At 41.4% G+C, this 57,671-nt stretch carries 47 protein-coding genes (1 of these 47 only partly in view); 9 read left to right on the top strand and 38 right to left on the bottom strand.

All coding sequences use genetic code 11. The features are described 5' to 3' along the window. Window positions 1–24: 24 nt before the first annotated feature. The 13 genes from HMPREF9969_RS03095 to pckA form a co-directional block, all read right to left on the bottom strand. Window positions 25–225 carry a DUF4250 domain-containing protein gene (locus HMPREF9969_RS03095; RefSeq protein ID WP_009434320.1) on the bottom strand — a complete coding sequence of 67 codons (201 nt, stop codon included), beginning with the start codon at window positions 223–225 and terminating at the stop codon, window positions 25–27. Window positions 226–255: 30 nt separating this feature from the next. Further along, complete coding sequence (gene cdd, locus HMPREF9969_RS03090) at window positions 256–735, bottom strand: cytidine deaminase (RefSeq protein ID WP_009434324.1); 480 nt, start codon at window positions 733–735, stop codon at window positions 256–258. Window positions 736–816: 81 nt separating this feature from the next. Further along, window positions 817–2,283 (bottom strand): hypothetical protein, encoded by a 1,467-nt coding sequence (locus HMPREF9969_RS03085; RefSeq protein WP_009434356.1) that lies wholly within the window; start codon window positions 2,281–2,283, stop codon window positions 817–819. A 51-nt stretch (window positions 2,284–2,334) separates the two neighbouring features. Further along, window positions 2,335–3,174, bottom strand: a complete 840-nt coding sequence (gene murI, locus HMPREF9969_RS03080) for a glutamate racemase (RefSeq protein WP_009434365.1) — start codon at window positions 3,172–3,174, stop codon at window positions 2,335–2,337. Window positions 3,175–3,259: 85 nt separating this feature from the next. Beyond that, window positions 3,260–3,775, bottom strand: coding sequence for an OmpH family outer membrane protein (locus HMPREF9969_RS03075; RefSeq protein ID WP_009434339.1), 516 nt, complete (start codon window positions 3,773–3,775; stop codon window positions 3,260–3,262). Window positions 3,776–3,925: 150 nt separating this feature from the next. Beyond that, on the bottom strand, window positions 3,926–4,429 hold the full coding sequence (locus tag HMPREF9969_RS03070) for an OmpH family outer membrane protein (protein ID WP_004383130.1): 504 nt from the start codon (window positions 4,427–4,429) through the stop codon (window positions 3,926–3,928). Between the two features lie 85 nt (window positions 4,430–4,514). Continuing rightward, window positions 4,515–5,063, bottom strand: coding sequence for an OmpH family outer membrane protein (locus HMPREF9969_RS03065; protein ID WP_009434400.1), 549 nt, complete (start codon window positions 5,061–5,063; stop codon window positions 4,515–4,517). Between the two features lie 120 nt (window positions 5,064–5,183). After that, window positions 5,184–7,805, bottom strand: a complete 2,622-nt coding sequence (locus HMPREF9969_RS03060) for an outer membrane protein assembly factor (protein WP_009434412.1) — start codon at window positions 7,803–7,805, stop codon at window positions 5,184–5,186. Window positions 7,806–7,819: 14 nt separating this feature from the next. Beyond that, entirely contained in the window at window positions 7,820–8,572 is a 753-nt protein-coding gene (locus tag HMPREF9969_RS03055; protein ID WP_009434370.1) for an isoprenyl transferase, read from the bottom strand. A gap of 50 nt (window positions 8,573–8,622) precedes the next feature. Further along, on the bottom strand, window positions 8,623–9,315 hold the full coding sequence (locus HMPREF9969_RS03050) for a DUF6089 family protein (RefSeq protein ID WP_009434378.1): 693 nt from the start codon (window positions 9,313–9,315) through the stop codon (window positions 8,623–8,625). An 18-nt stretch (window positions 9,316–9,333) separates the two neighbouring features. Then, entirely contained in the window at window positions 9,334–10,716 is a 1,383-nt protein-coding gene (locus tag HMPREF9969_RS03045; RefSeq protein ID WP_009434402.1) for a DUF6242 domain-containing protein, read from the bottom strand. A gap of 684 nt (window positions 10,717–11,400) precedes the next feature. Beyond that, window positions 11,401–11,856 carry a BACON domain-containing protein gene (locus HMPREF9969_RS03035; protein WP_009434380.1) on the bottom strand — a complete coding sequence of 152 codons (456 nt, stop codon included), beginning with the start codon at window positions 11,854–11,856 and terminating at the stop codon, window positions 11,401–11,403. Window positions 11,857–12,108: 252 nt separating this feature from the next. Then, window positions 12,109–13,722, bottom strand: coding sequence for a phosphoenolpyruvate carboxykinase (ATP) (gene pckA / locus HMPREF9969_RS03030; RefSeq protein WP_009434377.1), 1,614 nt, complete (start codon window positions 13,720–13,722; stop codon window positions 12,109–12,111). Between the two features lie 278 nt (window positions 13,723–14,000). On the opposite strand from pckA, the gene upp reads away from it, so the two are divergent. Next, window positions 14,001–14,660 (top strand): uracil phosphoribosyltransferase, encoded by a 660-nt coding sequence (gene upp / locus HMPREF9969_RS03025; protein WP_009434409.1) that lies wholly within the window; start codon window positions 14,001–14,003, stop codon window positions 14,658–14,660. 144 nt (window positions 14,661–14,804) lie between these two features. Beyond that, window positions 14,805–16,109 (top strand): S41 family peptidase, encoded by a 1,305-nt coding sequence (locus HMPREF9969_RS03020; protein ID WP_009434386.1) that lies wholly within the window; start codon window positions 14,805–14,807, stop codon window positions 16,107–16,109. A gap of 252 nt (window positions 16,110–16,361) precedes the next feature. On the opposite strand, the gene HMPREF9969_RS03015 is transcribed toward HMPREF9969_RS03020, so the two are convergent. The 3 genes from HMPREF9969_RS03015 to HMPREF9969_RS03005 form a co-directional block, all read right to left on the bottom strand. Next, window positions 16,362–18,092, bottom strand: coding sequence for an MAG1210 family protein (locus HMPREF9969_RS03015; protein ID WP_009434404.1), 1,731 nt, complete (start codon window positions 18,090–18,092; stop codon window positions 16,362–16,364). Window positions 18,093–18,101: 9 nt separating this feature from the next. Beyond that, window positions 18,102–18,851: a LemA family protein gene (locus tag HMPREF9969_RS03010; protein WP_004383119.1), complete on the bottom strand. Its 750-nt coding sequence runs from the start codon at window positions 18,849–18,851 to the stop codon at window positions 18,102–18,104. 174 nt (window positions 18,852–19,025) lie between these two features. Beyond that, window positions 19,026–19,676, bottom strand: a complete 651-nt coding sequence (locus HMPREF9969_RS03005) for a hypothetical protein (RefSeq protein ID WP_009434342.1) — start codon at window positions 19,674–19,676, stop codon at window positions 19,026–19,028. 281 nt (window positions 19,677–19,957) lie between these two features. On the opposite strand from HMPREF9969_RS03005, the gene HMPREF9969_RS03000 reads away from it, so the two are divergent. Further along, complete coding sequence (locus HMPREF9969_RS03000; protein WP_009434403.1) at window positions 19,958–20,686, top strand: DUF1266 domain-containing protein; 729 nt, start codon at window positions 19,958–19,960, stop codon at window positions 20,684–20,686. A 31-nt stretch (window positions 20,687–20,717) separates the two neighbouring features. Further along, window positions 20,718–21,248, top strand: a complete 531-nt coding sequence (locus tag HMPREF9969_RS02995) for a hypothetical protein (RefSeq protein ID WP_009434348.1) — start codon at window positions 20,718–20,720, stop codon at window positions 21,246–21,248. A gap of 226 nt (window positions 21,249–21,474) precedes the next feature. Here the strand turns inward: HMPREF9969_RS02995 and HMPREF9969_RS12750 are convergent, their stop codons facing one another. The 10 genes from HMPREF9969_RS12750 to miaB form a co-directional block, all read right to left on the bottom strand. Then, window positions 21,475–21,624, bottom strand: coding sequence for a hypothetical protein (locus HMPREF9969_RS12750; protein ID WP_156787935.1), 150 nt, complete (start codon window positions 21,622–21,624; stop codon window positions 21,475–21,477). A 344-nt stretch (window positions 21,625–21,968) separates the two neighbouring features. Then, window positions 21,969–22,802, bottom strand: a complete 834-nt coding sequence (locus HMPREF9969_RS02990; protein ID WP_009434401.1) for a LytTR family DNA-binding domain-containing protein — start codon at window positions 22,800–22,802, stop codon at window positions 21,969–21,971. Window positions 22,803–22,880: 78 nt separating this feature from the next. Beyond that, entirely contained in the window at window positions 22,881–23,888 is a 1,008-nt protein-coding gene (locus HMPREF9969_RS02985) for a 2-oxoacid:ferredoxin oxidoreductase subunit beta (RefSeq protein WP_009434398.1), read from the bottom strand. Window positions 23,889–23,926: 38 nt separating this feature from the next. Beyond that, a complete protein-coding gene (locus HMPREF9969_RS02980; RefSeq protein WP_009434390.1) occupies window positions 23,927–25,825 on the bottom strand; it encodes a 2-oxoacid:acceptor oxidoreductase subunit alpha in 1,899 nt (632 codons plus the stop codon). Window positions 25,826–25,828: 3 nt separating this feature from the next. After that, on the bottom strand, window positions 25,829–26,218 hold the full coding sequence (locus HMPREF9969_RS02975; RefSeq protein ID WP_009434395.1) for a hypothetical protein: 390 nt from the start codon (window positions 26,216–26,218) through the stop codon (window positions 25,829–25,831). A 204-nt stretch (window positions 26,219–26,422) separates the two neighbouring features. After that, complete coding sequence (locus HMPREF9969_RS02970) at window positions 26,423–26,950, bottom strand: hypothetical protein (protein ID WP_009434361.1); 528 nt, start codon at window positions 26,948–26,950, stop codon at window positions 26,423–26,425. 301 nt (window positions 26,951–27,251) lie between these two features. Then, entirely contained in the window at window positions 27,252–29,111 is a 1,860-nt protein-coding gene (locus tag HMPREF9969_RS02965; protein WP_009434347.1) for an ABC transporter ATP-binding protein, read from the bottom strand. Between the two features lie 11 nt (window positions 29,112–29,122). Continuing rightward, complete coding sequence (locus tag HMPREF9969_RS02960; protein WP_004383107.1) at window positions 29,123–29,359, bottom strand: DUF2442 domain-containing protein; 237 nt, start codon at window positions 29,357–29,359, stop codon at window positions 29,123–29,125. 5 nt (window positions 29,360–29,364) lie between these two features. Then, window positions 29,365–29,616, bottom strand: a complete 252-nt coding sequence (locus HMPREF9969_RS02955) for a DUF4160 domain-containing protein (protein ID WP_004383106.1) — start codon at window positions 29,614–29,616, stop codon at window positions 29,365–29,367. A gap of 81 nt (window positions 29,617–29,697) precedes the next feature. Beyond that, window positions 29,698–31,026 carry a tRNA (N6-isopentenyl adenosine(37)-C2)-methylthiotransferase MiaB gene (miaB, locus tag HMPREF9969_RS02950; protein WP_009434357.1) on the bottom strand — a complete coding sequence of 443 codons (1,329 nt, stop codon included), beginning with the start codon at window positions 31,024–31,026 and terminating at the stop codon, window positions 29,698–29,700. Between the two features lie 303 nt (window positions 31,027–31,329). Here miaB and HMPREF9969_RS02945 point away from each other — a divergent pair, with 303 nt between their 5' ends. The 3 genes from HMPREF9969_RS02945 (at window position 31,330) to HMPREF9969_RS02935 (ending at window position 33,715) form a co-directional block, all read left to right on the top strand. Beyond that, the gene (locus HMPREF9969_RS02945) at window positions 31,330–32,583 is read left to right on the top strand and encodes a peptidase U32 family protein (protein ID WP_009434353.1); all 1,254 of its coding nucleotides are present in this window, start codon (window positions 31,330–31,332) and stop codon (window positions 32,581–32,583) included. A 166-nt stretch (window positions 32,584–32,749) separates the two neighbouring features. Further along, window positions 32,750–33,166, top strand: a complete 417-nt coding sequence (locus HMPREF9969_RS02940; protein WP_004383101.1) for a SufE family protein — start codon at window positions 32,750–32,752, stop codon at window positions 33,164–33,166. Then, a complete protein-coding gene (locus HMPREF9969_RS02935; RefSeq protein ID WP_009434333.1) occupies window positions 33,167–33,715 on the top strand; it encodes an RNA methyltransferase in 549 nt (182 codons plus the stop codon). Window positions 33,716–33,890: 175 nt separating this feature from the next. On the opposite strand, the gene HMPREF9969_RS02930 is transcribed toward HMPREF9969_RS02935, so the two are convergent. From HMPREF9969_RS02930 to rnr, 3 genes are all read right to left on the bottom strand, one after another. Beyond that, entirely contained in the window at window positions 33,891–34,892 is a 1,002-nt protein-coding gene (locus HMPREF9969_RS02930) for a cysteine protease (protein WP_036894789.1), read from the bottom strand. 31 nt (window positions 34,893–34,923) lie between these two features. Continuing rightward, window positions 34,924–35,739 carry a hypothetical protein gene (locus HMPREF9969_RS02925; RefSeq protein ID WP_009434375.1) on the bottom strand — a complete coding sequence of 272 codons (816 nt, stop codon included), beginning with the start codon at window positions 35,737–35,739 and terminating at the stop codon, window positions 34,924–34,926. A gap of 499 nt (window positions 35,740–36,238) precedes the next feature. Further along, window positions 36,239–38,518, bottom strand: a complete 2,280-nt coding sequence (rnr, locus tag HMPREF9969_RS02920; protein ID WP_009434363.1) for a ribonuclease R — start codon at window positions 38,516–38,518, stop codon at window positions 36,239–36,241. An 84-nt stretch (window positions 38,519–38,602) separates the two neighbouring features. On the opposite strand from rnr, the gene HMPREF9969_RS02915 reads away from it, so the two are divergent. Next, window positions 38,603–39,592 carry an NAD-dependent epimerase/dehydratase family protein gene (locus HMPREF9969_RS02915; RefSeq protein ID WP_009434321.1) on the top strand — a complete coding sequence of 330 codons (990 nt, stop codon included), beginning with the start codon at window positions 38,603–38,605 and terminating at the stop codon, window positions 39,590–39,592. 81 nt (window positions 39,593–39,673) lie between these two features. Then, window positions 39,674–40,645 carry a phosphatase PAP2 family protein gene (locus tag HMPREF9969_RS02910; RefSeq protein ID WP_009434399.1) on the top strand — a complete coding sequence of 324 codons (972 nt, stop codon included), beginning with the start codon at window positions 39,674–39,676 and terminating at the stop codon, window positions 40,643–40,645. Between the two features lie 531 nt (window positions 40,646–41,176). Here HMPREF9969_RS02910 and HMPREF9969_RS02905 read toward each other — a convergent pair. From HMPREF9969_RS02905 to HMPREF9969_RS02865, 9 genes are all read right to left on the bottom strand, one after another. Then, entirely contained in the window at window positions 41,177–43,648 is a 2,472-nt protein-coding gene (locus HMPREF9969_RS02905) for an outer membrane beta-barrel family protein (RefSeq protein WP_036894788.1), read from the bottom strand. 146 nt (window positions 43,649–43,794) lie between these two features. Next, window positions 43,795–45,816, bottom strand: coding sequence for a glycoside hydrolase family 97 protein (locus HMPREF9969_RS02900; RefSeq protein ID WP_009434349.1), 2,022 nt, complete (start codon window positions 45,814–45,816; stop codon window positions 43,795–43,797). 20 nt (window positions 45,817–45,836) lie between these two features. Further along, a complete protein-coding gene (locus tag HMPREF9969_RS02895; RefSeq protein ID WP_009434388.1) occupies window positions 45,837–47,069 on the bottom strand; it encodes a glycoside hydrolase family 71/99-like protein in 1,233 nt (410 codons plus the stop codon). A gap of 513 nt (window positions 47,070–47,582) precedes the next feature. After that, a complete protein-coding gene (locus HMPREF9969_RS02890; protein ID WP_009434328.1) occupies window positions 47,583–49,148 on the bottom strand; it encodes a RagB/SusD family nutrient uptake outer membrane protein in 1,566 nt (521 codons plus the stop codon). Window positions 49,149–49,187: 39 nt separating this feature from the next. Beyond that, window positions 49,188–52,124 (bottom strand): SusC/RagA family TonB-linked outer membrane protein, encoded by a 2,937-nt coding sequence (locus tag HMPREF9969_RS02885; protein WP_009434325.1) that lies wholly within the window; start codon window positions 52,122–52,124, stop codon window positions 49,188–49,190. A gap of 61 nt (window positions 52,125–52,185) precedes the next feature. Further along, entirely contained in the window at window positions 52,186–53,406 is a 1,221-nt protein-coding gene (locus HMPREF9969_RS02880) for a hypothetical protein (protein ID WP_009434322.1), read from the bottom strand. A 7-nt stretch (window positions 53,407–53,413) separates the two neighbouring features. Further along, window positions 53,414–53,920 (bottom strand): DUF5004 domain-containing protein, encoded by a 507-nt coding sequence (locus HMPREF9969_RS02875; RefSeq protein ID WP_009434373.1) that lies wholly within the window; start codon window positions 53,918–53,920, stop codon window positions 53,414–53,416. 362 nt (window positions 53,921–54,282) lie between these two features. Then, a complete protein-coding gene (locus HMPREF9969_RS02870; protein ID WP_009434397.1) occupies window positions 54,283–55,878 on the bottom strand; it encodes a DUF6377 domain-containing protein in 1,596 nt (531 codons plus the stop codon). A gap of 1,011 nt (window positions 55,879–56,889) precedes the next feature. Then, window positions 56,890–57,671: the 3' portion of a DUF3108 domain-containing protein gene (locus HMPREF9969_RS02865; RefSeq protein WP_009434330.1), read on the bottom strand. It continues 28 nt past the right edge of the window; 782 of the gene's 810 nt are visible here — the last part of the coding sequence; its start codon lies beyond the right edge, outside the window; it ends in the stop codon at window positions 56,890–56,892.

The following is a 57,671-nucleotide window of genomic DNA, read 5'->3' as shown; positions in this document are numbered from 1 at the left end:
AATGAAAAGTAGTGTTATTCACGCTTACTTATCAAAGCCAATGGGGCGGAACTGATGCTGCTCTTCACTATATACATAGCCTGCCTTGAGCAGAGAAGCCTTGAGTTTGTCAACGTCCTCATTGAAGTTATTGCAAAGAGACTCTAGTGAATCGAACTCTTCATCACGCAGTAGCATGTTTGCACTGCTTACCAGTATTGCTGGATCTTTTGGTAGATAATCCATGATTTAATAATATTTTAAATGAATAGAGACCTACTTCATTGACTCTCCAACGAACTGGAGAGGGAGCAAGTCCTTGACTGTATCAATAACATAAACGCCTGATGTACCATAAAGAAGGATACGAATGGGCTGGTTATAACGACTTTCTATCTCTAAGATTACCTGTCGGCAAGCACCACAAGGTACGATTGGGTCACGCATCAAACCATACTCATTAGCCGCAGCTATCGCTAAGAGGGTGATAGGTTGGTCTGGATAAGTGGACTGGGCAGCAAAGATTGCAGAGCGTTCAGCGCATAATCCAGAAGGAAAAGCTGCATTCTCTTGGTTCGCTCCCATCACTTCTACGCCATTCGCAAGCAATAATGCTGCACCAACACGGAACTTGCTATAAGGCGAATAGCTGTTACCCGTAGCCGAGATTGCTGTTTGGATGAGATGTTGCTCTTCTTCTGACAGCTCATCGGGTTGGCAGAATCCTATCTTAATACTTAAATCTATTGTCTTCATTGTTGATATTTATTATTGGTTATTGGGCTTATTAGCCTTATTAGGCAAATAGGGCTAATTAGGCTAATCAGGCTAATTAGATTAATGAACTATCAGCTCATAACAGCCAATATCTGGTTTATTGTCACGCTGCTTACCATCATGATCGGTTGCGAAACGTGTATCTGTTAATACTCGCCCTGCATCAATAGCAGGTGAGAGAACATTATTCTCTGGCTTTTTAAGATGCAAGTCGTAGTCTTGCTTATCGGCATTGACCTTGACAAATTGCTTATCTCCACCCCCTGGATAGTCCTTTGTGTTCTCCCAAATAACGTCTGTAAAACGTGCGAGCAAAGCGGTATCTTTTGGCTTTGGCGTGCGTAACAGACAATGATCGAACTGATAATTAGCGGCTACTCCATCCTTGTTATAAACCATGAGGACGTCTTCTGAATAGCCAGTCACCAACGAATTAACCATGTTGAAAGCCTGTAAAGGATAGTCTTTATCGCCTTCATGATTGCCAAGACTTAATGCTGCACCGCGGTTACTATCGAAAGGATAGAACTGAGCAAAGGTGCAATGAGTCAGCGTAATGTGCCCACCAAGGAAGGAGGCGCAGTCCATCAACGTGTTAGAGAATTGTGTATTATAGGCTTCCACCTTACTATTTACAGCCTTCAAACCATATCCTTGACAATTATGTATGGTTGAGTTAGCCAGTGTAAGTTTGTTTTGTGAGGTGTTGGCAGCGTCACACACGATACCATTATAGGCTGAATGGAGGTCGGTATGACTAATTACATTATCGTAACTATCGGCATGGAAGTGTATTCCTTGCCATTGTCCGCTCACATGGTCATAGGGAAGATACGGGAAGAGGCGGTCTAATCGGTCACCACGTAACACCACGGGATGATCCGCCGTACCCTCACATCGCAACGAGCCATACACTTCCAGCGATGCTTTCTGCGAGAAGTAAAGTGTCGTCCCAGCTGGTATTGTAAGCGTTGCACCCGCTTCCACCTTCAGAGTATCTTGTAAGACAATGGGCTTAGAGCCTGTTAATGTCATATTACTGGTGACCTTCAAACCCTTTAGAAGTTGCGCATCCCAGCTGTAAGCACTAAGGACTACACGTTGCTGAACGCCACTCTCAAGTGTAAATATAAGATCATCTGTTATCTTCTGTGGGCTTGTACCATTATTCAGAGGCGATGTCATTTCCACAAAGACACGAATACTATCCTTGTTTCTCACCTCTAAGTCTTTCACTTGATAGCCATTAGCTGCATTCAACTCGTCTCCACTGACATTCACACGGAACCCTGTTTGATTGCCTTGTGCTAGTCGAACGCTAGTTACTCGCAGCCCATCTCCCGAGCGATTATACACCCAAAAAGTCTTTGTGGATGTAGGGACATTAGAGAAAGTGGTATCTAACTTCAATGTATCCGATGAGAAAGACAACAAGTTCGAACGTGATGTTGTAAACGTATCATCGTCCGAACAGGCTGTTATCAGGGCTACTATCGCCAAGAGGCATAGTATGGTTAATTTCTTCATTATCTATCTTTTTGGTTCTTATCTAACGATACTCCCCTTGCTTTTATTGCTTTACTCCAAATCCACATGCTCCACATTGACTTCCTCATGGATGAAGATTTGGGCGTTCTCTTTGAACTTCTCTGGGTTCTCTGTCGTTAGATACCTCACAGTTCCATGTTTCGTGCATCGCTGCTCCATATCTGGATGGCGTCGCAAATAGTCTTGTAAGCTCTTAGCAACATACTCGCCTTGTGCAACAATTTGCACATTCTCTGGAACATGCTTCCGTATTTTAGGCATGAGGATGGGATAATGCGTACAGCCAAGGATGAGCGTGTCAATTTGTGGATCACGTTCTAAGATAAGGTCTATACGCTTCTTCACGAAGTAATCAGCACCTGGGGTATCTGCTTCATTGTTCTCAATGATAGGCACCCAAAGCGGACAAGGAATACCCGTCACCGTCACGTCGTTCCATAGCTTTTGTATTTCAAGCTTATAGCTATGACTCTTTATTGTCCCTTCTGTCGCCAATACGCCAACATGACGTGAGTGGGTAAGTTTGCCAATCACCTCTGCTGTAGGGCGAATCACACCTAACACGCGGCGCTGGGGATCGAGTTTGGGTAAGTCATTCTGCTGTATGCTGCGTAGTGCCTTGGCTGATGCTGTGTTACAACCAAGTATCACTAACTGACAACCAGACTCAAAGAGTTTCATTACAGCCTGCCGTGTAAATTGGTAAACAACATCAAACGAACGTGAACCATAAGGTGCACGGGCATTATCTCCAAGGTAGATATAATCGTAATCAGGCAATAACTGGCGGATACCATGTAGAATGGTTAACCCGCCATAACCAGAGTCAAACACGCCAATAGGGCCTGGCTGTTGCGAATATTGTGACATTATCCTCTTTATCAAATCGTTATTAAATAGGGCTTTAAGGCTCTATCGTTTTGCTTATTAATGGTTTCAGACACTTGAATACAATCTACTTAAGCGCAGAGATAAGTGCATCTGTGATGTCTTCTCCTATGGCTGTATTCACAAACGGAAGGTTGTTATTGTCTGAGTTAAGAATGAAGGCGTACCCACTCTCCTTACCCATCTCACGAACAGTATTGTCTAGTTTCTTACGAACAGGCGCATAGAGATCTGCTTCAGCCTTCTTTAAGAGACGATCTGTCTCCTTACGAAAGGCGATGTTGCGGTCCATCAACTCCTCTAACTCTGCTTGCCGCTTACGGAGAATAGAGGGTTCTAACTTGTGCTGAACATCAAGGAAATCCTCATAACGATTGTTGAAGTCATCAGCCGAACGCTTTGTTTCTGCATCATATTTCGCCTTTAAGTCATTCAAACTACGTGTTGCTGTGGCATAGTCTGCCATTGCGTGCAATACCTTCTCATAACTAAAGTAACCGAACTTTAGGCTTGGAGTAGTTTGTTGTGCGACTGCTAAGAGTGGTAACAACATCAAAGCAAAGGAAAAGAATAGCTTTTTCATCCTACTAATTATTATCTCTTCTATATGTAAATACAAATAATGAGGTCAACGCAAGAATACTTATTCGTGCGGTGACCTCACCCTTATCTCCTCTTGAGAGTCGACTCTCTAGAGGCATATTAACACGGGCAAAGACTCCCGTACATACTTTTACTTCATCTTAGCCAATTGAGCCTTAACCTCAGCTGTTACATCCTTGCTGAGTGCCTCATTGATATACAATGGCTGACCATTAGCTTTCTCCATGATGTAAACATAGTTTCCTGCCTTTGCAACAGCTGCAATCGCATTGCGAACTTTCTCAAGTACAGGACCGAGTTGCTTCTGCTGTTCCTCATTGAAAGCCTTTTGGTTGTCTTGAGCGGTCTGCTGAATCTTTGTATACATATCCTGCAGATTCTTCTCTGTTTCTGCCTGCTTTGTTGCATTCATTGTGCTCTTTGCTTTGTCATAAGCCTCAGCCTGACGCTGCAACTCTGCTTGCATGTCTTCCAACTGCTTCTGGTATTCCTTACCTTTAGCCTCTAACTTGCTCTGAACTGCTGTTGCCTCTGGAAGAGACTGGAGTAGAGCTTGTGAATCAAGGTGACCAAACTTCTGTGCAAACAAGGTCATTGGTGCACAGAGCATCAACATCAAAAATAACTTTTTCATTGCTTTTATTGTTTTAATAGTTTATGTTTTTGTTTTCTTATAAACGTTCTTGTGATTCTATGAATATCGGTTGTCTCACCTTATATTATTGGTAAGCATAACCTAACTTCTGTAATACTTCATTGCTGATATCAACCTTAGGTGACCCGTATATAATGCCAGAAGCATTGCTAGAACGGTCGATAACAAGACTATATCCACGCTGATCGGAGATATCCTTGACGGCATTATAAATCTCATCTTGTATAGGAGTTATCAAACTAGTGCGCTTCTTGAAGAGCTCACCCTCTGGTCCGAAGTACTTACGTTTGAGGTCGGATGCTTGCTTCTCTTTCGCCAAGATAGCATCTTGTTGCTTCTTCTTCTGGTCTTGAGAGAGGAATACTACTTCATTCTGATAGTTCTTGTACATGGTTGCAGCTTCTGTATTCAAAGCCTCAACCTCTGCTTGCCACTTCTTACTAACCTGATTCAACTGCTCATTCGCACGTTCGTAAGCTGGCACATTCTTAAGGATATATTCCATATCAATGAGTGCAAACTTCTGTGCAGAGGCTGATAAAGGTAAAAGAGTGAAAAGGTAAAGAGGTAAAACATACCTCAAAACGCTGTTTAATATCTTCTTTTTATTCATCATTCTTCTTATTATTAAAATCAAATCTAACGTTTCTGTTTTATGAAAACAATTTCTCAACGCTCAAAGACCAACATTACAAGGTCAATGGTCAAGGATCAATAGTCAAAGAATCAAACCCTAGAACTCCTGTCCAAGGATGAAGTGGAACTGGCTTCCACCCTTCTTTCCAAAGACTGTATCGAATCCGTATGCCCAGTCGATACCCATCATACCAACCATTGGAAGGAATATACGAACACCTAGACCAGCAGAACGTTTCATATCAAATGGATTGAACTTACTTGTTTCTGACCATGCATTACCAGCCTCAACAAAGCCCAAACCATAGATAGTTGTATTGCCCAAGAGGAACGGATAACGCAACTCTAAAGAGAAACGATCGTATGCGTAACCTTGTACTTCGTATGAAGGTGTGAGTGCTCCATTCTCATAACCACGCAATCCAATAGTCTCTTCTGCATAGCCACTAGAGTATCCACTCATACCATCACCACCCATATAGAAGGTTTCAAATGGGCTCTTCTTATTCCTGTTATAGCTGCCCAATAAACCTAACTCAACACGAGTAACCAAGACAAAACACTTCTGACCACTACTGAGAGCTGTAAAGGTTCGTGCCTTAAACTTCCACTTGTGATACTCTATCCAGTGATACTTTTCCTGTTGCTCCTTAGAGTAATTAGGCGAATTAGGATTCGTTGCCAAGTGAGCATAGTCCTTACCATCCCACTTAGACCATGGCGGAGTAATCGTCAAAGATGCTGAGAACTCTGAACCACGACGTGGGAAGAGTTGGTTATCAGTAGATGTTCTATTCAGTGCTACTGTCAAGTTCAAGTTGTTAGATGTACCTGTTGGCATGAGGAAGTATCGCCAGTTACGCAACATATAACGCTGATATTGCAACTGTAAAGACAATGTGAAGTAATCATCAGGCCAACTCAAACGTTTTCCCCAACCAGCATAAACACTCAACAACTTAATGTACTTGTCTGGATCATAATAGTTTTCATAACTATTGTAATTATAGTTTCCGTAACCGTAACGATAATTGTTATAGTTGTTCAACAGCGACTGGTTGTAGTAATTACTCGATACGTCAGTCTGCTTTGAATAAGAGACACCCACATTGAATTGGATAGGACGCTTACCACCAAGCCAGTTGGTTGAATACTGAACATTGTAAGATTGGTAATAAGTACCATTCGTCTGTGCTCCCAAAGACAATGTCTCACCATCACCGATAGGCATAATACCACGATGTTCACGGTTTCTACGGAGGAGATTAGCCATTGAGAAGTTAGTTAATTTCAAGCCTACTCGCCCGATAACACCCGTCTGTCCCCAACCCAGAGAAAGCTCAACTTGGTCGTTAGACTTCTGTTTCAAATTATAATTGATATCCACTGTTCCATCTTCGTAATTAGGTTCAGGAACAGGGTTGATAGCTTCTGGATCAAAATAACCCATTGATGCTAACTCACGGGCGGAACGCTGAAGAGCTTCTTTAGAGAATAGGTCACCAGGCTTTGTACGCAACTCACGACGAACAACATTCTCATAGAGTCGGTCGTTACCATTAATCTTCACACGATTAATATGTGCCTGCTGTCCTTCCGTGATACGCATCTCAAGGTCTATGGAGTCGCCGACAATGTTCACCTCAGTTGGCTCAAGCCTATAGAAGAGATAACCATTATTCCAATACTCATTACCAACAGCATCCTCATCTTGTGAAAGTCGCTTACTTAGATAAGTCTGGTTATAAACGTCACCTTTCTTCATTCCAAGCAAACGAGATAGATAATCAGTTGAATAAACAGTGTTTCCGACCCAAGAGATATTACGAATATAATACTTCTTACCCTCGTTTACCTTTACATAGATATCCACATGCTTTGGATCAACATTCCACACACTATCTTTCAAGATGGTGGCATCACGGAAACCAAACTCATTGTATTTGGTAATGAGATTCTTCTTATCTTCTGTCCAACGCTCGGGTGTGAACTTCTTTGACTTCAGTAAATTACCAAGCTTTCCTGCTTCATGTGTCTTAGCGAAAGCACCCTTTGAGAAGAAAGAACCCTTGATCTTCTTTATTGGAAGTTGCTCATTCCCTTCAATGATAATATTGCGAACCTTTAGTTTCTCCTTCTTATCTACATCAATATCAAGTATGACCTGATTCTTATTCGCAACATCATCACGCTGGAGAATATTTATCTCGGCATTCTTATATCCCTTATCATCAAAGTACTTCTTAGCAAGTATCTTGGCACGACTAATCATATTAGGAGTAATCTGACCACCTTTCAGTAAGCCCAACTTCTTCTCCATATCATCCCGTTCACTCTTCTTCAAACCATTGTAATTGATGGTTGAGATGCGTGGTCGTGGCAAGAGATTAATTCTCAAGTAAATATTATCACCGACGATAGAATCTGCACTGATGGATACATCAGAGAAGAGTCCATGCTTCCAATAACGTTTCACTGCATCAGTGATAGCCGTTCCTGGTACCTCCAACTCCTGCCCAATGCTGAGCCCAGAAATACCCGTAAGTACATAATCCTCATAACCATCAATACCACTGACTGCCAGTCCTGCAAGCCTATAAGTATGCGGATTACCAGAATAAGTTATATCTGGATTAACGATCTTCTCTTGTCCGCTCACCGTTAGAGTCATTCCAGAAGTGAGAGCAAGAAGCATCAACACCTTATTTATCTTCGTCATCTATATTGCGTAACTTATTTGTTTTCGTTTTCTTCTATCTGTCTCTCTGTCTTTCCAAAACGACGTTGTCTCTTTTGGAAACTATATATAGCACGTTGTAAATCGCATTCTCCAAAGTCTGGCCAATAGGTATCACAGAAGTAAAGCTCTGAGTAGGCTATCTGCCAAAGAAGGTAATTAGAAATACGAAGCTCACCACCTGTCCTTATTAGAAGGTCTGGATCAGGCATAAAGTTGGTTTGCATGTGCTTACTGAGTAACTCTTCTGTTATCATTTCGGGACGTAGCGTTACTTTTTCATTGCCCTGATTTTCAGCAATGATATCCTGCACCGCCTTAGTTATCTCCCATCGTGAACTATAACTAAGAGCAACAACCATTGTCATAGCAGAGTTCTTCGCCGTATGTTCTTCCGTCTCTCTGAGTTTCTGTTGCACCTCTATAGGCAATCGACCAATATCACCTATCACACGGAATCGGACATTATTCTTCATAAAGATTTCATCTTCTAAAGAAGTCAAGACCAGCCCCATCAATGCAGCAATCTCATCAGAAGGCCGACTCCAATTCTCTGTAGAGAAGGTGTAAAGCGTTAGATACTTCACACCCAGACGTACACACTCAGAAGTAATACGGCGAACCGTCTCCACTCCTGCCTGATGTCCATAAGAACGGGGCTTATTACGCTCCGTTGCCCAGCGCCCATTACCATCCATAATGATAGCAATGTGTTCTGGAATCCGTGTCATGTCTAATTCTTCCACCATGATTATATATGAAGAAAATAACCTTTCTTACTATTCCTTATATAGCCATCTTATTCATCTTCATTGTGACATGTTCGGCACTTGGTCATAAAGCTATAGCTGAACGTCAATTGAAGTGTTGAATAGCTATCTGTATTCTTAAAGAGTCCACTACTCTTTATTCCGTAGGGATCTCTTTGCCCATCTAGTTCGTCAGAGAGTGAGAAATGCATCGCCCACTCTAGTCCGATATTCGTTCGCTCACCAACCTTATACTTAACGCCAACGCCAATAGGAAGGTTAGCCGAGAATGCGGAACTACGATTACTATTCTCTATCTTAACATACGTGGCACCCAGTCCTATTGTTACATAAGGTGACAAACGTTGTGCGCCACGATAATCTTTACCCGTTCCGTATGGCAAGAAGTTATATTCATAAGCCACGCCTACATCTACCAAAGAGTTACTGAATAGATAAGGTGTCGTGGCAAATCGAGGATAATAAGTCTTTGCATCAGCTGAAGAACCTTTCATCTTGCCAAAAGATACATTCATCTTCAAACCCATATAAGGATTGAAATTATATCTGACAAGCACCGTCCCCATTGGTTGCAAGTCTTTTGTTAAAGACTCATTGAAGTCGCCAAGATAGCCCATCAAGCCAACACCCGCTCCTAACTCCATCTTATATTCAGGGTCACTCTGTGCCCACAAAGATGTTGTTACTAAAAGGAGAAGAACGCTAATGATGGTCTTTTTCATCTTACACAGCCTTAGAACTTATTCTGCAGCACGCTCTTGATTCAACTTCCAACCCACTCTATTGAGCCTTCCACGCCAAACCTTACTACCGCTAATCATCCAAATGTAAGCATCTGCGTTGACCGTTGCTGTAAATGTATTAGCGGGTTGCACATTCAGTGGATAGCTAAAATCTTTATCGCTATTCCATACAATTCCTGCATCACGAGACAATAACATTGAACCGAATTTGCCACTATTATCCACGCCCATAGCTAGCGCAGCACCATCATAATTAACAACTGTAAGATGGCGATAAGCAGGCAATAGGAACTTAGTAGCTGCATTCTCTACATAATTCCAAGTATCGTCTGCTGTTGGACGATTCTTATAGGAAAGCCTTGTCCAAGTAACTGTCTTATTCCCACTAGCAGCTGTTCCTACTATCAAAACACGACTCATATCATCAGCGCCATTATTGCTCAATAAGACATAATTGATATTGCTTACAGGGAGAAGAGAAATGTTATCATCGAGTGTCTCAACATTCCATGTCGCCCCATTATCTTGCGAACGAACTAAACTTCCAGCTGTTGTCAAAGCGAATAGCTCCGAAGAAGATGCAGCCACCAACTGCTTCAAGTTCGTATTCGTACCCACTTGAGTCCAAGCGTTACCATCAGTAGAACTAAGGATTCGACCACTATCTAAGATAAATAACTTATTCTCTTTGACCAATACGCTCTGATAAGCCTGTGTAGAGAAAGACTGAGACAACAAAGCCCAATGATTACCATCATTCTGCGCCGTCACATACCCCTTCGTCTGTGTTCCATCTGTTCCAAACACAAATATCTTATCCTTATTACTTACAGCCTTCATCGCCGTGAAAGCACCGAAATTACTATTACCCTGCATACTTACCCAAGAGAATACATTGCCCTTCTGCTTATGCATATTCACCGATATCTTATAATCACGATAAGTATCCCGTGCATTAGAGTAGATACGGAACGAGCGGGGAGAAGTGAAATCGATTGAATCATTCGGGGAGAAGTAAGTCTGCTTATCTCCTTGTTGAGAAAGGATTGTAACTGTACCAGAGTTCTTGGTTGTTATTGTAGCCAAAACGTGCGCCACATCAGTTCCATAAGGCAGAGAGTCCACATTGTAAACCAGCCCCTGCGCTTGGTCAATATAGAACCTAAGATTCTTTGCTTCATATTTAGCATAGAAAGTACTATCCTTCCCAGACTTCGTAAGCGTATCACGTTTTACTTTCAGCTGCCCCAGAGTAAACCCTGTTATAGCTGTATCTCTAAAACTTGAGCCATTATCATCATTGTCATCATCTTTCAGACAAGATGTCATCATCAAAGTTGCCAATACAAGGCCTACAAGAGTATATATCTTATTACGCATCAGATACTAATAATTGAATTTAGCTGCAAATTTAATCAGAAATCTTCAGACTAAACATCTTTTACGGGGTTAATTATGTAAAATATGGATTTATACATCAGATTTTTAAGTTTGTTTAGTATTATATAGAAGATTCGTATTTCTATAGTATTAGAATCGTCAATATCGAAAGGGAACGCACCCAGGTACCAAAGCGAGGACGACAGCAACACCCGTACACGATCAGCGGAAACCCCTATAGCCATCTTAAAGAATAAGTAGTAATAACGAAAGATATATGTATTACCATTCTTTTTCCCTGCTTTCCGATTGTTTTTCCATAGGTTCCGCATTGCTTTTGTACGTATCAAGCATTATTATCTAAGTGTGATGATTAATTATCTAAGCGTGATAATACTTTATCTAAGCCTGATAATACTTTATCACACTTAGATAATACACAAACATACGTATTCCGCAAATGCGCAATACGTATAAAAATAAAACAAGATGCGCATAAACTCAACACAGAATGCGTATATGAGCATAACGATATTAGCTTCTGTTAAAGCTAAAAGCTAATATCAAGACGAAGAGAGGAAGCAAAACAAGGTGTAAGTATTAGGTTCTATCAATCCATATTAGCCGTAACGAAAAGAGGATGTGCCTATTTGACACATCCTCTTTGATATAACACAGGAAGTTTTAATTAGGAGTAGCTAACTGCGTTATTTTTACGGAACGTTTACAATTCCCTCCGTCTACAGAAAGTATAGCAGTACGCTCCTTGTGACTACGATTCGTCTTTACATACACTTTCATCTCTTTGCTATTATTCGTCTGTTGCACTACTATCCAGTCAGCCGACCAGTTATTCAGAACGCCTTTGTGATATTTCTCTGAAGGATCCTGGTCTTTGTCACCAACGAAATCAGGCACAACCGTATTCTTTACGCCATCCTGTATAAACGTTATGTTATCTATGCCACGCCAATCACCAGATTTTACATAAAGTATAAACGAGTTTGAAGCATTTGAAACAGTAACATCCTCCTTATCAAAAGCCAAGAATTTATCTATCATAATCTCTTCCTCTTTATCGTGACAAGCGGTAAATAAACATGCTAACAAAGCTATTAATACAAAATAAATCTTCTTCATAAAATTATCTCCTTACGTTAATTAAACATTATACTTTATCCATCAATAGACTTCTTTTAATTCATATCGTGACAAATTTAAATAAAAAAGGTAGATTTACAAAGGAATTATTAGTTATTTTTATTCTTTGATTAAGGATTATCTAACCAAAGCAAATAAACAGTACATATATTAAACGAGAAGCCCTATCCGCAGTAACTGCGGATAGGGCTTATATTTATCGTATTAGTTACAATCCAGTAACTACAAGATTTAGAGCTGTGGACCAGCTGCTACGAGTGCCTTACCAGCCTCGTTGTTCTCATACTTCTTGAAGTTCTTGATGAAACGAGCTGCGAGATCCTTAGCCTTCTCATCCCACTGAGCTGCATCAGCGTAAGTGTCACGTGGATCGAGGATCTCAGTTGCAACACCTTCGAGCTTTGTAGGAACAGTGAAATCGAAGTAAGGAATCTGCTTTGTTGGAGCAGCGTCGATTGAGTGGTTCAAGATAGCGTCGATGATACCACGAGTATCGCGGATAGAGATACGCTTGCCTGTACCATTCCAACCAGTGTTAACTAAGTAAGCCTTAGCACCACTCTGCTGCATCTTCTTAACCAACTCCTCAGCATACTTTGTTGGGTGGAGCTCCAAGAATGCCTGACCGAAGCAAGCAGAGAATGTTGGAGTAGGCTCAGTGATACCACGCTCTGTACCAGCCAACTTAGCTGTGAAACCAGAGAGGAAGTAGTACTTAGTCTGCTCTGGAGTCAAGATAGATACTGGAGGCAATACACCGAATGCATCAGCAGAAAGGAAGATAACCTGCTTAGCAGCTGGACCCTGAGACTCAGGACGCTGGATGTTCTTAATGTGGTAGATTGGGTAAGAAACACGAGTGTTCTCAGTTACGCTCTTATCAGCGAAGTCAATCTTACCATTCTCGTCAACTGTTACGTTCTCGAGGAGAGCGTCACGTGTGATAGCGCCGTAGATATCTGGCTCAGACTCCTTGTCAAGGTTGATAACCTTAGCATAGCAACCACCCTCGTAGTTGAAGATACCCTTGTCATCCCATCCGTGCTCGTCATCACCGATGAGCTTACGCTTTGGATCGGTAGAAAGAGTAGTCTTACCAGTACCAGAAAGACCGAAGAAGATAGCTGTGTTCTCACCGTTCATGTCAGTGTTAGCAGAGCAGTGCATAGAAGCCATACCCTTCAATGGCAAGAAGTAGTTCATCATAGAGAACATACCCTTCTTCATCTCACCGCCATACCATGTGTTAACGATTACCTGCTCCTTAGATGTTACGTTGAACATAACACAAGTCTCTGAATGAAGACCTAGCTCCTTCCAGTTCTCAACCTTAGCCTTAGAAGCATTGTAAACAATGAAGTCTGGCTCCTGATCGAAGTCTGCCTCTGACTTTGGACGAATGAACATGTTTGTTACAAAGTGAGCCTGCCAAGCAACCTCAACGATGAAACGAATCTTCATACGTGTGTCCTTGTGTGTACCGCAGAAACCATCAACTACGAAAAGACGCTTGTTAGAAAGCTCCTTCTTTGCGATATCCTTAACAGCTGTCCAAGCTTCCTTAGAAGCACGATGGTTATCGTTATGGTATTCCTCAGAATCCCACCATACTGTATCGTGAGAGTTCTCATCATCAACGATGAACTTATCCTTAGGAGAACGACCAGTGTAGATACCAGTCATTACATTAATTGCACCAAGCTCAGTCTCGTGACCTTTCTCATAGCCCTCAAGACCTTCCTTTGTTTCCTCATTGAACAATACCTCATAAGAAGGATTGTAAAGTACTTCTGTTGTACCTGTAATTCCGTACTTCTCAAGTACGCTCTTATCAAACTTTGCCATTTCGTTATAAATGTATTTAGTTGAAAATTAATTTTTACCTTACCATGCTGTCTCATTGAAAGACACCGCAAAGGTAATATAATTATTAAGTACGAACAAATAAACGAATAGAAAAAGTATCAAAGTATTCTGCCTTATGGTTAAAGTTACTAAAATTATTATAGGCACGTGTACATTTGCAAATTAGACTTTGCAAACCTACAGATTATTTCTTACTTTTGCCGAAATTTTGTACAGCAAGTTGCAAGTTTGCTTGTTTATAACACCTAAGATAGAAAATGGAAATCATTAATTTTTCAGAACAGAACTCCATCATCAACCAATATCTGGCTGAGATTCGTGACAAAGACTACCAAAAGAATCGCTTACTCTTCCGCAACAATGTGATGCGTATTGGAGAGTTTGAAGCATTTGAAATCTCTAAGACATTAAACTACGAACCAAAGGATGTTGTTACCCCATTAGGTACTGCGCAGGTCAATATCCCAACTGACAAGATTGTTTTGGCTACTATTTTCCGTGCTGGATTGCCTTTCCATAACGGTTTCCTTAACATATTCGACCATGCAGGTAATGCCTTCGTTAGTGCTTATCGCGAATATACGGATGCTGAACATCATGAGGTGGGTATTCACGTTGAATATCTTGCTACACCAGACATCAATGGTAAGACACTTATCATAGCTGACCCTATGCTGGCTACTGGTGGTTCTATGGAGCTGGGCTATAAGGCTATCCTTTCAAAGGGAACTCCTCGTCATGTGCATGTTGCTTGTCTTTTGGCTACACCAGAAGGTATCGCACATATCCGCAAAACCTTCCCTGAAGACTCTACCACCATCTGGTGTGCAGCGATTGACGAAGGACTGAACGAACATAAGTACATTGTTCCTGGCTTCGGTGATGCTGGTGACTTGTGCTATGGTGAGAAGTTATAAAGATACTCTATAAATCTTCAAATCGGTTCATTAGAGAAATATAGAAGCTGATTTCATAAATCCTTTCGTCTAACATATGAAGCACTTACAACTCATATTTTAGCCTCAAAAGGAAGTCTATGACCAATCAAAGCTTTCTCTCTTATGAACCGATTTGGCATTATATTACTTTTACATAAGTGCATTATGAAGAAGTCTGTTGTGTTGATGATTGCTGCCTTGGGACTAATGGTATCTATATTTGCAGTGTTTGCTCTGAATAGATGGTATCCAACGCATGGGCATGCAGACTGGGATGAGGTTCAACAATACACTGCAGACAAGATTCCTATCGACCACAAAGACTTCCGAAGTGATTTCGGAGAGATATTCGAACAGGTCAAAGAGAAGTACCCATATACTACAAAGAAACGCATCAAGCTTGATTCGATTCACACCACATGCCTTCAACGAATTGACACCATGCAATCGAAAGTGGCTTATTCATTACTTATAATGGAATTCTTTGCCAACTTGAAATGCACTCATGCAAATAATGAAAGCATACTATACCCTTGGTTCATACAAGGGGATAATATCACAGTCATTGAGAATCGTGTGTTTATTAATCACCCTTCAGTCTTTGCTATAAAGGCAGGATTGCAAGATAAAGACGAGATTGTAACTATTGATGGTGTACCTACAAATAAATGGGTGATGCACAATTGCAAATATGTCTCAGCTTCAACAGATGCCACTCGCTATCTACTATCAGCTTTGACCATACTCTGTAGTTATACAAGTCCTATAAAGACACTTGGAATTATTCGCCATGGAAGACCCATAACCATCACCATTCATCTACAATCGAAATCTGTTCCCACAAAGGAAGAGGAACAAAATGTAACTTGGAGAAAGGTTTCTTCAAGGGTTGGATATATAAATGTGAAAAGCATGCAAGATAATGCTGATACTGACTTCAGCAAAGCTTTGAAGCATCTAAGCAAACTTCCATACTTGATAGTTGATGTGCGTCAGAATGGGGGAGGCAACAGTTGGATAGGAGATAATATTGCGCAGAATTTAATAAAAGGTAAACGACGTAATTGGAATGGGTCTACAATATCTCCTTCCACTAACAGCTATAAGGGAAAAGTAATCATCTTGATGGGTAATTACTCCTGTTCTTCCGCTGAGACTTTTCTCATTACAATGAAAGAAAGTGGTGATGCCGTGTTGGTTGGTACATCTTCAGCTGGTGATACAGGTGGTGTTATTTGTCTTTTTAAGACTTCACATGGAATATTCTATCGACTTCCTGTAGGACATTCGTTTGGAACTTCTCCCAAAGGATTCCCATTAGAAGGGAAAGGAATAAGCCCGAACTATTTAGTACCAATGAAGGTTAACGACTTCTTATCAGGGAAAGATACTCAACTTGATTATGCCCTTCAATTATTTAAAGAATAGCTGTCAGCACCTGAAAGTTTATGTGTTTACTTGTTTTCGACCTTATTATCGAACTTAACACACACTCTTTAGTTCTAATCAAAAACCTCTCCTTACATAAACAAAGAACGATAGAAACCATAACTTCTATCGTTCTTTTATTTTACCTTTACAACATTGCAATAAGAGGCACTCTAAATTCTTCGCGAAGAAAATCGAAATTGTTCGCGAAGAAAATCGAGAATCTTCGCGAACAATTATATAACTTCTCTTTTATACCTTCGAAGCAATATGCCGTCGATAGAGATCTAGATGGCTTTTCTGAAGTATTTCTCCAATATGATTTAAGCGTTGCTTCTGAGAAATATTTGCTTCTTCTTGTGTATTATCTTCGCGCATGAGAATACGCCCATTACCAGCTACAGGTAGGTATTCATCCCATTCCACGGGTACATTATGATACCTACCATCGCCACCATATTTACTAATATAAGTTAGGCGACGCACACTTCGGTAACCATAAGCCGTCACTGTCAACAGCGTACTGCCATCCCCTTGCTGTTTCTCTTCTGTCTTTAAGATGCAATTCGTAACACAATCGGGATGTTTGAAATGATCTTGCCCCCAGAAATTAGCTAATGCCTCATGTTCCCAGAACGAACTCTTCTGTTGCATGTCTTGACCATAAATTGCTGACTGCGGACGTATCTGTTGATACATAGGCACACAAAGTAAGGGAGCGAAAGCAAAGTATATAGCACGGAAATAGATTGCATTGATTCTGTGAAAATCCTCTTGTGCCTTATCATAATCGAATCCTTGATACTGCCTAGGGTTCAAATCGAGGTTTAAGTCCTGCATGTGACGCGCCATAATGACATTAATCATCTTAGCTTTGTTAAAGTCGAAATCATCACCGAAGGCTGTTTCCTCATCCTGCAATAGCTTCATCATACTCTGTTGAGCCAATGGTGTGAAGAGTAAAGCATATTGCTGATTATTATTTCGATTACTTGTATTGAACGCAACCTCAAACTCTTCATTCGTCAACATCGCAAAGTCACCATCTTTCAAGTTACGTGCTTTACGATGTAAGCGGTACTTATCCCATTTAAAACGTAGCGAGCCTTCTTTTCCTGCCAAGCCATTTGGTTTGCGATAGAACACTAAGTCAGGCGCAGCAGTATTACCATAGATGAGCCTTGTTCGTTCGAAATACTCTGGATAAGGTGCCGTCACACTAGCATGTAAGGTTTCCGAACGTTGCACCGTCCGCCTATTACCATTTCCATCCGTCACCGTCTCTGTCCAATAAATAGTCTTTGAGCCATAGTAAGTCTTTGTTCCCATCTCCATCTTACGTGTTCGACAGATAACAAAGGGGTTTCCATTGATTAGTCCAGAATGGGAATAAACAACAGAACGCTCTGCATTGAAGGAATCATCCCAACCATAAATCTTGCGTAAATCGGCTAGACGTTGGGTCGTAAAATAAGGATCGAACTCCAGTCTAGGCACAGTCTTCGACATCATTCTCGTCAGAACATCCCAGTCATAGAGCCTATTCAGCGGTGCCATCTGGCTCCACGCCTCTTCCTTCAAACGGGAAAGTATCGCCGAAATGTTATTCCGTTCATGCTTGAGATCAGACAACCTCGGGTGTACCTTCATCAACAAAAAGACAAGCGAGAGTACTGACACGGCACCAGCTATTAAAAGATTCTCTATTGGCCAGTTCTCATGTTGTGCCAAGATAACCAATGCTCCACCAATCACGAGCAACCATAGCACAACACAAAGAACCGTCCACCATGTAATCCGATTCTTTACTTCTGCCAAGACTGCCTCATTATCATAGACCTTTCGGCACGTCTCTCGATTAGCTTCTACATCAATAGCTGCCTCACGAGCCAACTCCTCAAAGGTTTCTTCACTAACCTTCTTGAACTTGTCACGAAAGACATTGATGTACTCATCGAGTGGATCGTAAATATCTTCAACCATCTTTTATCCTTAGAAGAACTTACTTCTTGCAGCTTCACGTATTTCAGCCGATGCGGTGAATGGTATACGAGTAGTGTAGCCCTGCTGAGCTGCAACAATCATCTTCGTTGGCCATGAGAATATATCGGTGTTCCATTGGGTCACCCTACTATTATATACGGTGCGGGCAGCTGTGATTTCACGCTGAAGATAATTGTTCTGCTGCATAGCATCAGCGATGGCACTATGTGCTTTCAACTCAGGATAAGCCTCAACCTGTGGGAACAACCGACCTAAGGCAGAACCTACTTGCGCACTCACCTCGTTACGATTCGTCTCATTGACACTACCACCACGTAGAGCAGCAACGGCTTTCATCACATCTTTATCTAAGTCGATAGCACGCTCAACAAGTCCTACAACGTTCTGAAGAATCTGCACACGTTGTTCTAGATAGTTGTCGATGTTTGATGCCTCAGCCTGAATACGCTGCTCTAATTGCTGGAAATAGTTACGAGCCGATATCTTCATAAAGATAAAGATTACACCAGGAAGGATTCCAACAAGACAACCGACAACTGCTACTAACAACGGATTCTCCATCGTACTACCCATTATCGCTACAAACAGGAGCACCAATACGGGTATTACCACCCACAGAGCAATCTGAAATAGGGTTGATCCTGTACCAACAGTCACTGCCAGTTGCTTGTCAATTACATGTACGTCACGACCTGACTCATTAACAGGTCCCGTCACTTCATCTAGTAAATTTGCCATAAGCTAAGTATTAGTTGTTTCTTATAGAAATGATTTATTTAGGTCTCAAAGGTAATGGTTTTCTAGTAAATGAGCAAACATACTTACCTTATATTTCAATGGAAGCATGCTTATTAATGACTTCTATCACTACCAGGGATTACTCCCCAGCAGTGATAGATGTATGTGTGTGCGCTACTTTATTCCACAAAGGTTCATCAATTCCTTTCCCCATGAAGGCAACAAGCCCTGTGGTTGCTCACTAGCATAGAGTTGCTTGATGGTTGTCAATTCCTTTGGTTCGTTCATACTAGGTTGCCCAGTAATCTTACTCATGTTATCAAAGAAGATGTAGAGGAGCAAATGTGCACGTGGATTATCAGGATTTACACCAATAGCCGACTTGTAATTGATGATTGCATCCATATAATATGATTTGCCATTCACCATAGGATTCTGTACAATGAGTGCCGTGTAATAGAGTCCTTTAAGCACTAATGCCTCCGAACGGGCTACACGATCAGTCGGACAGAGTGCTTGTAACGCCTCCAAATCAGGCTTTGCTGACTCAAGGAATAAGCCCGAATGACTGTCTTGTGGGAAGTGGACAGCATACTGAAGAGCAAAGAGCGTCTTGTAATAAAGCGGTAACCATTCGTTAGGATACTGTTTCGTCAGTCGATCCAAAGCATCCATACCAACGACAATAGACTCTGCATTTTCTGCATTTACTTTACTTAGCGTATTGCTCAAAGCCTTTTCCATAGGCTGAACATCAGCTGCGTAAACACTAGTTGCGCACATAAGGGCAACGATAACGACGAGTTTTGAAATTAAAGTTCTCATAAGTCCTAATTTTAAAAGGTGAAACATATTGTCTGCTGCAAATGTAGTAAGCCTTTTAGCAAGCTCCAAATATTGGGGACAGACGACCAAGTTATGGGCTGTATAACTATGTGCTCAGCTGAAATACTAGTTTTTGGGACTAATGACTAATCGCTTTTCAATCCATGTGAAGTGATGTATAACAGGAAGAACGACGAAGGTAAAAATGTTAAAGAAAACTATACCTTTACCTATACAACTGAATTTTTCGTATCTTTGACAGCAACTTAAAAACCAAAGCTATGGGGCTATTCAACTATTCAAGTAAACTATCCGACGAACAATTACGTCGCATCTCCCTAAGTGCACAATACCAAGGGCAGCAGGGAGGAGACCATTTTACACTTTCATCTAAGATTGGTTCACGTGCAAAAGTACTTCTCGAACAAGGCTGGGGCATCACTGATCGACAAGAATTATGCGATACGATAGAGGAATTGCTCGGACGTTGCCGCTCACTTGATATTGCTGTTATAAAAGAAGAAATGATGGCAGAGGTACAAGAAGACAGCGGAATCAACACCGAGGTACGACGTATATGGTCTCTGGCAAGTATTGTCGATAAACATTATATTACACGAGCTGGAGATTTAAGCGACTTGCTTAATATGCTAACCAACTATATTGCAGCACAAGATAGTCTACTTGCTAATGAATTGATTACCTCATGGGATGCCATAACAGAAAAAGATGTTATAGGATGGGATATAGGGCGCGCAGCCTATCTCGTGCGTGTTGGTGTGGAAATGAAATACCTCAACTCTGACGAGGCATGGGATTATCTGGAAAAAGCTTACCAAAGAGCCATCAGAACATTCGATTCATGGGAGGAACTTGGACGTTCCTATATCATCGGACGTTGTTGTTGGACTTCTCATCCAGAGGAGCGTGATGTCTTAGGCTTTTGTAACGTTGTGAAATGGCTTTTGAAACATCCCGAGAGCCCTTGGGTAAAAGTTAAGTTGAAATAATTTATCAATAACATATTAAATCTTTCAGATTATGGATCATACTTTTGTTCTAGTTATCATCATGTTCATTGCAGCGAGTATTATTGCCTTCTCGCTTATGTTCTACGTGCGGCAAAAAGGTAAGAATAGTAAGGGGGTCTACACAGCAAAGGCAATGGAATTCATCACAAAGAAGTACCCTTCTATCAATACAAGCAATATCAAGTGTGTAGAATTTTATATTCCTAAGGGGAGTTTAGGACAGATAGACCCAGCAATTATTGCCTACAATGATGAGGACATGTACATAATATCTGCTCTCGCTCAACCTATACCAGGCTTCTACAGAATCAAATCTAATGAGCAAGCTGAATGGGATATGTTCTATTATCCTATGACAAGCATAGAGCAGGCTGGCTTTGATGAAAAGCAGAAACACTTCTTTCTCGTTATTAAAGGAGAATCAATTAAACTGAAAATCAGGAAAAGAAATACCTTCCAAGAGGATCAGCAGGAAGAGTTAAACGACTTCTTTGCAACGATATCTCGCGTACTAAAAAAGAATGAAACATTGAACGTATAAGCCTCAAAGAATACGTCAATAATACACAAACAAAGGTGCATAAAGCCGTAAAAGGTTTTTATGCACCTTATATTATATACCTATCAATGCGCACCTCCACCCCATAAAACGATTATTCTCACCATCCAATACTATGATTTACAAGCTCAATACAGCTTTTCTGCAATACTTTTACTCACACTAAAGCTCCCTTTCCAACCTCCCTTCCATTTCTTTTGCATATACATTACATCCGTTTCCAACCTCCCTTCCATTTCTTTTGCATATACATTACATCCGTTTCCAACCTCCCGTCCATCTCTTTTGCATATACATTACATCCGTTTCCAACCTCCCTTCCATCTCTTTTGTAGCTACCTTTTTTCAGTTTCATCATGAAGAGACACAGATTTCATCATGATGAAACGAGTGTCTCATCACGATGAAACACAAGTTTCACCATGGTGAAACTAACAGAAGACATAGGTCTAACAGATGAAACTCCCCTTAGTTTGTAATGCAACTCATAGGAATGAGCATTCGCAAGCACGCTATTCCGAGCATCATTACATAGGTAAGAGTGCCTCAAGCATAGCCTAACGACAGGAAGAAATGGCGTTAGGCACTGACAAAAACACAATGATTTGCCTATCCAAACTCACTTCTGTTAGGGACATTCCTACTATGAGAAGGGTTTGGAAAGGTTATCAGAAAGGGCTTTAAATAAGGTTAGGTGCGGTTTTAACTAAGGTATTTTCGCAAACTGGGAACAAATGTGCGGGACACAGGAATCGTATCGCGACACACCTTAAAGCGCAAGAGGTAACCATTGGAATTACCCTTTGCCGACTCAATATTATTGATGTTTACGAGGAAGGAACGATGGCATTGAAAGATATTATCATATGGCAGATCGGCTTTCAAGGCGGTCAATGTGGTGCGGAGTTCCCTACGTTCTATCTTGTCGCCCACCACGTAGCACACTAATGCGTTATTCTTCTGCGCTTCGATATACAAGAGATTGTTTATAGGCAACGATAGGTCCTCGCCACGCAGATTCTGGTCATGTAATGTAATCATAATTCCTACCTGCTCCTCGTTGGTCTTAACCTTCACTTCCTCAAGTCTGTTGTGCAACATTCGGTTGTAACCTATCAGCGTGGAGATACCTGTCACGAGTAACCAAATTAGGAAAGTCCAGTAGAAAAAGACTAAGAAGAGTTGCCACGAGAGCGGTACCTTAAAGCAGAATGAGGCATAAATGGTCATGGAAACCGCCATGGCTAGTTCGATTGCAACCGAATATATCAGCACATCACCATTGGTAACGAATCCTTTTTTACGCCTTGGTATGCCCAAGAAAAGCAACGAACAGAGTCCTTGAACGCATGACGAGAGTATGCCTACGCCCAAACACATCAGAAAGATACTGCCAGAATAGTTGCTAATACCAAATGGTTGGAAGAGATAAAGGAGTATAAAAATGCCAGTCCCTAACGCTAACAATGAGCGTAAAGAACTGACATTAGCTTGCAAGGGGCACTTGCTATGTAGGAATTCTGTGAATCTGTGCATGGCTCAACGTATTATTAACCTAAGGGCAAAGATACACATTTTCTATTACAAACACAAGTGTTATAAAGGAGTATCACATCACTTTACTTCCCATATATCGTTGGTTTCCAACATTTCCATGAACGTATGATAATGCTTCTGCGCCTTCACCTCTTCTATCTGCTGGTTCACTGCAGCGTCGTAAGTAGGTGCTTCAACATCACGAATCACTCCGAGGGCTATTGGGAAACCATCTTCATTACTCATCATAGCCAACTTCAGCTGTAGAGTATTGTCTTGGCAGTGGGCATCATGCACGAGGATATCATCTTGCGTAACGCCATTCTCGCCAATCTTAACTACCTTCAAGCCAAATCCCTCTTGCATGAGTCCATACTCCTTATTAGCTCCAAAGATCAAAGGTTCGCCATGCTTGACGTAAATAGCATTCTCTTTACGACCTTGAGAGGTGTAGACTGAGTTGTGACAACCATCGTTGAAGATCACACAATTCTGCAGAATCTCACACACGGCAGCCCCCTTATGCTGGTAAGCAGCCTTGAGTATGGCTATTGTCTCATTGTTATCGCTGGCAACGCTACGTGCGAAGAAGTTGCCGCGAGCACCGAAACAGAGTTCAGCGGGGCGGAACGGATCTTCCGTTGTACCAAAGGGACTCGACTTAGAGACGAACCCACGAGGACTAGTTGGGGAGTATTGCCCCTTCGTGAGACCATAGATGCGGTTGTTCAACAGAATCATATTCAGGTCGATATTGCGTCGCATGGCATGGATGAAGTGGTTACCACCAATGGCAAGAGCGTCACCATCGCCCGATACCTGCCAAATGGTAAGGTTCGGATTGGTTACCTTTGCACCCGTAGAGATGGCTGCGGCACGACCGTGAATGGTCTGCATGGCGTAGGTATTAGCGTAATAGGGTAATCGACTTGAGCACCCGATACCACTGATAACAGCAGTTTCATAAGGTGGAACACCTAGTTCTGCCATTGCTTTCTGCAAGCTGGCAAGGAAGAAGTGGTCGCCACATCCGGGGCACCAGCGTGGTTGTCCCTTCTTAAAGTCTTGTGCTGTATATTGGTTCATAATCTGTTTAGAATTTAAAGAAGTTATGTTTAGGGGTCTTACTGCAATATCTTTGTATAGAACGTGCCACTCTCTTCCTTTGGTAATGGAGCCTTAAGGAGTTTCTCAAACGTTGCAACTAATTCCGTAACAACGAAAGGCTGTCCCTTTACTTGGTTGTACTGATAAGGAGCGAAATGGTTGATACGAATACGTAGAAGGGCTGCTAACTGACCAAGATTCTGTTCGGCAACCACCACCTTCTTGTATCTTCCCAGTACCTCTGCCGTATTCTTTGGCAAAGGGTTGATGTACTTGAATTGTGCCAAGGCTACCTTATTACCCTTACGACGCAACTCTTCCATTGCAGAATACAAGTGACCATAGCTACTACCAAAGCCTACTATGAGCAAGTCAGCGTCTTTCTCATCACCAAGCACCTGTAAATCGGGCACAGGAATACGTGCCACTTTATCCCAACGAAGCCTATCCATCTTATCATGATTCTCTGGATCGGTGGAGATACTACCCGTTTCTCCATCCTTCTCCAATCCTCCTAGGATGTGTGTATAGCCCTCTGTGCCTGGTATCGCCCAGTAACGTGCGAGCGTCTCTGGGTCACGCTTGTAAGGAGTGTACTTATACTTCTGTTCCTCTGTAGCATAATGTGGATGAATCTCGGGCAACTCTTCGATGTCAGGTAACTTCCACGCAGAAGAGCCGTTAGCAATGAATGCATCGGTCAAGAGCACTACTGGCGTCATATGTTCCAATGCTATCTTACATGCGTGATACGCTGCATCGAAGCAATCAGTGGGACTTGTGGCTGCAATAACAGGCATTGGGCTTTCACCGTTACGCCCATAAAGCACCTGTAAGAGGTCGGTCTGCTCACTCTTAGTTGGTAAGCCGGTAGACGGACCACCACGCTGTACATCAATGATTACCAATGGTAGCTCATCAATAAGGGCTAGATTTATTGCCTCACTCTTTAGACAGATACCCGGACCAGAGGTTGATGTAGCAGCTAAAGCACCAGCAAAAGCAGCACCGATAGCCGATGCGCAACCTGCAATTTCGTCTTCGCATTGCACTGTTGTGACGCCCATTGACTTGTGTTTAGCCAATTCGTGGAGGATATCTGTTGCTGGAGTGATAGGATAAGAACCCAAGAATAAACGCAAGCCAGCCTTCTCTGCTGCTGCCATCAAGCCGTAGGCAGTCGCCTTGTTACCCGTGATATCCATATAGCGACCTGCTTCCTTCACCTTAGACTCTATGCGGTAAGTGTTCGGAACAGACGCATGTACGTTGTGACCATAGTCATATCCAGCTCTTACAACACGTTTATTGGCTTCGGCAACAGCTGGTTTCTTCTTGAACTTAGCCTCTAGGAAACTATCTACTAAGCTCAAATCACGATTGAAAAGCCAGCAGACAAGTCCCAAAGCAAACATATTGCGGCACTTTAACATGGACTTATTATCCATGCCAGTATCAGCCAGACACTCCTTCACCATCTTTGTTATAGGGCAAGCAACCACTCTATCGGGGTCGATACCCATCTCACCTAGATAGTCATCACTGCGGAACTCTGCCTTTTGGAGGTCTTTCGCACCAAAGGAATCGGTGTCAATAATGATGGTTCCATTCGGTTTGCAATGCCTGTACTGCATCTTCAGTGCTGCTGCATTCATGGCTACGAGCACATCACAACGGTCTCCCGGCGTATATACCTTGCCTGCACCAACATGCACCTGAAAGCCACTCACACCCGTTAACGAGCCTTGCGGGGCACGGATATCAGCTGGATAATCAGGGAACGTAGACACTCCATTACCCACAGTTGCAGATATTGTTGTGAAGATGTTACCGGCTAACTGCATTCCATCCCCCGAATCCCCGGAGAAGTGAACGACCACATTATCAAGCTCTTTAACTTCGATTTGTTCTTCCATAGATTATTTCCTTTTGTTTATGTTAGTTTTATCTCTTTGGTAAACACGTATCCAATCTATCTCCATTTGGTATGTATGAGTAGTATCAACGGGCTTTGCCCAAGAACCGTCACCCACTGATTGGTTAAGTATCAGATAGAAATCGGACTTGTCAAAAGGCCATTGTTCTGGATTATCTGGCTCTTTCTTGTATTGAATATCAGGCAACGTGCCATCTGGCTGATTAAATTCATCATTAAAGATAAGCTTATATTCCGAGCCAGGGGATAAGCGACCAGTTGTCGAAGTAGGCGTATCCTTTCCTCGACTTGACAGCTGCGCAAAGACGTTCAACACGGATAATACCATTAGAAGTAAGACCACCGTGCGGCGCTTGTTCTCCTTATCTAACATGGTTTTTAGTTGCTCTTTCTGTTTACGTTAGTATATCTAAGGGCAAAAGTGCGAAATATTATCGAGAAAACAAAATGTTTTTCAAAGAAAAACACATTATTTACGAACATCGCTATTAGAATGAGTTTCCATAGCACATAGGGCTGACAAATTCCCTTACAGGAAGTCATGTCAACCCTAAGATTTACTTACTTTAAATCGAGCTTACTTCAGAACGAATCCGTAAGAGACGTAGAACACTGCCTTATCTTTGTTTAGGTCGCTACGATAGTCATTGTATCTAACGCCTAAACCAAGCTCTGAACGAATGCTACCGCTACTTTTCCTAACGTAAATTCCACCTTGATAATACATGTAGCCGCGGTTATGTCCACCACCAATGGTGTGCCCTACGCTTACTCGAGGCTGTACGAGCAGACTAAATACATTACCAGATGCAATAGAAATCTTACCTATATCATATCCTACTTGCCCACCAAAGGTGGTGAGTAAATCGTGTGTCTTAATCCCTTGAGACTTCATTAAGGTAACGGCTTCTTCGACTCTCAAGCCCGCAGAAAGCCTCTTCGTAACATCATAAGTGGCAGAGATATGAGGGGTTACAATCTTATATGACTTACCACCTAAGCCCAAATCTGTGGCGAAAGTCACGTTAAACTTACTCGTTTGAGCATGACTAACACTTACGCAAGTAGCCAATAGTACAAGCATTAAAAGGATTGTCTTTTTCATAAGCCAAGCTGTTTAAATGTATACAAAGATTAGTTATCTATTTTAGATATTAGTATTGTTTGCAAATATAGATATTATTTCTTTTACTTGCAACTCATGTTAGGTATTTCTTTAAAACACATGTCTTCATTAATAGCAATCACGAGGCTAAAAAGAAAGAGAGGCTTTCCTCCATTGAAGGAAAGCCTCTCTTCATAGCAAGGAGACGCTCTTCTCACATCAAAGAAACGCCCTCTTCATTTGTAAATAATACTATTTACTCCCCCATCCATTCGACAATGAGCCTTGGAGAGGAGGCTTTTTATATCTCTTGCATATCATGCAACTTCTTATAATAACCATTCATCTCCATCAGTTCGTCATGCGTTCCTCGCTCTACAATCTCGCCCTCGTGCATCACACATATCTCATCAGAATTCTTGATCGTAGATAGTCGGTGCGCCACAGCAATGGTCGTTCTCGTTCGCATCAACTTATAGAGAGCATCTTGGACAAGGCGTTCGCTCTCTGTATCCAACGCCGACGTAGCCTCATCGAGGATAAGAATTGGAGGATTCTTGAGTATAGCGCGTGCTATACTCACACGTTGGCGCTGACCACCCGAGAGCCTTCCTCCACGATCACCGATGTTTGTGTCGTAACCTTTCTCACTATGCGTGATGAAGTCATGGGCGTTAGCTATCTTCGCAGCATCCTCTATTGCCTCATCAGAAGCAGTCACTCCGAAGGAGATGTTGTTCTTAAAACTATCGTTGAAGAGGATTGCCTCTTGGTTTACATTACCTATCAACTGGCGTAAGTCATGCACTCCTAAATCCTTCACGTTGATTCCGTCAATGAGAATCTCACCTTTCTGAACATCATAATAACGTGGTATAAGGTCTAAGAGAGTGGACTTTCCGCTACCACTCTGCCCCACCAAGGCTATGGTCTTGCCCTTTGGAATCACCAAGTTGATGTCCTTCAATACCCAATGTAAGACTGGATTGCCGTCTTTATCCTTCTCATCTGTATAAGCAAAGCTAACATTTCGGAACTCAATCTCATGCTCGAATGATTTGAGATGGACTGGTTTTTCACAGTCCTTGATGTCTACCTCCGCTTTAAGAATCTTATCCACACGTTCCATGGAAGCAAGTCCTTTAGGGATATTATAGCCTGCACGAGAGAATTCCTTCAGTGGATTAAGGATGCTATAAAGAATTACAAGATAGTAAATAAAGGTTGGTCCGCTGATAATTGGGTACTGCCCGAGTACCAAAGTACCACCAAACCAGAGTACAACAACAATCATCACTGTTCCTAAGAACTCACTCATCGGGTGCGCCAGTTGCTGACGAATGTTCACACGCATGATGTCGTTGCGGTAAGAAGTATTCACTTTGTTGAAGCGTTCATTCATAAGTGCTTCGGCACAAAAGGCTTTGATGACCCTTAAACCGCCCAGTGTCTCTTCAACCTGGCTCATGGTATCACTCCAAAGACCCTGTGCTGTAATGCTATTCTGCTTTAGTTTACGTCCAACAAAGCCCATGAACCATCCAAAGATAGGGACAAAAAGAAGAGTGAAGAGCGTTAACTGCCAGGATATTATTAATAAGGTGGTAAAGTAAATGACGATAAGTACAGGGTTCTTAAATAACATGTCGATAGAAGACATGATGGAGTTGTCTATCTCCTGCACGTCTCCACTCATCCTTGCGATTATGTCTCCCTTACGTTCCTCACTAAAGAAGCCAAGTGAAAGAGAGGTTATCTTCTGATAGAGTTGATTACGTATGTCACGTACAACTCCTGTACGAATTGGAATGATAGAAGCCGATGATAAGAAGTAAGCACCCGTCTTTAAGAAGGTCATGAAAGCAAGTATCAGACCTATAATTAATAATGTGGTAGTTGGTCCAACACTGGTTATAAAGATCTGTGTATAGTAATCAGCATTATTGGACAGAACCTCCTTTATTGACCCAGCATCCCATGACATGTAGTGCGTTGCACCTGTTCCTGCATCCACCTTAAACAATATTTGGAGCAAAGGAATCAGTGTTGCAAAGGAAAAGATATTGAGTATTGCCGATAAGATGTTGAATATTATCGACAAGAAAAGATACTTCTTATAAGGTGGAACGAACCTCCGTAATACGTGTAGAAACTCTCTCATAAGCTCATAGTTTATGCTTCATCAACACCATGATCAAACAGATATTCAGGTGAAACATCAGCACCATTAGCCCAAAAGATTGTACCATCAAGTCCAAACTGAATGAATTTGCTCTTGTCCTTCAGCTCTTCAAAGGCGGGATAACTTAACAATGGAGTTAGATCCACACGTTTCTTCTTACCGTTGTTGAATAGACATAGAAGGCTGTAATCCCCTAAGTATTCAACATTTGTTATATTTAGTATCATCCTTCTTATCGATTTATCTTGTTTATCTTCTCACCTCTTTGAGCCTTATCCCATATCAACATCAATTCTTCCTCATGCTCGTCAATGAAAGTATTGATAAGTTTAATGACACGAGAACTAGTCTTTCCTTCTATCAACCTATCCCTTATTGTGATCGTAAACTCACCATCACCACTCTTTACATGGATATGTGGGGGATTATGATCAAAGCCGTAGATATAAATAGATATACCCTGTAAGATAAAGACTGCACCCATAATTTATCCTTTGCAAATATAGTTATTAAAAGCAAAACAACAAACTATTTCTGTGGTTTTGTACATATATATTAGTTTTGTTTACACCTCTTCACCAAATAAGGTAGCGCTAGTTGAACCTGTTATACGTACTCGAACGAACTCACCGATGTGATGATTACCACGTGCAATAACGACTGCTTTGTTTTGAGGAGTGCGTCCCATAAGTTGCTCGCGACTTCGTTTTCCAAAGCGTTCGATGAGGATTTCAAACTCTTTCCCCTCATCCTTCTTGTTCTGTTCAGCAGAGATTTCGGTCTGAAGGCGTATCAATTCATTCAAACGACGAATCTTCTCATCTTCTGAAACATTGTCAGGAAGGTGCTTAGCAGCGTATGTTCCTGGGCGTTCTGAGTATTTAAACATAAAGGCGGAATCGAATCCAACCTCACGCATTAACGACAAGGTCTCTTGATAATCAGCCTCTGTTTCATCGTGATAACCGATGAAAATGTCTGTTGTTAACCCACAATCAGGAATGAGACGACGTATTGCCTCTATATTACTTAAGTAGTCTTCACGAGTGTACTTACGATTCATTAACCTCAAGACTTTATTGCTTCCACTCTGTGCGGGGAAGTGTATATGATTACAGAGGTTCGGTTCCGACGCTACTGCCTCGATAATATCTACGGTCATATCTTCTGGGTTAGAAGTAGTGAAGCGAACGCGCATGTCTGGCACACTTTGAGCCACTTTACGCAAGAGTTCTGCGAATGATGTACCATTTTCGGGGCGTTTCCCATTAGGTAACAGACCATAGGAATTAACGTTCTGACCCAATAAAGTCACCTCTTTAAAACCCTTATCATGCAAGTCTTTAACCTCCTTCAAGATACTATCCACATCACGAGAACGCTCTCTACCACGCGTGAATGGAACGATACAATAGTGACAGAAATTGTTGCAACCACGCATGATGCTGACAAATCCCGATACACGGTTTCCACCGAAGCGTTGCGGTATTACGTCTCGATAAGTCTCTGTTGTTGATAGTTCAATATCTAATGCATTGTTACCATTCTCGCATTGCGCAATCATGTCGGGGAGGTTTAGATAAGAGTCAGGACCGCATACTAAGTTAGCAAAATGGTTCTGAATAAGATCGTCCCTAACGCGTTCTGCCATACATCCCAATACACCCAGAATGAGCTTGCGACCCTTCTTCTGCTCTGCATGTAAGGTGTCCAAGCGATGGTAAATCTTGTTTTCTGCATTCTCACGAACCGAGCATGTGTTCAAGAAGATAGCGTCTGCTTCATCTTCATTATCGCATACATCGTACCCAGCCATCTTCATTACAGAGGCAACCACTTCAGAGTCTGCCACGTTCATCTGGCATCCGTACGTCTCAATATATAGTTTTTTCATACCTTTCTAACCGATAAAAATCAGCTTGCAAAGATACTAAAAAGATTGTAGATAGTCGAAGAACAGCCTGACTATTTGACCTTTAGAACCGACGAGAATAGGCTTTTTACAAAAGTTACAAAGTCCTTTACGCCCTTTATCGGATATTTTCTGTACCTTTGCAAAGTGATTATTCTCAGTAAAAGAGATTACTTTATAAGGAGTTGCTCATCAGTATCTACATAACACCTTAGCGAGGTATTACATAAAAGGAAACAAACACCTTACTAACTGATAGCACCCAGTTCAAGATAATAAACATAAATGGATAAGAATATAAACGACTTTGAAATAATGGCACCCGTTGGCTCTCGTGAGTCATTGGCGGCTGCTATACATGCTGGAGCAAACTCTGTTTACTTCGGAATAGGTAAGTTGAACATGCGTTCCCACTCTGCTAATCACTTCACAATAGACGACCTTAAGGAGATAGCAGAGACTTGCAACGCACAGAACATCAAGACTTATCTAACTGTAAACACGGTTATCTATGGTGAAGACATTACAACGATGCACGAGATTATAGACGCTGCTAAGGATGCAAATATCACTGCCGTCATAGCAAGCGATGTAGCTGTAATGATGTACTGTAGGCAAGTTGGCGTTGAAGTCCACCTCTCCACCCAATTGAATATATCAAATATTGATGCCTTAAAGTTCTATGCGCAATTTGCAGATGTAGCCGTTTTGGCACGCGAACTGAACATGGATCAGGTAAAGGAGATACACGAACAGATTATAAAACAGAACATCTGTGGTCCTAAAGGACAGCCTATTCGCATAGAGATGTTCTGTCATGGAGCCTTCTGCATGGCTATCTCTGGCAAGTGTTATATGAGTCTTCACGATGCCAACAGATCGGCTAATCGTGGTGAATGTGTGCAGATTTGCCGTCGTAGTTATACTGTGACTGATAACGAAACAGGCAACCAGTTGGAGATAGACAATAAGTATATAATGAGTCCAAAAGACCTTAAGAGCGTTCGATTCATCGATAAGATGATGGATGCTGGAGTACGTGTCTTCAAGATAGAAGGTCGTGCTCGTGGACCCGAATATGTACACACTGTGGTGTCATGTTATAAGGAAGCAATGCAGAGTGTATTGGATGGAACCTTCACAGAAGAGAAGAAAGACAAGTGGGACGAACGCTTATCTACAGTCTTCAATCGCGGTTTCTGGGATGGCTACTATCAGGGTCAGAAGATGGGAGAATGGACCAAGGAATATGGTAACAAAGCAACTGAAAAGAAGCTTCTCATCGGTAAGGTGATGAAGTACTTCTCGCGTCTTGGCGTTGCAGAAATAGCCGTTGAAGCCAACACCTTCGCAAAGGGTGACAAGCTACTCATCACTGGTAACACCACTGGAGCTATGTTCCTCAATGCTGAAGAGATACGTTATGACCTCAAACCAGTGGATGTTGCAGAGCAAGGATGGCGTGTTTCTATCCCCGTACCAGATAAGGTTAGACCGAATGATAAGCTGTTTAAACTAATCAAGAGTGCCAAGAATTAAGGAATGAAAGGGCGTTAAGACAAATGTTCTTGATGGTACATTAAGGATATACAAGGCTACAATACCGATTCTTGGTATAGTAGATTGAAACACATCAAGCCGCTTTACACTTGTCTTAACTCCCTTTTCTCCTTCACTCCTACCACTCCTTTAAATAAAAGAAACTATGACAATAAACGAAGCGCAAGATGCAGTAATAGAAGAGTTCAGCGACTTCTCCGATTGGATGGACAAGTATCAGATGTTGATCGACCTAGGTAATGACCTTGAACCATTGGCTGAACAGTATAAAAACGAGCAGAATCTCATAGACGGATGTCAAAGTCGTGTATGGCTCCAATGCGATAATGTCGATGGCAAACTGGTGTTTACAGCTGATTCAGATGCGCTTATCACGAAAGGTATTATCGCTCTTTTGATTCGCGTTCTAAGTCATCATACCGCACAAGAGATTATAGATTCCGACCTATACTTCATTGATAAGATAGGCTTGAGACAGCATCTTTCACCTACAAGAAGCAATGGTTTGCTGTCAATGGTTACTAAGATCAAAGCCTATGCGGTTGCTTTTAGTATGAAATAAATGCGCAAGTTACGTACAATAGAGATGAGTCGGCTCTCCATTGAGGAGTTTAAAGAAGCCGAGAAGTTGCCTCTCATCGTCGTTCTGGACGATGTGCGGTCATTATATAATGTAGGAAGTGTATTCCGTTCAGCCGATGCTTTTCGTATAGAAGCCATCTATCTATGTGGTATAACGGCTACTCCTCCTAATGCCGAGATACATAAGACGGCTTTAGGAGGCGAAGATTCGGTTGATTGGAAATACTTTGAACGGACAGAAGATGCCGTTGAAGATTTGCATAAAAAGGGTGTTTTCGTTTATAGCGTAGAGCAGGTTGAACATTCAACAAAGCTCCATACGCTCAATCTCAATGCTGAATCGACTACAAACAACAGCCATTATGCCATCATCATGGGCAATGAGGTGAAGGGCGTAAAACAATCTGTTGTTGACATGAGTGATGCTTGCTTGGAGATACCACAGTTCGGAACGAAGCACTCTCTGAATGTTAGTGTGACCGCAGGAATCGTTATCTGGGAGTTTGCAAAGCAACTCTTTACTAAGTAATAAGCCTCATCTATCCAACAAACGACGCTCATCAATAATACTGATAAGCGTCGTTTGTTGTTATTTTTAGTCTGTTTTTATTCTATTATTAAACTATTTTATTCTGCTTTTTAATCTATTTTTAATCTCAAGGAAAAGTTTTCTCCATGATAAAGAAGCTTTTCGAAGTAGATAACTATAGGTTAGTTCCCACCAAGGCAATGGTCTTCATATAGACATAAGGCTCACTCAAGAACATGAAACCATGGTAAGGATTGTCCGTGCCCCAGCTATTTTTGCAAAGAAAGAAGCGTTTACCATGCTGGTCATGGGCTATTCCAACGATCTCCATACAATGGTCGTCAGTTGTTTGAAAGTGCTCAAACGCTTCCTGTCTATCCTTTTCTGTCCATTGCCGAGCCTCATCATCCAACATTGCATATCCATGTTCAAAGGAGAAGAGAGGCTCTGAGACGTCACCTTCCCAGCACACGGGATGCCCTTTCTTCAGGCTATTTACAATGCAGGGGATGATGTCTTTTGCTGTAATATTTAGGAAAGTATCGTGGAAATAATTATCTGGAACTTCTAAAGGAAAGCTCTCATGTAATGGATGATGTAGGAAACTCGTTACCGCTGTGTACTCTTCTGGCATACAAACACTGCGTGCAAACTCATAAGGAGTGTATCGCACACCAAACATAAAGACCTGTTTAGGTAAAGTTCCGATACTCTTATCCAAGAGTTCGTCAACCTTCTTCGAACGATCAAGACGCCTACAAAGGACATTATAGTCCATATCTGGCTCACTATGATAGGCATCATAATGCTGTAAACCATAGGTTTTGATGAGGTCAAGTGTCATTGTACTCATACCACGAGTGGTGATGGGTCGCTCTAAACGAGCCACTCTCTGCGGTAGAAATTGGCGTCTTCTAGCCTGCTCATATAGATACATTCGAGCCACATAATCGGCACTTAGGTTGACAGAATCACCTTGTATGATATGCTCTGACTCAATCGTTGCAAGCATGGCATAGACCCAACAAAGTGAACTGGAGCCTTGATTCTTCACGGGGGAAGTAGGAAGTAAGAGGTCAATGGTGAACTTCTCCTTTGGAAAACTACGTTTTTTTGCCCCTTGCGAACAACTGATAATAAGCAAGGGAAGCATGAATAAATAAAAAATTTTCCTCATTTTACATTTCAATTATTGGTAGTCTGGTGCCTTAGTATTCTATCATCTTTTCCCAAGCAGCAACTACTTCCTTATCTAAAGGAGGGACAGAAGCGGGAATAGAGAACGTCCATACATGGTTTTTCTCCTTCTTTATCTGTTTTAGTTCAGCCTCTGTTATCGTCATTCTATCCGATACATAGAACTCACTCCATATATCAATACGATCGTCAACATCCTCTCCTCGATAACGAGCAAAGAAGGTTTGATGCTTTTGGAAGGCGTTAAGAGCATAATTAGAAAGGTAAGTTTCGCTCTCATCAAATTGTGTCATACGAGCCACGATACCATACATACGCAACTGACTCATGTCTATTTCATGGTTAGGTTGCCCTACTAACTCATCCATCTCGATAGTTGTCAGCAATTCAGTCTGCCCTTTTATCTTCTGTTTGTCATGCGTTATTTTACCGCACTTATCCGCCCATCGATACACATCTCCATTGTTCCTCGTTGAATACTCTTCGCTATTTATACTCTCAATAAGCGTTTGTCGCTCTAAATTTGGCAGTGACATCCGCACGAAGGTATCGTCGCCATTGGCTTTCGGAGCCTTTCGACGACGTTCACCAAGGAACTTTCGATCAATAAAAGGGGACTTCTTTTTATTGTCAGAGCTACCTGCAATGGAGTCAGATACAGGTATATAAAACTCCATCATACCATCTACAAAATAAGAGAGCATGCTATTTGTCGCCTGATAAACACGATAATAACCCTTTAAACGGGTGTATTTCTGCTCTTGCGCATGCGCTATTAGAACAAAGAAAACGCCGAGTAAGAGTAGAAATAGTCGTTTGTTACACATAAAATAGAATCATTTTTCAGTCTTAATTCATAATTCATCATTCAAAATCCATCATTATGCTTACCATTGTTAAGCCCTCATTAAATTGAAAGTGACCCCACAATGTAGGGACAGACGCCCTCGTCTGGAAACCCAACCCAGCCTCCCCTAAGGGGAGGAGTGCCTAATGGGAGCCAGTTTAGATTGATCTTTTCTTATCAAGATGATGCCTCAAAAGTAGGGACAGACGCCCTCGTCTGTCCGCCGTTATACCCTAATTTATTAACAAGAAACCATCCGTTTGGCGGACAGACGAGGGAGTCTGTCCCTACTTTGTGGTGCTACATCCAACAGAACTAACAACTTGTCTACTCGTCAACCTGTCCCCTTGTCAACTCTATCTAACAACTTGTCTACCCGTTAACTCGCATACTCGTCAACTCTATCTAACAACTTGTCTACCCGTCAACTCGTGTACTCGTCAACTCTACCTAATCATAATTTTGAATTAGAGAAAGCCTTATCTTCTCCGCCTTCTTTCCTTCTTCTTCTTATCTTTTGGTTGCTCTTTCACAGGTTGTTGGGGCGTCTTCACAGGTCGACCATCATCTAGTGTGAAGTCGAGCTGTTTGCGTTCTAGGTTCGCTTTAGCCACCTTTATGCGGATAGGATCACCCAGTTGATAAACGTGATGACGGCGTCGCCCTACTAGACAATAGTTCTTTTCATCGAAGTCGTAATAGTCATCATCAAGGTCACGCATTGGTATCATGCCTTCGCAATGGTTCTCATCTATCTCTGCATAGATACCGAAGCTCTGGATACCTGATATATGTGCATCGTAACACTCACCGATGTGTTCGCCCATAAACTCAACCATCTTATACTTGATGGAGTCGCGTTCTGCATTCTGCGCAACCAATTCCATATCCGAACAATGCTCACACAACTCTTCATAGTGATCCTTGTTTGCAGAACGACCACCATTCTGGTAACGTGTTATCAAGCGATGCACCATGGTGTCGGGATAGCGACGAATAGGCGAAGTAAAGTGTGTGTAGTAATCAAAAGCTAGTCCGAAGTGCCCAATGTTATGCGTTGTGTACTTCGCTTTCATCATCGATCGCAGAGCAATCGTTTGTATCACCTTCTCTTCGCGAGTACCTTGTACCTCATCCATGAGCTTGTTCAACGCACGAGCTGTAGCCCCCTTCGTACTCGAAGACTTAAGTTTATAACCGAACTTAGCGCTGAATTCACGTAGATTCTCAAACTTCTGAGGGTCTGGATTATCGTGAACTCGATAAGGGAGAGTCTTTGCTTTCTTGCCTTTAACGGTCTTTCCAATGCTTTCCGCTACTGTTTTATTAGCAAAGAGCATAAATTCTTCTATCAACTTGTTGGCATCTTTCGATCGTTTGAAGTAACAACGGAGCGGCTTACCAGTGTTATCTACATCGAAATGGAGCTCTTCTGAATCGAACTTAACGCTTCCGCCCTTGAAACGACGTGCTCTAAGAAGTTTTGCCAAGCGGTCTAGTGTAATGATCTCTTCGGCATATTCGCCCTTATAACCATCCTTTCCTGGCTTTGGGGCAGGCTCTCCTGTACCATCAACAACACCATTATCTTCCAGTAACTGCTGTGCCTCTTCATAAGCGTAACGCCTATTCGACTTGATAACGGTGTGTACAATGCGGTAAGCCTTTACATTTGCGTCATCATCAAGATTGAAGATACAACTGAAGGCGAGCTTCTCCTCATTGGGACGCAACGAACAAATGAAATTGCAAAGACGCTCTGGAAGCATTGGAATAGTGCGATCCACAAGATAAACAGAGGTCGCTCTCTGCTGTGCCTCACGGTCAATTATGTCGCCTTCTTTGACATAATGCGATACATCTGCTATATGTACACCAACTTCCCAAAGCCCTTCCTTCTCTAGTCTTCGTATAGAGAGAGCATCGTCAAAGTCCTTTGCATCCTTTGGATCTATCGTACAAGTCCACACGTCACGGAAGTCTTCTCGCTCCTTAAAGTCCTGCTCTGTGATCTCAGCACTTATCTTTTCGGCAGCATCCTCGACGCGTTTAGGATACTTATAAGGCAATCCGTATTGTGCAAGAATGGTGTTCATCTCAACGTCATTATCACCAGCTGCACCCAAGACATCGACTACCTCGCCCATAAGGTTCTTGTGGTTTGCGTCAGGCCATTGTGTTATCTTCACCAAAGCACGGTCACCTGTAGTTCCACCACGCAACTTCTTCTTAGGAATTAGTATGTCATGGATAAAGAGATTCTCCTGAGTTACAAGGAAGGCAATGTCCTTCTCCACTCTTAACTTGCCTACGAAGGTGTCTTTCTTGCGCTGCAATATCTCGATGACCATCGCCTCTTTAATATGATTCTGGCGTCTTGCCATGTACTGCACTTTGACATGATCGCCATTTAAAGCAGCCATTGAGTTACGTTCGGAGACGAAGACTGGAGTGCCACCATCGTCTGGTTGAAAGGTATTCTTTCCATTAGCTTTGCGAATGAAAGTACCTTCTTGCACCTGTCCCTTTGTATTGAGAGTATAGGCACTATCGCCTACCTTTGCAAGAAAGTCATCCCATGCCATCTCTTCCATCACATCAATTGCTAACATCTTAGCCGGATGTGTCTTTAACTTCAAAGCACGGAATATCTCTTTAAAACTATATGTTTCGTTAGGTTGCGACTGAAAGAAAGAAGTCAACTGTTCAGCTAGTTGCTTCTTAGTTAATCGCTTTCCACCTTTCTTATCTTTCGTCATAAATAATGGAATTAGTATGTTTATATATTCGACAAAGTAACGAAAAAGTTTGTATCTTTGCAAACGTTTGCTAAGATATTTTCGATGAATAAGATATTAATAACAGGTGCTTCGGGCTTCATTGGGTCATTTATAGTGGAAGAGGCAATACGTCAAGGATATGAAACCTGGGCCGCCGTGCGTCGCTCGTCATCGAGAGAGTATTTAAGAGATGAGCGCATTCATTTCATAGAACTAGACTTTTCTTCTGTCGATAAATTGACAGAACAGCTTGCAGGGCACGCCTTCGACTATGTTGTTCACGCTGCTGGTGTGACGAAGTGTTTGCATAAAGCAGACTTCTTCCGCATCAATACGGATGGAACTAACAATCTCGTGAAGGCACTTCAGGCTACTCAACCATCACTGAAACGCTTTGTCTTCATTTCAAGTCTTAGTATCTTTGGAGCTATCAGAGAACAACAACCTTACAAGGAGATTGAACCTACGGACACTCCAAAGCCTAACACGGCATACGGACAAAGCAAGTTAAAGGCCGAAGCAATGCTCCCCGACGACTTTCCTTATATTATCCTGCGCCCAACAGGGGTATATGGTCCGAGAGAGAAGGATTACTTCTTGATGGCAAAGAGTATCAAGGGGCACTCCGACTTTGCTGTTGGTTACAAGCAACAGGACATCACCTTCGTCTATGTAAGGGATGTTGTGCAGGCTGTCTTCCTATCGCTTGAGCACGGGAAGGCTGGATGTGCATACTTCCTAAGCGATGGTAAGGTTTATCAAAGCACCACTTTCAGCGACTTGATACATGAGGAACTGGGCAAACCATGGTGGATTCGCATTACTGCTCCTATCTGGTTACTGCGCATTGTCACCTTCTTTGGCGACTTAATAGGGCATATCACGGGTAAAATATCGGCTCTTAACAATGATAAGTATCAGATTCTTAAACAGCGAAACTGGCGTTGTAACATCCAACCAGCTATCGACGAACTGGGTTATCAACCGAAGTATGACCTCAAGAGAGGGGTAAAGGAGACCATTGCATGGTATAAGAAAGAGGGTTGGCTATAGATTAGCTAATTATTATTAGGCTAATTGGGCGAATAAGCCTAATAGGGCTTATGGGGCTAATAAAACCAATAACAACAAACAATGAAACGATTCATAACAAACTTATTTAAGCTAGAGAAGAAACCTGTTAAGGGTCTTATGGCATACGAATGGGTAGTAATGGCCTACTTGGTATTGACACTTATCATCACATTCTTCATGTACACGAGTATCAATAACCCACAAGCTATGATCTACGGGCGCATCCGCATCGTTGCTCTCACGGCTGTTATGTGGCTTGTTTATCGCATTGCACCCTGTCGACTAACACGCTTCACACGTGTAGGAGTGCAAATGGCATTACTCGCATGGTGGTATCCTGATACTTACGAGATCAACCGCCACCTCCCAAACCTTGACCATTTAGCAGCTACATGGGAGCAATCTCTCTTCGGATGTCAGCCTGCTTTGCTCTTTGCAAAGGCTCTTCCGGGGCATATCTTCAGTGAGTTATTCGACATGGGATACGCTGCTTATTATCCAATGATAGCTGCAACCGCCGTTTACTACTTCGGTTGGCATTACAAGGAGTTCAATCGTGCCGCCTTCGTCATTCTCTCTTCGTTCTTTATCTATTATGTTATCTTCATCTTCCTACCAGTCGTTGGTCCTACATTCTACTATAAGGCGATAGGCTTACAACAAGCTGCTGCGGGCGTATTCCCCAACTTGCACGATTATTTCAACCATCATCAAGAGTGCTTACCAAGCCCCGGCTATACTGACGGCATATTCTATCACCTCGTTGAAGACGCTAAGGCGGCAGGCGAAAGACCAACAGCTGCGTTCCCGAGTTCGCATGTTGGCGTGAGCACAGTGTGTATGTTGCTCTTATGGCACGACCGCAACTATCGTCTCTTGGCTGTTCTTGCACCATTCTACATCCTCCTTTGTTGTGCAACTGTATATATTCAAGCACACTATCTCATCGATGCCATCGCTGGCTTCATCACTGCTTGTATCATCTTCGCCATCCTCATGAGACTTTCACGTAACATGATTACAAAAGAGTAAAGACGCTTGACTTAAACCCCTCCCAGCCTCCCCCAAGGGGAGGAGTGCCTAACGGGAGCAAACAATGAGAGGCTTTCTTCAAATTAAAGAAAGCCTTTCGTTGATATGAAGAAAGGCTCTTCTCACATCAAGGAAACGCCCTCTTCAAATGGCAAAGAGTATTCTTTAATTAACTACCATAGACTTATTCCCTCCTTTAAGAAGCTCAGCAAGAGGCTTTCTATTAGTATTCCAATCCGTTAGAAAGGCTTAGAAGACTTTTATACAAGGCTGTACAATCAATTATACAAGCGTGTACAATCAATTATACAGACGTGTATAATCAATTATACAGGTGTGTATAATCCCGTTAACAAAGTATCTTCTGGACGAGAGATATACTATCAAGCGAATAAAAGAGAGACTATCGAGTGATTCAAAGAGAGACTATTAAGGCAATGAAAGGGCTGTAACATCATTCGTGTTACAGCCCTTTATGATTTTAATTAACGCCCATTAGGGACATTAATAACAATAAACAAGCACGGAGAATTACATCCCGACACCCATTCCCATGCCGTTCATCTGCTGGTCGTTCTTCTTTTCTTGGAAGTCGTTAGTTATCTTTGTCTCATGACTCTGGTATTGCTTCTTGGTGTTACCGAAGTTCCATGTAAGTGTAAAGGATACCATCTGGGCAGGAATTGAGATGTTCATACGATTCTCAAAGTCGGCTCCATGACTATACTGCTTTATCTTTATCTTACCAGTGAATGGCACGAAATACATCAAACTCAAGTCGAGTTTATCCTTAATAAGGCTCTTTGATAGCGTTGTATTAAACATATTGAAGCCGCCGTTATAGCCTTGTAGAGAATACTTCTTCGTCATTCCACCCACGAACATACTCCATTTCAAATCCCAAGGGAAGGTTTGCTGCACACCGAGGAATGTAGTGGCTTGCCATCCATAGTTATGTGCATTGAGTTGTTCCGATCGAATATCTGCATAGTCAACATTGGCTGTTAGCATTAGTCGTGTCTTACTAGTTACAGCGTAATTCATAAATGAACTGAAGTTCGTCATACGACTTCTAACGATGTTGCCATACGTGGTATTCAGTATCGAACCATGCATGAATGAGTATTGTTCTATCTGATTATTGGCAAAGTTCTCACCGAGTGTTACGTTGATCATAAACTTCGGTGTGAAGGAGTTGAAGACTACTTTTATGTTGTGACTCTTCTCTACTTGCAAGTCAGGATTACCATAGCTATCAGCCGTCGGGTTGCTTATGTCGTGGTAAGGATTCAGATAACTGATACCCGGGCGACTGATTCGCATAGAATAGTTGACGCCTAAATTCATACCAGCTGATAGGTTGTAAGTGAGGCTGGCAGATGGTACTAAGTTGCCATAGTGCTTCTTGAAGTTGGCACCAGGACCTACTATGAACTTCACGTTCTCCCATGTATGCTCGTAACGAAGTCCCACCTTAGCACCTAACTTACCCATTGTTGCTGCATATTCAGCGTATTCGGCAAGGATGCTCTGCGTGTTCCTATAATTCACACTGTTGTTGGCATTGTAGACATTAGCACCACTTACGATGTCATAAAACTTCGAGTCGGAAGAGTTGCGACGTGCGATAAACTTCAAACCAGTGCTTAAGGTCTGTCCTTTCCCTATCGGTGTGGTATAGTCGACTTGCACTGTATGCTCCGTTCCATGCGTCTTCGCCTCTGAATAAAGATCCTTTAATCGAATCGTAACACCCGCTGGTAAGGGATCATAAACACGTAGGTTTGTGTTCTCGGCAGGCGTTGTTGAGAAGAGATAACTCAGTGTCAAACTACTTGTGCGAGCCTTATTAAAGAATCGCTGATAGTCTATGCTACCGTTAAAGGAGGTATTCTTATTCTTCATGGTCATCTCGTTACCATACGAGAAACCTGTTCCGTAAGGACCACCAGAGAAGGTTGTCATGGGGTGACCATCGTTCTTCATAGCGAAGGAAGTAAGTCCGATGGATGCACCAATATTGCTCATAGAGTCGAGCTCATAGCCCAGACTAAGGTTACCCATGGTGAATGGGATGTGAGTATTGCCCTTTTGACGATAGTCCATACGTGACCCATCACTCGCAGTACGGCTCATCTCTGTCACAGTACCTTTCGACTTTGCTGCGTTATACATGATGTTAGCACTATACGTCAGCTTTCCCTGCTGTCCACTAAGGAACCCAGACGACCGCCACCCCTTGTTTCCTGCAGAGATAGCAAGGTTTCCGTTATATCCATTCATATTAACGGCACTCTTGCCATTAACGCGGTTCATGATGATATTCAGCACTCCGCCTGTTCCTTCGGCATCATATTTAGCACCTGGATTGGTCACCACCTCTATTGATTTAACAGCCGAGGCGGGCATTGACTTGAATATTTGTGAGGGATTGGAAGAGAACATTACATTCGGTTTACCATCTACATAAACCTTGAAGGAAGACTGTCCATTGACCGAGATATTGTCTTGTCCATCCACAGTTACCATCGGAACCTTACGCAGCATGTCGAGTACTGTGTTCGTCTTAGCGTCGTTATCAGCCTGAACATCATACGACATCTTATCCGTTTCCATCTTAACAAGTGGCTTCTGAGCCACTACCTCCACACCTTTCAACTGCTTCGTATCATCTTGAACCAGCAACTGACCCAAGTCGATAACGCCTCCTGTAGCTGTAAGTTGCACCTTTCGGAGAACCTCCTTACGCCCCATAGCAGTGAAAGAAACCAAGAAGTTACCTTGTCCTGTTACCTGCTGAGAGAACTTACCATCAATAGATGTAACCGACATAGCCACTGGCTTGTCACTTTTCTTACCTTTATAAACACGAACAGTAGCGTAGGGTTCTCCCTCATGGGTCAATGAGTCGAGTAGAACTCCCGATATTGTTGAGGTCTGACCATGTACTGCTACAGACATAGTCAATAGTCCAAATGTTACAAATAACTTGTATTTTCTCATATTATTACGTACTAAACAATGCAAAGGTAACAATAAATCACATATAAGGCAAGTATTCCTTACCAAAATAATAACCAAAATCCCTGCCCATCAAGATGATAAGGCAGGGATGAATATAAGTTTAATAAGCTATAAGCTATTGCTCCTTACGCTTGCTTAATGAGCTGAATTGCAAAGCCACCACTCTTTGCCATGTGTAGTTTCAATACACTATCATGGTTCACAACAAGCTGTTCGATGGTCATTGGATAAGGGTTCTTATCATATTCGGCATCAGGTCCATCCTTATAGATAATAGCCTTATAAGTTGTACCTGGTGCTAGGAAGTCGAGTTTAAGACTGATGTCTCTAGCGTTCTCATCGGTCATTCCACCAACAAACCAGTCCTGGTTATCACGGTTCTGACGTGCAGTAACGATGTACTTACCAATCTCTGCCATCGGGATAACCGTCTTCTGCCAGTTAGAAGGCATTGCTTCAATGAAGGTGAAGGCTGGTTGATCCTTGTAATTCTCAATCTCGTCAGCAGCCATCTGCCATGGAGTGTAGATGACAACATACTCGGCAAGCTGCTTAGCAAGCGTTGTGTGTGGATGAGTATGCGCATAAACCTGTCCTTCGAGCTTGAAGATACCAGGCGTGAAGTCGATTGGTCCAGCTAATTGACGTGTGAATGGGAGCACACAAAGATGGTAAGGTGGGTTGCCACCAGCGCCATCCCAAGCATTCCACTCTTGTCCTCTCACACCCTCACTAGCGATGAGGTTGGGGTAAGTACGCTGTAGACCAGTTGGCATAGCAGGCTCATGATTGACCACCATGATGTGGTGTCGGGCTGCAGCCTCAATCACTTTGCGATAATGACGCACACCATATTGCGAGTGTTGAAGCTCCTTGTTGTCCATAACCTTATTCACATAGCCTGTCTTAATAGCCTTAATTCCCATCTTCTCATATAGAGAGAAGGCTGCTTCAAGCTGTTCCTCATAGTTCTTTGCAGCACCACCTGTCTCGTTATGAGCAATCAGTGAGACTCCTTTCGACAATGCGTACTTCTGCAAACCATCGAAGTCATAGTCTGGATAAGGCTTTGTGAAGTTGAATTTATCACCTTCCTTGCCCCAGTCGTTCTCCCATCCATAGTTCCAACCTTCGACTAGTACGCCCTTAAAACCATGCTCGGCAGCAAAGTCGATATAACGTTTTGTATTCTCAGTTGTGGCTCCATGCTTTGGACCAATACCCCATGTGGCATGTTGCATGTGGTAAGTCCACCACACACCAACGTACTTTCCTGTTGTAATCCACGATGTATCCTTAATCTTACAAGGGTCATTAAGGTTTAACATGACGCGGTTTGTTATCAAACCACCCACATGGTCTTCTACTGATAACATACGCCAAGGAGAGACGAAAGGTGCTTTTGCACGCACCAAGTCGCCATTTGACCATGGTACTAACTCTGCCTTCAATCGCACATAACCCTCTTTTGCCTCTATCGGCTTGACATTTAATGAAGAGTAATCGGTCAGATTCGCTTCATGTAACATCATATAAAGGTCTGGCTTAGCCTCTATTGTAACAGGTGTACACACCTTCTGCTTCTTACTCAATGGTGCTTTCGTCCAAAGTCCCTCATAGTAATCGGCATCAAAAGGCAATGTCCATGCCTCAGGGTCACCTTTGAAACAGAACTCTGTAAGCTCATCTGTGATAATGAAGTCGCTTAGGTTCTTCTGTTGTGGGAATACATAACGGAAGCCCATACCATCATCAAAGACACGGAAGACAATGGTCAGCTGGCGTTGAAGTCCTTTCTTCTGTGCTAACTTCATCGTCAATTCGTTATAATGATTGCGTACATCATCTTCTTCTCCCCATGGTTGATGCCACGTTTCATCCTTAGTTGCACGTGAGAAACCTATGAGTCGGAAGTCATTAGACAAGTCGCCATCCTTCAACTTCAACCCAAGTGCCGAACGAAGAAGTATCTCCTCTTTCCCACGATTCAATGAGTAATAAGGACGCCCCGCATTATCTACACCAGTCGTCAGCGTAATGTTACCTGATGGTGAACTCACCATTGCTTCCTGCTTAGCCACCATTGCCATTGGCAACAGCGATAAACAGACTGCTAAAATGAAGTGTTTTAAAATCTTAGTTTTCATTTATTGAGATATTAATTACCTTATCTTTTACTATTCAAAGTACCAATGATAGCCTTTGCTTCATCCATTTTCAGTTGTACAAGGGCATTATATGCTTCCTTAACCTTAGGATTGTTAGGTTCGGCAACACGTGCCTTATACCATTGATAGATAACTTCAAGGTCGGAAACTGTATACTTCACGCCTGTAAACTTCTGCAACATTTCGAGGTACTTGTAGCCATATTCCAATGTAGGCTCTATCGTTGTACCCTCTCCGTAATCGTTCCATGTACTAATCTGAAGATACTTTAACCCAGCGTTCTTGGCTGCATCTAGCTGGCGTTGGAACAACTTTCCACCCTCAGCATCGTATGTTGTATAACCATTACTGCCCTCACCTTCTTTATAATAGTCATGGAATCCAGGCATAGCACCACCCACAAAGCACTTATAGTTCTTAGCTATAGCATAGTTCGGATTGGCATTTACCCATGTATAAACGCCTTGCGCATTATCAGAATAGCTTGTATTATTAACGCTGCTGAGCTTTCCATCTAATACAAGGAACATCGGTTTTGTGGTCAAGATAGAAAAGACACGATACCAATCCTTCGGTGATTCCATCGTAATTGGACCAAAGTTAAGCAGAAGTGGACGCCCATCTACCTTCACATAACTATCATCCTTGAAGAATGTCTCTGCCAAATAGCGCATATCCTGACGAGCTGTTCCTACCCTATCAGACGCTCCGTCCAATGTACGGTCCTCATAGACGACACTCATCTTGAGCCCTGCTCGCTTCAAAGCACGGAACAATGCCTCTGTATTCGACTTGTGTTGAGCAATAGAATTATCGCTATTTACACCATACCAATCGACCATTACACCATCAAGACCTGCATATTTCATCAACAAACATTGATAGTCTAGCACTGCCTCATCGCCACTTGCATACGGACCAATCTGTGGATAATAGTGCGAAGCAATCTCTCTTTTATCATTACCAACCATCTTGTTAGGGTCACAATTCTTCATTGTCCAGTGATAACCCCACTTACCTGCATTCTGCGGATTGGACGTTGTTGTCTCAAACCATGGCATGTAATGAGCATAAACCTGCATACTATTAGTCTTCTGGACGGCTAATGGCATTACTTGATGCGCCTCTTGCCTTCCATCCACCTTCTTGGGTGCACCCTCATAACTATCTGCACAAGATGTAAATAAGAGTCCAGCAGTAGCTGCTAAAGTAAGTATTGACTTTAAATCCATATCTTTTTATTCATTATCCATTATGTAATAAGTAATACTGAGATACATTAAAAGTTATCCTGCCCCTCAACATGTATCGTTAAAAAGAGGAACAAAATTAAACAAAAAAATCGTTTTCTCTTATCTAAAAATAACTTTTAACTATCTCATAACGCCATTCTCTTAAATGCTTAAAACACTCTCTTATCATGGTTAAAACACTTGATTCTATCGCTAGAAACAACTGATTAAAAGAATAAAGAGATTGTTCTTACTAAGAAAATAATCTATTTTTGTATCCTTTTTAGTTTAATTTATTTCTATTTTTAATCTATTTTTTAATTACAAAGAAACTCTTTTCCATGATAAGGCAATAAGTTTAGACTCATTAATAAGCCTCATTACTCACAAAGAAGAGCCTTTATACGATGATAAAAAGCATGAAAAAGCTCCATTTATAAGTATATATTACGATAGAAAACCATCTTGCTTTTCATCCTTATTATATACTTATAATGGAGCTTTCAACGCTTTTTACTGTTGTGAACTATAACCTGGATTCTGCTTCAAATTAGGATTCTTGTTCAGTTCCTCTTGTGGGATAGGATAGATACCAGTGTGATGATCGGCTGGATCAGCTGGTTTCTCCCACCATGCCTGATAGTAAGTACCAAAGCGAATGTTGGTTGTTCGACGAAGATTCTCAAATACAAACTCATGCTTCCACTCGGTATCTAAGTCCTCAAGTGTCAATGTTGTAAGATCGTTGAGACCTGCACGTTTGCGAATCTGATTGATATATGTGAGGGCTGTTGGGGTATAGCCGAGGCGGAAATTACACTCTGCTTGCATCATTAAGATTTCTGCATAACGCATAAGAACCCAATCATTATCACGCTCCCAAGAGTCAGTTGCACTCCACTCATACTTATTTAAACGTGCACCAGCATTCTTTGCTGCATCGGTGAAATTGTCTATTTCTTCAGTATAGTTCAATGGTGAACCATCGTCCATCAATACTTCTGAACCATCTTTAGCACTATACTGCTGACCAATTAACAGACATTGGCGACGAACATCCTTCTCATCAAATGAAGAATAAAGCCCTGGCTGTGCACAAATACCATTACCACACCACTGGTAAACACCAGCTGGATCGAAGGCTAACTTCTGATTGTAATGATAAGTCATACTAGCTAAGTAGTTACCAACAGTACCTTGTTTATGGTCATAAGGAATAGAGAAGATAATTTCAGGAGACTTCTCATTTTGGATAGCGAAACTGGCTTTATAGTTAGGAGTTAAGCTATATCCTTGAACCTTACTACATGCATCCAAGCAGTCTTGCCAACGCGGAGTTCCTGTGTAAACTTCAGCATTTAGATAGAGACGAGCCAACAAGGTGTTAGCCACATTCTGCGTAAACTTAGCATAAGTAGTACCTGATGGAAGTATTGGAAGTATATCCTTAAGCTCCTTCTCTATAAATGCAAAGACATCCTTACGAGGTGAGTTTGCAGGCAACTCCTTCTGTGTGAAGTCGGTCACGATAGGCACATTTCCAAAACAATCAAGCAAGTTGTAGTAGTAATAAGCACGTAGACCGCGTAGCTCAGCCTCAACTTTTTGCTTGTCTTCAGTGCTTAATCCACTTTGTTCTACTTGATGAATAATAGCGTTAATCTTCGATACTCCGGTGAAGTTATAACGCCATACAGAAAGGATACCCGTGTTCTTTACGTCCCAATTATGACGCTGGAACTGCTGGTAACGACCGCCATCGAACCAGTCTGTACCACGTGTTGGAATACAAGCCTCATCGCTTGAACACTCCTGAGTAAAGAACACGTACTCACAAGTTGGATAACAGATAACACCTGCCCCTTCGGGTGTGTTAGCTCCATAACCACGTAATGTGGCATACGCACCACCGACTATAGTAGCCACTTCTGATGATGTCTTTCCATAGTTGTCTTGCGATACTTTATCATAAAGATGTTCGTTTAGATCGGTGCAAGAAGATAGTGCCAAGAGAAGACCTAAGCCTAAGCATGCCTTCTTAGGGAGCATATTTGATATATTGAAATTCAATCGTTTCATAATAGATAGAATCTTTTAAAGTTAGAATTTACGATGAACTTAGAAGCCAACGTTCAATCCGATAGAGAAAGTACGTGGTCGTGGATAACTATTGAAGAAGTCTATACCTGGTGAGTTAAGTACGTTGTCTGGTACACTAACCTCTGGATCAATACCCTTATAACCTGTTATACAGAAGAGATTCTCGCCTGTTACATAGAAACGTAGACGAGTGAGCCCTAGCTTCTTGAGGCTGTTCAATGGTAAAGAATAGCCCAATGTTATAGCTTGAAGACGGAAGAAATCACCCTTCTCTATGAAGTAATCAGAGAAAGTTGGATTATCAGTTATACCACTAGTCATGAAGTCGTCAAGTGTATTCTGTGATGGGAAACGTGTTGGATCATATAATACCATACGACTAACATTCAGTACTTTCTGTCCGAACATACCATAGGCAGCAACGCTAGCATCGAAGTTCTTCCATGTAGCATTTAGACTTAAACCAATATTCCACTTAGGCATTGCTGAACCAAGATAACCTTCCTTCACCTTACCATCAGCATCTTTTTCAAGCATATATTTGCCATCTTCAGAGATACCTTGGCAATGTGGTCCCCAGAAAGCACCAGCTGGATAACCTTCTTTAATTACTTGTGAATAGATGTTAGACATACCACGTACACTATGCAAAGGTCCTGCCTGCAAACCAACAGCTTGATATTGATCATTTGACAACTTGGTTATCTCTTGCTTATTATACGACAGAGACATATTTGCATCAAGTGTCCAATCCTTTGTACGAACAGCTTTGTAACCTAGAGTTAACTCAAATCCTTTGTTCACTAAGTCACCAACATTGGCTAACATAGTGCCAACGAGATATGGAGGTTGTGGTACTGGATAGGTCCAAAGAAGGTCTGATGTCTTCTTATAGTACAATTCTAAAGTACCATTCAACTTATTGAATACAGAGAAGTCAACACCTAGGTTCCATTGAGCAGTAGATTCCCACTTAAGATCAGGGTTAGGGTTTTGAATCTGTGTGTAGGAGTTCTTCCATGTATTAGTTGCTCCATCGTAATAAGCAGAACCTGCTGCAGAGAGGATAGAGAGCGACTTATATTCGCCAATACCATTCTGGTTACCAGTTACACCAAAGCCTGCACGAAGTTTCAAATTGTCTAACCATTCACGAGTAGATGCCATAAAAGGCTCTTCAGAGATACGCCATGCAAACGAAACAGAGGGGAATACACCCCATTTATGGTTCTCACCGAAACGTGAAGAACCATCACGACGTAAGGTTGCTGTAAGCATGTAACGATCAAGAAGACTATAATTAACACGTCCAAAGAACGATATTAGCTTAGAACCTCCTTTATAAGAACCAGCGTCACCTTGCCTATAATCACTACCAGCACCTAGGTTATTATAACCGAAAGCATCAGAGTCATAACCAGAACGAGTAGCACTGAAACCCTCATAGATATTATCAAGATAAGAGTAACCACCCATCAGATTTAAGTGGTGAATATCAGCAAACTTCTTATCATAAGTTAGGTAAAGTTCAAGCTGCTTATTGGTATAATCATCATAAAGACGTTGACCCCAACCTTTCTCACTCTGCCCTTCCATGCGCGCATAAGTTGGTTTATAAAGACCTGACTTAACGGAATTGAACTCATAAGAAGTATTCATTGTCGCAGAGAGACCATCGATAATCTGTAACTCAGCTTTCATATATCCAAGGAAGCGATGACGCTTTCGGTCCTCTGTACGATGATTATTTAATTCAACTGGATTCTCCGTGTTTGTACCATTCAATTGGGCGTAGGTTCCATCTGAATTATATACAGGGAACGTAGGTTGAAGATTAATCATTCGCTCGAATATTCGACTATCGATTGGATGCCAACTATCGAAGTTTGTATTGATACCTTCATCTAGTCTTAGATGTCCATTAAGCCCTGTTTGATATGCAGACAATGAACCTGCAAGCCTGTTCATAGTGTTAGTTTTGATTACACCTTCATTATTATTATAGGTGAAACTAGCACGATATCCATGATTCTTCTTCGATGATGAGAAGTTGATATTATGACTATGTGAGACAGCTGTACGCATTAATTCATCCTGCCAATCAGTGCTAGCTCCAAAGTCCAAAGCACTCATATTACCAGTAGAACGTACATAGCTTCGCCATTGATTAGCCGATAATACATCTAGTTTGCGAGCTGCTGAAGCAAAGGCAACATAGCCATTATATTGGATAGTATTTACTTCTGTATCTGTTCCCTGACGATTAGTTGTAATGATGATAACACCATTTGCACCACGAGAACCATATATTGCTGCCGCTGATGCATCCTTGAGAATGTCCATACTAACAATCTCTGATGATTGAACAGAGTTGATATCAACACCAGGAATACCATCAACTACAACCAAAGGACCATTGCTTGCAGACAAAGATGTACCGCCACGTAAGCGAATTGATGCTCCTGATTCTACAGCACCAGAACTTTGTACGATAGAAAGACCTGCTACTTTACCTTGTAATAATTGTTCTGTAGAGGTAATAACACCTTGTTTCATGTCCTTAGAACTAACAGATGCTATAGCACCAGTTAGGTCGCTCTTACGCATCTTACCATAACCAACGCCAACAACAGTCACCTCATCAAGTTTCTTAGCATCCTCTTCCAATACAACCTTCAAGTCTTTTGCGGCTTGAACCTTACGTGTTGTATACCCAATATAGGATACTTCGAGCATGTCACCTTGCTTACATTCAATACTAAACTTACCATCAAGGTCAGTTATAGCACCTACTTTACCACCTACAACACTTACAGAAGCACCGATAAGTGGCTCTTTCTCTGAATCGACAACACTACCACTAACTGTGATATTTTGTGCCGATACATTGCTACAGAACAACATCATCATAAAGAGGATGAGCCCCGATAGTTTATTTTGAAATGTTAGTTTCATAGAATTTAATGCTTTTATGGATTGATAAAGATAGGAGAGAATCCCTCTCCCATCACCTTATTTAATCAGCTACAACAAGTGGTATAGTTGATTCAACAACCACTCTATCATGCTGTTCCTTGATAGTTAATTTCAATTCAGATGCTTTAACGCCTTCTAACTCCTTATTAAGATCAAGTGTTACCTCACGCTTGTCACGAACACCAGACATAGTTCCTGTAAGAGTCTTAGAGCCTGCTACGATTGTATACTTTAAATCTCCAGATGTTCGTTCATTGTATTCACGGGTCAGAGTAAGGATATCCTTTGCACTTACTCGTGTAGGGAAATAAGAGAACATAGGGTCTGGATAAGGTGCAGCAGAACCTGCCTTTTGCTTTTGATCACCACTATTTACACCCCACTGATTAGCTCCATTAGCATCTTTAATCACCTTAATTATAATATAATTCATGTTTTCAAGTTGGAAACTAGCCTTCTGATCAGGATCAGCAAGGATTGTTGGCTTATCAGCTTGACCTGCATCTTGAGGGTTATAAGCATAATACTCACTAGGTATTCCAACGTTCCAAGCATAGAGACCATTAGAGAGTTTCTTCAAACCAGCCTTCTTTAATACAGCAGGACGCCATACATCAAGTGTTTGTTGCACGGTCCAATCATTTAAAGCTGAGTGTACACCAAATTGAACGAAATCAGCATCTTTAGCCAACTCTGTCAATGTCTTATCACCTAACTTATACACATCAGGGTTGAAAAGGACTGTCAATGGCTCATCCAAAGTGAACTTTTCTGTTAAACCAGTAGACTTCTTACCACTAAAGAAGGTTATACCTGCACCTGACTTCTTGAAGTTTGCAAACTCTAAACGGCTGTCGGGAGCAGCAAAAACACCTGACCATAGACTTCCATCTTTCGTCTTCAAGCGTTGCCAAAAGCCTGGCCATTCAGCGTCTTCGAACTTTGATACATCACAATGGAAGTATTGTGTTGGTATCATAGTCTTCTTATAAATGTTGTTACCAACGTACTCCAATTTGGCAAAATCCGAAGAGTTACCACCATGACCAGCATCTGGCTCTGTTGGTTGCCATGCCCATAAATAGAGATCAACCCCTTCTTGAAAGCCCACATCTGTCATATCATAATAGAACGTAACTTCCTCATCTGCAGTGAAGACTGCTGGTACTGTCCAACACTTAGGAGCCGTACTTAATTCCGTACCTTGACCAAATAAAACCAAAGGGAACAAGCACATCAATGCTAAAAATATCTTTTTCATAGCCAAATCACTTTACAGCTTGCGTTAAATTATACGTATATGAAACAAAAGACTGTCCGTTTGTCTTACGAGTCAAACGATATTCAAGAGTCTTAGTATTACCCGGTACAGCTGTTACCGTGAGAGATGTCTCTGCTTTACCATCATTAAGAAGCAGATTACTAGCCGTGTTGTCACTCTTTGTGAAGTTATAATCCATCTTCCACGTACCGCTGGTTGGCAGTAGTGCAGGTGCATTACCTTCAACAGAGAAAGTGGTTGCATTACCCGCTTCATCTTGGTTAAGATTAATAACAAACGTGTCAAAGTCGAGTAGATTTGTTAGTGTCTTTGTTCGCGCGTTAGTTTCATCAGTCTGCGTAACTGAGTTCACAACCCACTTACCACCAATCTTCTCGGTCAGTGTAATGGGTGCTGTATAACTGCCATCATCAACTGTTGAGCATCCTAGGAACGTCATCGTTGAAGATAGTAGTAACACTGCACCAAGCAAATTACTTGTGATTTTCCTCATAGTGAACCATGTTTTTAGTTATTTAAAATATATTCTTTTGTTCTTATTCTTTATTCGCAAAGATAGTGATGATTTCACATTTAATAAATAAAACTGCTTATTATATAAACAGAAAATGATTTTATCAATTATCAACAAGCTGATTATCAAGTATTATCAATTATCTTTTTCGTTGGTAAATATAATCAAAATATTAGGCTTATAATGCCTTTATAATAAAGAAGTAACTATTTTTCAACCACAAAATAAGCTTTTTAAAACATTCAAATAGGAACTAATAGCACTTACACTAAACCTCTTTAAGCATAAGACTATGCTCTTTAGAAGTATTGTGAAAGCACCATTACAATAAAAGAACACTACTATATCTTCATGATATAGCCTTCAAACTTATCATTGTCTATGTGAGAACGATTCTTGACACGTGTTTTATAAGTATTAATGGTATGAACTGAGTAATTAAGGAATGTCGCTATACGTTCAGAGTCAGTAATTCCTAAACGAATAAGAGCGAAGATTCGCATCTCTGTTGTGAGCTGTTTCTGATCAAGACACTTACTATCCGGATCATCAAAAAGCTCATTGTATTTCTCGATGAAATGTGGGAAAAGCTTTAAAAAAGTCTCATCAAAATCAACGAACATCGACTTTCTTTCTGCTATCAATTCACTTTCTTTGAGTGACGAACGCAAGTCTTCAATTCGGCGAGTCATGAGTTTTCTATCAATGGTACGATAGAGTTTCTCTACCTTATTAATATATTCAGAGTTAATGTAGAATGATCTCCCAATATACTCATCCTTTATTTTGTTTACTTCTTCCAATTGGTTGTTCTTAGTTTCAAGTTGTTTGTTACGCCGAGCGATAATTACTTGAGCTTTCTTTAGCTCCATCATTTGTTTACGAATGTACCACCACGCCACAAAAAGTCCAATAACAAAAAGAATAAATACCACAGCTGCCACTGCTATTGCATTCCTTTGCCCCTGCATAATATTATATCTATCCCGCTCAATGATGGGCAGAATACTACTTACCTCTATCACTCTTTGTCGTGCCCCATAGAAATTTGCATTCGAAAGTGACTGTCTGACGTATTCAGTTGCATGTTGTATATCACCTTCTTTATAAAGAAGTCTTGCCAAAGTACACAATGCTGTGGTTTCTCTTACAACTCCTTTATTATCATAAATGGCTGCTTGTGCAAGATATTTAATAGCTTTGTTTAAATCCTTTTGGTACAGATAAAGCCATCCAAGACATGAGGTAACAATAGCTTTACTATGCACATCGCCCCCTTTCTGCTCCATATATTGATTAAAGTAATCAAGGGAAGCTGCAAAATTATGCTCCTTCATTTCTTTTATTCCTACCGCATAATACCACTCTGGAGAGTCTTTTTGAATATAATGAAGCAACGAATCAGTATAAATACTACCTTGTTTGATGTATTGACTTTGGTAAGGTTCGGTCTTAGTATAGTCTGAGACATCATAATACAAGCGTGATGCCATCTTAAAATAAAGCTTTCTAGATTGCTGATTGGTTCCTTCAAGACGAATTGTAGCCAACTCATTGAACGCTTCAGTATATAATCCAGCCGAAAGAAGACAGAAGACAATATCACAGCGAGCCTCTAATTCATAATCACAATTCCGTTCTTTAAGAGCTTGTGAGAGTAAATGATTCGCATAAACATAAGCTGAATCGTACTGATAAGATGAATATTGATCAAACAACATACGATTGATTTTAAACTTATCAGCCTGTGATGCTGTTCTCAAATTGCGTTTCAAAGCCTTTATCTCATCAAGTTTTCTTTGCTCATAGACGCTCTTTTGAGATAAACTCGCATCCAACTTATTTAATTCTTCAGACCATTTTCCATTAGAGGCTGAACTTATCAGCGGTAAAGAAAACAGCACACATAATAGATATAGTCTTATTGATGTATTCATCTTAGGTATTCTTTATTAGTAAACCAATAAAAGACATGTCTTTTTATAGCCCACAAATATAAAGATTTTATTAGATAGTAACAAAATTATTGACGCCTTTTTCCAATCTAATTCTTCACTCCTCTCCTTCCTTATAATAATAGGTGTAAATGCTAAAAAAACTTCAATTATAAAGATCATGAACTTTAATAGCAATAACAACTACTGATTATCAACCATTTACATACCATTTTCTCTCTCTTGAGTACAAATGATTTATTTGTTTCAAAACGCCCAATAAATTATCTTATAACAAGACTTTATACCAATAACAAGGCTTATAATTTACTTTCTTATAGGCTATTTTAAGTATACTGATTATCAGTTACTTAATAAAATAACCTCCTTTTAATTACCTTATAACCTTTATATTTATAGAAGCACAGCCTTATATAGGCTTTGAGCTTGCGCTTTTTATTGTAATTTTGCCTACAGAAACGATTAGACTAATTTACTCATAAATAAGGTTTTCATGATTTCATAGGTTTAAGTTTATCGTAAGAATAGGTCGAAAGAATTGTAAGTAAAAGTTAGGTTTTGTGTTATTTGAAACACTTCGTTGTGATATTTGGTATATATGTATTTGTTATTTGGGTAATTTTAAATAATGAAATTTTAATTAAACTCACATCACTTTTTAATTAAGCAAAATGGAGTTTGTCGGGAGACAAGCTCCTTTTTGTTTTCCCTCACTTTAGGTTTTATTATCCACATAACGCTCTTCTCCATTCCACATAACGCTTTCTTCCATAACAAGAGAGGCTCTCCTTCATTATAAGAGAGCACTTCTTGCATCAGAAGAGAGGCTCTCTTACAATCAACATAAGTGTTTCGAACATCAGAGAAAGGATGATACTATATAAAAAGCGAGAATATCTCCTATCAAAGGTAAGATCCTTCTGAGATACTCTCGCCTAAATCAATAATAACAAGATAAGTTCTTTATATATCGTAAGGAAAAGATTCCTTTCTTTATTTCACTTCAGCTGTTACAGGACTATTGATTCCCTTCATGGAGGTAAGGAAAGCCTTGGCTGAACCAAACTTTAAGCGCATATCGAGACGAACAGGGATGTGATTCTTATCGTCTGTAACGTAGAAACTTGCTATGTCACGCCACTTTCCATCATCGTATTCCCAATAAGTAAGTTTCAAACAACGATACTTATGACCATTATCCGCCTTTACATCTTCCTTACCATTATATATAATACGTGCAGGATCACGGCTGTTTCCATCTACGATAGGGAAGTTTACAACCTCACCTTTCTTCCAACTCTCAGGATTAAAACTCCTAGCACGAAGGAAGATACTCATCATATCAAAGCAACAATCATCATAAGTGCGTTCTATCCACTTATGTTTCCCTTCACTATTGATACGATGCTGGCGAAGATGACACTTACCATTAGGATAAGAATAGAATATTTCATCCACCGTATAACGCTTTCCTTCTCTTGCGCCCTTGCGATAGTACAATGGTGCCATCTGCTTTGAATTATAAGCAAGGAGCGTATCACGTAATACAAAGTAATTATCGAGCTTACCATTGCCACGCGTTGTCAACGATGCACGATAAGCCGGTGTACCTTTATAATTAGACGAGACTGTGTACCAGGAAGCCGTTCCTGCCTTTACCCAAATAAACTTCCAATTATAATAGAGATTGTAAGTTAGATATTCTCCACTGCTGAATGCTGTGTTATGAAACGTGCATTGAGCCGAGACGCGCAGGCTAAGAACAGCCAAGAGAC

The sequence above is a fragment of the Prevotella sp. oral taxon 306 str. F0472 genome (genome assembly GCF_000257925.1).
GTDB lineage: Bacteria > Bacteroidota > Bacteroidia > Bacteroidales > Bacteroidaceae > Prevotella > Prevotella vespertina.
Note: the sequence above shows the minus strand (reverse complement) of the source record. Positions and strands in the feature narration are given on the sequence as shown.

Bases quoted from the DNA above. Each gene is read 5' to 3' on its own strand.
- HMPREF9969_RS02940 (WP_004383101.1), top strand. From the start codon at position 32,750: ATGACAATAAACGAAGCGCAAGATGCAGTAATAGAAGAGTTCAGCGAC.
- HMPREF9969_RS02955 (WP_004383106.1), bottom strand. From the start codon at position 29,616: ATGGGTGCAGTCTTTATCTTACAGGGTATATCTATTTATATCTACGGC.
- murI (WP_009434365.1), bottom strand. From the start codon at position 3,174: ATGTCACAATATTCGCAACAGCCAGGCCCTATTGGCGTGTTTGACTCT.
- HMPREF9969_RS03000 (WP_009434403.1), top strand. From the start codon at position 19,958: ATGGGGCTATTCAACTATTCAAGTAAACTATCCGACGAACAATTACGT.
- HMPREF9969_RS02985 (WP_009434398.1), bottom strand. From the start codon at position 23,888: ATGAACCAATATACAGCACAAGACTTTAAGAAGGGACAACCACGCTGG.
- HMPREF9969_RS03060 (WP_009434412.1), bottom strand. From the start codon at position 7,805: ATGACGAAGATAAATAAGGTGTTGATGCTTCTTGCTCTCACTTCTGGA.
- HMPREF9969_RS02980 (WP_009434390.1), bottom strand. From the start codon at position 25,825: ATGGAAGAACAAATCGAAGTTAAAGAGCTTGATAATGTGGTCGTTCAC.
- HMPREF9969_RS03035 (WP_009434380.1), bottom strand. From the start codon at position 11,856: ATGAAGAAGATTTATTTTGTATTAATAGCTTTGTTAGCATGTTTATTT.
- HMPREF9969_RS02975 (WP_009434395.1), bottom strand. From the start codon at position 26,218: ATGTTAGATAAGGAGAACAAGCGCCGCACGGTGGTCTTACTTCTAATG.
- HMPREF9969_RS02945 (WP_009434353.1), top strand. From the start codon at position 31,330: ATGGATAAGAATATAAACGACTTTGAAATAATGGCACCCGTTGGCTCT.
- HMPREF9969_RS02990 (WP_009434401.1), bottom strand. From the start codon at position 22,802: ATGCACAGATTCACAGAATTCCTACATAGCAAGTGCCCCTTGCAAGCT.
- HMPREF9969_RS03005 (WP_009434342.1), bottom strand. From the start codon at position 19,676: ATGAGAACTTTAATTTCAAAACTCGTCGTTATCGTTGCCCTTATGTGC.
- HMPREF9969_RS02925 (WP_009434375.1), bottom strand. From the start codon at position 35,739: ATGTGTAACAAACGACTATTTCTACTCTTACTCGGCGTTTTCTTTGTT.
- HMPREF9969_RS12750 (WP_156787935.1), bottom strand. From the start codon at position 21,624: ATGATGAAACTGAAAAAAGGTAGCTACAAAAGAGATGGAAGGGAGGTT.
- HMPREF9969_RS02905 (WP_036894788.1), bottom strand. From the start codon at position 43,648: ATGAGAAAATACAAGTTATTTGTAACATTTGGACTATTGACTATGTCT.
- HMPREF9969_RS03050 (WP_009434378.1), bottom strand. From the start codon at position 9,315: ATGAAAAAGACCATCATTAGCGTTCTTCTCCTTTTAGTAACAACATCT.
- HMPREF9969_RS02870 (WP_009434397.1), bottom strand. From the start codon at position 55,878: ATGAATACATCAATAAGACTATATCTATTATGTGTGCTGTTTTCTTTA.
- HMPREF9969_RS03085 (WP_009434356.1), bottom strand. From the start codon at position 2,283: ATGAAGAAATTAACCATACTATGCCTCTTGGCGATAGTAGCCCTGATA.
- HMPREF9969_RS02890 (WP_009434328.1), bottom strand. From the start codon at position 49,148: ATGAAACGATTGAATTTCAATATATCAAATATGCTCCCTAAGAAGGCA.
- HMPREF9969_RS02900 (WP_009434349.1), bottom strand. From the start codon at position 45,816: ATGAAAACTAAGATTTTAAAACACTTCATTTTAGCAGTCTGTTTATCG.
- cdd (WP_009434324.1), bottom strand. From the start codon at position 735: ATGAAGACAATAGATTTAAGTATTAAGATAGGATTCTGCCAACCCGAT.
- HMPREF9969_RS02910 (WP_009434399.1), top strand. From the start codon at position 39,674: ATGAAACGATTCATAACAAACTTATTTAAGCTAGAGAAGAAACCTGTT.
- HMPREF9969_RS03075 (WP_009434339.1), bottom strand. From the start codon at position 3,775: ATGAAAAAGCTATTCTTTTCCTTTGCTTTGATGTTGTTACCACTCTTA.
- HMPREF9969_RS03065 (WP_009434400.1), bottom strand. From the start codon at position 5,063: ATGAATAAAAAGAAGATATTAAACAGCGTTTTGAGGTATGTTTTACCT.
- upp (WP_009434409.1), top strand. From the start codon at position 14,001: ATGGAAATCATTAATTTTTCAGAACAGAACTCCATCATCAACCAATAT.
- HMPREF9969_RS02895 (WP_009434388.1), bottom strand. From the start codon at position 47,069: ATGGATTTAAAGTCAATACTTACTTTAGCAGCTACTGCTGGACTCTTA.
- rnr (WP_009434363.1), bottom strand. From the start codon at position 38,518: ATGACGAAAGATAAGAAAGGTGGAAAGCGATTAACTAAGAAGCAACTA.
- HMPREF9969_RS02930 (WP_036894789.1), bottom strand. From the start codon at position 34,892: ATGAGGAAAATTTTTTATTTATTCATGCTTCCCTTGCTTATTATCAGT.
- HMPREF9969_RS02875 (WP_009434373.1), bottom strand. From the start codon at position 53,920: ATGAGGAAAATCACAAGTAATTTGCTTGGTGCAGTGTTACTACTATCT.
- HMPREF9969_RS03010 (WP_004383119.1), bottom strand. From the start codon at position 18,851: ATGGCAAATTTACTAGATGAAGTGACGGGACCTGTTAATGAGTCAGGT.
- HMPREF9969_RS03015 (WP_009434404.1), bottom strand. From the start codon at position 18,092: ATGGTTGAAGATATTTACGATCCACTCGATGAGTACATCAATGTCTTT.
- HMPREF9969_RS03095 (WP_009434320.1), bottom strand. From the start codon at position 225: ATGGATTATCTACCAAAAGATCCAGCAATACTGGTAAGCAGTGCAAAC.
- HMPREF9969_RS02880 (WP_009434322.1), bottom strand. From the start codon at position 53,406: ATGAAAAAGATATTTTTAGCATTGATGTGCTTGTTCCCTTTGGTTTTA.
- HMPREF9969_RS03045 (WP_009434402.1), bottom strand. From the start codon at position 10,716: ATGCGTAATAAGATATATACTCTTGTAGGCCTTGTATTGGCAACTTTG.
- HMPREF9969_RS02885 (WP_009434325.1), bottom strand. From the start codon at position 52,124: ATGAAACTAACATTTCAAAATAAACTATCGGGGCTCATCCTCTTTATG.
- HMPREF9969_RS03020 (WP_009434386.1), top strand. From the start codon at position 14,805: ATGAACCGATTTGGCATTATATTACTTTTACATAAGTGCATTATGAAG.
- HMPREF9969_RS03070 (WP_004383130.1), bottom strand. From the start codon at position 4,429: ATGAAAAAGTTATTTTTGATGTTGATGCTCTGTGCACCAATGACCTTG.
- HMPREF9969_RS02970 (WP_009434361.1), bottom strand. From the start codon at position 26,950: ATGAAAAAGACAATCCTTTTAATGCTTGTACTATTGGCTACTTGCGTA.
- HMPREF9969_RS02935 (WP_009434333.1), top strand. From the start codon at position 33,167: ATGCGCAAGTTACGTACAATAGAGATGAGTCGGCTCTCCATTGAGGAG.
- miaB (WP_009434357.1), bottom strand. From the start codon at position 31,026: ATGAAAAAACTATATATTGAGACGTACGGATGCCAGATGAACGTGGCA.
- HMPREF9969_RS02915 (WP_009434321.1), top strand. From the start codon at position 38,603: ATGAATAAGATATTAATAACAGGTGCTTCGGGCTTCATTGGGTCATTT.
- pckA (WP_009434377.1), bottom strand. From the start codon at position 13,722: ATGGCAAAGTTTGATAAGAGCGTACTTGAGAAGTACGGAATTACAGGT.
- HMPREF9969_RS03055 (WP_009434370.1), bottom strand. From the start codon at position 8,572: ATGGTGGAAGAATTAGACATGACACGGATTCCAGAACACATTGCTATC.
- HMPREF9969_RS02995 (WP_009434348.1), top strand. From the start codon at position 20,718: ATGGATCATACTTTTGTTCTAGTTATCATCATGTTCATTGCAGCGAGT.
- HMPREF9969_RS02960 (WP_004383107.1), bottom strand. From the start codon at position 29,359: ATGATACTAAATATAACAAATGTTGAATACTTAGGGGATTACAGCCTT.
- HMPREF9969_RS02965 (WP_009434347.1), bottom strand. From the start codon at position 29,111: ATGAGAGAGTTTCTACACGTATTACGGAGGTTCGTTCCACCTTATAAG.